Annotated in this window: 59 protein-coding genes (2 of these 59 only partly in view); 50 read left to right on the top strand and 9 right to left on the bottom strand. The window is 61.6% G+C overall.

The genetic code is table 11. The annotated features are described in order from the left end of the window. From PQ455_RS20500 to PQ455_RS20475, 6 genes are all read left to right on the top strand, one after another. Window positions 1-103, top strand: the final stretch of a protein-coding gene (locus PQ455_RS20500) for a uracil-DNA glycosylase (protein ID WP_048939396.1). 494 nt of this gene lie to the left of the window's left edge; 103 of the gene's 597 nt are visible here — the last part of the coding sequence; its start codon lies beyond the left edge, outside the window; the stop codon is at window positions 101-103. An 83-nt stretch (window positions 104-186) separates the two neighbouring features. Continuing rightward, a complete protein-coding gene (locus PQ455_RS20495; protein ID WP_048939395.1) occupies window positions 187-1056 on the top strand; it encodes a LysR family transcriptional regulator in 870 nt (289 codons plus the stop codon). Then, window positions 1056-2207: a TDT family transporter gene (locus PQ455_RS20490; RefSeq protein ID WP_420542883.1), complete on the top strand. Its 1152-nt coding sequence runs from the start codon at window positions 1056-1058 to the stop codon at window positions 2205-2207. The genes PQ455_RS20495 and PQ455_RS20490 overlap by 1 nt, the downstream gene beginning before the upstream one ends. An 85-nt stretch (window positions 2208-2292) precedes the next feature. Beyond that, window positions 2293-3543, top strand: a complete 1251-nt coding sequence (locus tag PQ455_RS20485; protein ID WP_273691996.1) for a molybdopterin-dependent oxidoreductase — start codon at window positions 2293-2295, stop codon at window positions 3541-3543. A gap of 11 nt (window positions 3544-3554) precedes the next feature. Next, window positions 3555-4031 carry a hypothetical protein gene (locus PQ455_RS20480; RefSeq protein WP_008830650.1) on the top strand — a complete coding sequence of 159 codons (477 nt, stop codon included), beginning with the start codon at window positions 3555-3557 and terminating at the stop codon, window positions 4029-4031. An 802-nt stretch (window positions 4032-4833) separates the two neighbouring features. Further along, on the top strand, window positions 4834-5799 hold the full coding sequence (locus PQ455_RS20475) for a class I SAM-dependent methyltransferase (RefSeq protein WP_273691982.1): 966 nt from the start codon (window positions 4834-4836) through the stop codon (window positions 5797-5799). A 209-nt stretch (window positions 5800-6008) separates the two neighbouring features. Here PQ455_RS20475 and PQ455_RS20470 read toward each other — a convergent pair whose 3' ends face one another. Together PQ455_RS20470 and PQ455_RS20465 are read right to left on the bottom strand one after the other, a co-directional pair. Then, a complete protein-coding gene (locus PQ455_RS20470) occupies window positions 6009-7712 on the bottom strand; it encodes a UvrD-helicase domain-containing protein (protein ID WP_273691980.1) in 1704 nt (567 codons plus the stop codon). A 2-nt stretch (window positions 7713-7714) separates the two neighbouring features. Beyond that, window positions 7715-12571 (bottom strand): protein NO VEIN domain-containing protein, encoded by a 4857-nt coding sequence (locus PQ455_RS20465; RefSeq protein WP_273691978.1) that lies wholly within the window; start codon window positions 12569-12571, stop codon window positions 7715-7717. Between the two features lie 238 nt (window positions 12572-12809). Here PQ455_RS20465 and PQ455_RS20460 point away from each other — a divergent pair, with 238 nt between their 5' ends. Next, complete coding sequence (locus PQ455_RS20460) at window positions 12810-13361, top strand: hypothetical protein (protein ID WP_273691969.1); 552 nt, start codon at window positions 12810-12812, stop codon at window positions 13359-13361. A gap of 401 nt (window positions 13362-13762) precedes the next feature. Then, complete coding sequence (locus tag PQ455_RS20455; RefSeq protein WP_273691967.1) at window positions 13763-14161, top strand: VOC family protein; 399 nt, start codon at window positions 13763-13765, stop codon at window positions 14159-14161. Window positions 14162-14259: 98 nt separating this feature from the next. On the opposite strand, the gene PQ455_RS20450 is transcribed toward PQ455_RS20455, so the two are convergent. Further along, window positions 14260-15810, bottom strand: a complete 1551-nt coding sequence (locus PQ455_RS20450) for a cryptochrome/photolyase family protein (RefSeq protein ID WP_273691965.1) — start codon at window positions 15808-15810, stop codon at window positions 14260-14262. A gap of 73 nt (window positions 15811-15883) precedes the next feature. On the opposite strand from PQ455_RS20450, the gene PQ455_RS20445 reads away from it, so the two are divergent. Beyond that, window positions 15884-16015 (top strand): DUF2256 domain-containing protein, encoded by a 132-nt coding sequence (locus PQ455_RS20445; protein ID WP_273692183.1) that lies wholly within the window; start codon window positions 15884-15886, stop codon window positions 16013-16015. Between the two features lie 37 nt (window positions 16016-16052). On the opposite strand, the gene PQ455_RS20440 is transcribed toward PQ455_RS20445, so the two are convergent. After that, complete coding sequence (locus PQ455_RS20440) at window positions 16053-16454, bottom strand: ArsR/SmtB family transcription factor (RefSeq protein ID WP_273691962.1); 402 nt, start codon at window positions 16452-16454, stop codon at window positions 16053-16055. Further along, window positions 16451-17089, bottom strand: a complete 639-nt coding sequence (locus PQ455_RS20435) for a peroxiredoxin (protein ID WP_273691960.1) — start codon at window positions 17087-17089, stop codon at window positions 16451-16453. Before PQ455_RS20435 ends, PQ455_RS20440 begins: the two co-directional genes overlap by 4 nt. A 96-nt stretch (window positions 17090-17185) precedes the next feature. Here PQ455_RS20435 and PQ455_RS20430 point away from each other — a divergent pair, with 96 nt between their 5' ends. From PQ455_RS20430 to PQ455_RS20390, 10 genes are read left to right on the top strand one after another with little or no spacing between them, the layout of a single operon-like run. After that, complete coding sequence (locus PQ455_RS20430; RefSeq protein WP_273691958.1) at window positions 17186-18097, top strand: MBL fold metallo-hydrolase; 912 nt, start codon at window positions 17186-17188, stop codon at window positions 18095-18097. Between the two features lie 11 nt (window positions 18098-18108). Then, window positions 18109-18546 (top strand): YeeE/YedE family protein, encoded by a 438-nt coding sequence (locus PQ455_RS20425; protein ID WP_273692180.1) that lies wholly within the window; start codon window positions 18109-18111, stop codon window positions 18544-18546. Continuing rightward, entirely contained in the window at window positions 18546-18959 is a 414-nt protein-coding gene (locus PQ455_RS20420) for a DUF6691 family protein (RefSeq protein ID WP_273691956.1), read from the top strand. Before PQ455_RS20425 ends, PQ455_RS20420 begins: the two co-directional genes overlap by 1 nt. 24 nt (window positions 18960-18983) lie before the next feature. After that, entirely contained in the window at window positions 18984-19187 is a 204-nt protein-coding gene (locus PQ455_RS20415) for a YgaP family membrane protein (protein WP_273691955.1), read from the top strand. Between the two features lie 39 nt (window positions 19188-19226). Further along, window positions 19227-20885 carry a bifunctional protein tyrosine phosphatase family protein/NAD(P)/FAD-dependent oxidoreductase gene (locus PQ455_RS20410; protein WP_273691953.1) on the top strand — a complete coding sequence of 553 codons (1659 nt, stop codon included), beginning with the start codon at window positions 19227-19229 and terminating at the stop codon, window positions 20883-20885. Next, window positions 20885-21682 (top strand): sulfite exporter TauE/SafE family protein, encoded by a 798-nt coding sequence (locus PQ455_RS20405; protein WP_273691951.1) that lies wholly within the window; start codon window positions 20885-20887, stop codon window positions 21680-21682. The genes PQ455_RS20410 and PQ455_RS20405 overlap by 1 nt, the downstream gene beginning before the upstream one ends. Then, the gene (locus PQ455_RS20400) at window positions 21675-23090 is read left to right on the top strand and encodes a cytochrome ubiquinol oxidase subunit I (RefSeq protein WP_273691950.1); all 1416 of its coding nucleotides are present in this window, start codon (window positions 21675-21677) and stop codon (window positions 23088-23090) included. Before PQ455_RS20405 ends, PQ455_RS20400 begins: the two co-directional genes overlap by 8 nt. A gap of 3 nt (window positions 23091-23093) precedes the next feature. Then, window positions 23094-24101 carry a cytochrome d ubiquinol oxidase subunit II gene (gene cydB, locus PQ455_RS20395; RefSeq protein ID WP_273691949.1) on the top strand — a complete coding sequence of 336 codons (1008 nt, stop codon included), beginning with the start codon at window positions 23094-23096 and terminating at the stop codon, window positions 24099-24101. Beyond that, window positions 24101-24214, top strand: a complete 114-nt coding sequence (locus tag PQ455_RS21035; RefSeq protein ID WP_337958591.1) for a DUF2474 domain-containing protein — start codon at window positions 24101-24103, stop codon at window positions 24212-24214. The genes cydB and PQ455_RS21035 overlap by 1 nt, the downstream gene beginning before the upstream one ends. Then, window positions 24214-24591 (top strand): DUF2490 domain-containing protein, encoded by a 378-nt coding sequence (locus PQ455_RS20390; RefSeq protein ID WP_337958590.1) that lies wholly within the window; start codon window positions 24214-24216, stop codon window positions 24589-24591. Before PQ455_RS21035 ends, PQ455_RS20390 begins: the two co-directional genes overlap by 1 nt. Before the next feature lie 27 nt (window positions 24592-24618). Here the strand turns inward: PQ455_RS20390 and tnpC are convergent, their stop codons facing one another. The 3 genes from tnpC to PQ455_RS20375 all read right to left on the bottom strand — a co-directional run bounded on the left by tnpC (window position 24619) and on the right by PQ455_RS20375 (window position 27018). Further along, window positions 24619-26178 carry an IS66 family transposase gene (gene tnpC / locus PQ455_RS20385; protein WP_273686615.1) on the bottom strand — a complete coding sequence of 520 codons (1560 nt, stop codon included), beginning with the start codon at window positions 26176-26178 and terminating at the stop codon, window positions 24619-24621. 67 nt (window positions 26179-26245) lie between these two features. Then, a complete protein-coding gene (gene tnpB, locus PQ455_RS20380; protein WP_037487421.1) occupies window positions 26246-26599 on the bottom strand; it encodes an IS66 family insertion sequence element accessory protein TnpB in 354 nt (117 codons plus the stop codon). Next, window positions 26596-27018, bottom strand: coding sequence for a transposase (locus PQ455_RS20375; protein WP_273686614.1), 423 nt, complete (start codon window positions 27016-27018; stop codon window positions 26596-26598). Before PQ455_RS20375 ends, tnpB begins: the two co-directional genes overlap by 4 nt. A gap of 53 nt (window positions 27019-27071) precedes the next feature. Between PQ455_RS20375 and PQ455_RS20370 the strand changes: the two genes are divergently transcribed. Further along, window positions 27072-27425 carry a DUF2490 domain-containing protein gene (locus PQ455_RS20370; RefSeq protein WP_273691945.1) on the top strand — a complete coding sequence of 118 codons (354 nt, stop codon included), beginning with the start codon at window positions 27072-27074 and terminating at the stop codon, window positions 27423-27425. 98 nt (window positions 27426-27523) lie between these two features. Here PQ455_RS20370 and PQ455_RS20365 read toward each other — a convergent pair whose 3' ends face one another. Next, entirely contained in the window at window positions 27524-28909 is a 1386-nt protein-coding gene (locus tag PQ455_RS20365) for a methyl-accepting chemotaxis protein (RefSeq protein ID WP_273691942.1), read from the bottom strand. Window positions 28910-29272: 363 nt separating this feature from the next. On the opposite strand from PQ455_RS20365, the gene PQ455_RS20360 reads away from it, so the two are divergent. From PQ455_RS20360 to virB10, 30 genes are all read left to right on the top strand, one after another. Beyond that, complete coding sequence (locus PQ455_RS20360) at window positions 29273-29932, top strand: ferritin-like domain-containing protein (protein WP_273691940.1); 660 nt, start codon at window positions 29273-29275, stop codon at window positions 29930-29932. Between the two features lie 51 nt (window positions 29933-29983). Then, window positions 29984-31186 (top strand): IS256 family transposase, encoded by a 1203-nt coding sequence (locus PQ455_RS20355; RefSeq protein ID WP_273686647.1) that lies wholly within the window; start codon window positions 29984-29986, stop codon window positions 31184-31186. Window positions 31187-31337: 151 nt separating this feature from the next. Continuing rightward, on the top strand, window positions 31338-31811 hold the full coding sequence (locus PQ455_RS20350) for a GtrA family protein (RefSeq protein ID WP_273691939.1): 474 nt from the start codon (window positions 31338-31340) through the stop codon (window positions 31809-31811). A 4-nt stretch (window positions 31812-31815) separates the two neighbouring features. Then, on the top strand, window positions 31816-32940 hold the full coding sequence (locus tag PQ455_RS20345) for a glycosyltransferase family 4 protein (RefSeq protein ID WP_273691938.1): 1125 nt from the start codon (window positions 31816-31818) through the stop codon (window positions 32938-32940). Between the two features lie 89 nt (window positions 32941-33029). Beyond that, window positions 33030-34136, top strand: coding sequence for an efflux RND transporter periplasmic adaptor subunit (locus PQ455_RS20340; RefSeq protein WP_273691935.1), 1107 nt, complete (start codon window positions 33030-33032; stop codon window positions 34134-34136). Between the two features lie 3 nt (window positions 34137-34139). Continuing rightward, complete coding sequence (locus tag PQ455_RS20335) at window positions 34140-37214, top strand: efflux RND transporter permease subunit (protein WP_273691932.1); 3075 nt, start codon at window positions 34140-34142, stop codon at window positions 37212-37214. Then, window positions 37207-37506 (top strand): DUF3240 family protein, encoded by a 300-nt coding sequence (locus PQ455_RS20330; protein ID WP_273691930.1) that lies wholly within the window; start codon window positions 37207-37209, stop codon window positions 37504-37506. The genes PQ455_RS20335 and PQ455_RS20330 overlap by 8 nt, the downstream gene beginning before the upstream one ends. Then, window positions 37503-38744 (top strand): TolC family protein, encoded by a 1242-nt coding sequence (locus PQ455_RS20325; protein ID WP_273691928.1) that lies wholly within the window; start codon window positions 37503-37505, stop codon window positions 38742-38744. Before PQ455_RS20330 ends, PQ455_RS20325 begins: the two co-directional genes overlap by 4 nt. A gap of 138 nt (window positions 38745-38882) precedes the next feature. Continuing rightward, complete coding sequence (locus PQ455_RS20320) at window positions 38883-39167, top strand: PepSY domain-containing protein (protein ID WP_273691925.1); 285 nt, start codon at window positions 38883-38885, stop codon at window positions 39165-39167. 26 nt (window positions 39168-39193) lie between these two features. Then, window positions 39194-39748 carry a cytochrome b/b6 domain-containing protein gene (locus PQ455_RS20315; RefSeq protein WP_273691923.1) on the top strand — a complete coding sequence of 185 codons (555 nt, stop codon included), beginning with the start codon at window positions 39194-39196 and terminating at the stop codon, window positions 39746-39748. Continuing rightward, complete coding sequence (locus tag PQ455_RS20310; RefSeq protein ID WP_273691921.1) at window positions 39723-40409, top strand: response regulator; 687 nt, start codon at window positions 39723-39725, stop codon at window positions 40407-40409. Before PQ455_RS20315 ends, PQ455_RS20310 begins: the two co-directional genes overlap by 26 nt. Further along, window positions 40402-41727 (top strand): sensor histidine kinase, encoded by a 1326-nt coding sequence (locus PQ455_RS20305; protein ID WP_273691918.1) that lies wholly within the window; start codon window positions 40402-40404, stop codon window positions 41725-41727. Before PQ455_RS20310 ends, PQ455_RS20305 begins: the two co-directional genes overlap by 8 nt. Window positions 41728-41832: 105 nt before the next feature. After that, window positions 41833-42534, top strand: a complete 702-nt coding sequence (locus PQ455_RS20300) for a VIT1/CCC1 transporter family protein (protein WP_273691916.1) — start codon at window positions 41833-41835, stop codon at window positions 42532-42534. 325 nt (window positions 42535-42859) lie between these two features. Further along, a complete protein-coding gene (locus tag PQ455_RS20295) occupies window positions 42860-43621 on the top strand; it encodes a helix-turn-helix transcriptional regulator (protein WP_273691913.1) in 762 nt (253 codons plus the stop codon). A 17-nt stretch (window positions 43622-43638) separates the two neighbouring features. Beyond that, the gene (locus PQ455_RS20290) at window positions 43639-44388 is read left to right on the top strand and encodes a LuxR family transcriptional regulator (RefSeq protein ID WP_273691911.1); all 750 of its coding nucleotides are present in this window, start codon (window positions 43639-43641) and stop codon (window positions 44386-44388) included. A 130-nt stretch (window positions 44389-44518) separates the two neighbouring features. Beyond that, window positions 44519-45079, top strand: coding sequence for an acyl-homoserine-lactone synthase (locus PQ455_RS20285; protein ID WP_273691908.1), 561 nt, complete (start codon window positions 44519-44521; stop codon window positions 45077-45079). A 17-nt stretch (window positions 45080-45096) separates the two neighbouring features. After that, a complete protein-coding gene (locus PQ455_RS20280; RefSeq protein ID WP_273691906.1) occupies window positions 45097-45384 on the top strand; it encodes a hypothetical protein in 288 nt (95 codons plus the stop codon). Then, window positions 45335-46455, top strand: a protein-coding gene (locus tag PQ455_RS20275) for an IS3 family transposase (protein WP_273686543.1) whose coding sequence is annotated in 2 segments (ribosomal slippage) — window positions 45335-45584 and window positions 45584-46455 — 1122 coding nt in all. Because the reading frame shifts where the segments join, the coding sequence is not laid out codon by codon here. Before PQ455_RS20280 ends, PQ455_RS20275 begins: the two co-directional genes overlap by 50 nt. Further along, complete coding sequence (locus tag PQ455_RS20270; RefSeq protein ID WP_273692166.1) at window positions 46421-47212, top strand: phytanoyl-CoA dioxygenase family protein; 792 nt, start codon at window positions 46421-46423, stop codon at window positions 47210-47212. Before PQ455_RS20275 ends, PQ455_RS20270 begins: the two co-directional genes overlap by 35 nt. Window positions 47213-47343: 131 nt before the next feature. Continuing rightward, complete coding sequence (locus tag PQ455_RS20265) at window positions 47344-47706, top strand: hypothetical protein (RefSeq protein WP_273692165.1); 363 nt, start codon at window positions 47344-47346, stop codon at window positions 47704-47706. Next, window positions 47703-48383 carry a lytic transglycosylase domain-containing protein gene (locus PQ455_RS20260; protein ID WP_273692163.1) on the top strand — a complete coding sequence of 227 codons (681 nt, stop codon included), beginning with the start codon at window positions 47703-47705 and terminating at the stop codon, window positions 48381-48383. The genes PQ455_RS20265 and PQ455_RS20260 overlap by 4 nt, the downstream gene beginning before the upstream one ends. After that, a complete protein-coding gene (locus tag PQ455_RS20255) occupies window positions 48380-48712 on the top strand; it encodes a TrbC/VirB2 family protein (RefSeq protein ID WP_273692161.1) in 333 nt (110 codons plus the stop codon). The genes PQ455_RS20260 and PQ455_RS20255 overlap by 4 nt, the downstream gene beginning before the upstream one ends. Before the next feature lie 3 nt (window positions 48713-48715). After that, window positions 48716-49060, top strand: a complete 345-nt coding sequence (locus tag PQ455_RS20250; RefSeq protein WP_273692158.1) for a VirB3 family type IV secretion system protein — start codon at window positions 48716-48718, stop codon at window positions 49058-49060. Between the two features lie 19 nt (window positions 49061-49079). After that, entirely contained in the window at window positions 49080-51470 is a 2391-nt protein-coding gene (locus PQ455_RS20245) for a VirB4 family type IV secretion/conjugal transfer ATPase (RefSeq protein WP_273692156.1), read from the top strand. Window positions 51471-51474: 4 nt separating this feature from the next. Then, entirely contained in the window at window positions 51475-52188 is a 714-nt protein-coding gene (locus PQ455_RS20240) for a TrbJ/VirB5 family protein (RefSeq protein ID WP_420542886.1), read from the top strand. Next, window positions 52185-52403 carry an EexN family lipoprotein gene (locus PQ455_RS21095; RefSeq protein ID WP_420542885.1) on the top strand — a complete coding sequence of 73 codons (219 nt, stop codon included), beginning with the start codon at window positions 52185-52187 and terminating at the stop codon, window positions 52401-52403. The genes PQ455_RS20240 and PQ455_RS21095 overlap by 4 nt, the downstream gene beginning before the upstream one ends. 24 nt (window positions 52404-52427) lie before the next feature. Further along, complete coding sequence (locus PQ455_RS20235) at window positions 52428-53372, top strand: TrbL/VirB6 family protein (protein WP_273692155.1); 945 nt, start codon at window positions 52428-52430, stop codon at window positions 53370-53372. Window positions 53373-53735: 363 nt separating this feature from the next. Next, a complete protein-coding gene (locus PQ455_RS20230) occupies window positions 53736-54416 on the top strand; it encodes a VirB8 family type IV secretion system protein (RefSeq protein ID WP_273692154.1) in 681 nt (226 codons plus the stop codon). Continuing rightward, window positions 54413-55267, top strand: a complete 855-nt coding sequence (gene virB9 / locus PQ455_RS20225) for a P-type conjugative transfer protein VirB9 (RefSeq protein WP_273692152.1) — start codon at window positions 54413-54415, stop codon at window positions 55265-55267. Before PQ455_RS20230 ends, virB9 begins: the two co-directional genes overlap by 4 nt. Window positions 55268-55374: 107 nt before the next feature. Continuing rightward, window positions 55375-55896 carry the start of a type IV secretion system protein VirB10 gene (virB10, locus tag PQ455_RS20220; RefSeq protein ID WP_273692149.1) on the top strand. It continues 606 nt past the right edge of the window, so only the first 522 of its 1128 coding nucleotides appear in the window; it begins with the start codon at window positions 55375-55377; the stop codon falls past the right edge of the window.

Genomic DNA, 55896 nt, shown 5'->3' with positions numbered 1-55896 from the left:
CACCATGCCCCACCCTAGTCCGGCCAATGTCTGCACCAGTCCTGATGTCAGCCAACGGATCGAAAGCGCGCTGCTCGCCGCCAGGAACGCACTCATCAAATGATCTTAGAACGAGATTGGAATGATATAATCAATGCGTTGGAGTGATTGATCGGGCTGCGGTATCAATGGTGACAGGAGATCACCATGACCCTTGAACAATTACGCATCTTCGTGGGCGTTGCCGAACGCGAACATATGACGCGGGCCGCCGAGGCACTGGGCGTGACCCAGTCCGCTGCCAGCGCGGCGATCGCTACGCTGGAGGCCAGGCATGACGTGCCGCTCTTCAACCGCGTGGGCCGCGGCATCGAACTGACCGAGGCGGGTCGCATGTTCCTCGATGAGGCACGCGCCGTTCTTGGCCGCGCCGCGACGGCGGAGCTTACCCTGGCCGAGTACGGCGGCCTGAAGCGCGGAACCCTGCGCCTTGTCGCCAGCCAGACCATCGCCAGCTACTGGCTGCCCTCGCGCTTGGCTCAGTTTCACAGCCGCCACCCCGCGATCCGCGTCGAACTCGCAATCGACAACAGCGAGGGTGCGGCGGCACAGGTACTGGATGGCCGCGCGGAACTGGGCTTTGTCGAAGGTTCGATCGACCAGCCCGCACTCGCCCACTGGAAAGTCGGCGAGGACCGGATGCTGCTGATCTCGGGGCAGGCTGTCGATACCATCGATGAGGACTGGGTGCGCGGCGCCAACTGGATCGTGCGGGAGCACGGGTCCGGCACACGGTCGAGTTTCGAGGATGTCCTGCGTGATCGCGGTATCGATCCGGCAGACCTGAACATCGCCATGACGCTGCCGTCCAACGAAGCCGTACGGTCCGCTGTCGAGGCCGGCGCCGGTGTCGCGGTCCTTTCCGAACTGGTGGTGCGCCGCGCACTTGCTGCAGGGCACCTTCATGAATTGCCGCTCGCAATGCCTGCCCGTCCATTTGAAGCGTTACGCCACAAGGAGCGGTATCGCACCCGGGCAGCCGACGCGCTGACCGAACTGGTCAAGGAGTTTGGATGATGACCACGGATATCAAGCCCATCCTCGAAGGGATGCGCCCACTCAGCCGGCTCGATCACCCGCGCGAGATGATCCGCCAGTTCACGCCCAACTGGTTTGCCGCCACCATGGGCACGGGCATTCTTGCGCTGGCCCTCCCGCAGGTGCCGGGCATCGGCGCTTCGCTCAAGCCTGTGGGAGAGGTGCTGTGGTTCTTCAACATCGGGCTCTTCAGCCTTTTCACCGCGCTCTATACCGCGCGCTGGATCCTGTTCGGCCACGAAGCGCGGCGCATCTTCGGCCACAACACCGTATCGATGTTCATCGGCACGATCCCCATGGGCCTCGCCACGATCATCAACGGGTGCATCGCATTCGGTATCGCGCGCTTCGGCGAGGGCATCGTACCGGTCGCCACGGTCTTGTGGTGGATCGACGCCGCCATGGCGGTAAGCTGCGGTGTGCTGATCCCCTACTTCATGTTCACGCGCCACCAGCATTGGCTCGACGGCATGACGGCGGTGTGGCTGCTGCCGGTCGTGGCGGCCGAAGTGACGGCTGCCAGCGGAGGACTGCTGGCGCCGCATCTGGCGCAAGACAGCGCGCAGTTCGGGATGCTCGTCACGTCCTACATCCTGTGGGCCTATTCGGTCCCGGTCGCCTTCAGCATTCTTGCACTGTTGATCCTGCGCATGGCGCTCCACAAGCTGCCGCATGAGGGCATGGCCGCATCGAGCTGGCTGGCGCTTGGCCCGATCGGTACCGGCGCGCTGGGCATGCTGGTTCTGGGCGGCGACGCCCCCGCGATCATGGCTGGGCATGGGCTGGCCGATGTCGGCACTGTCGCCCAAGGCATCGGCACAATCGCCGGTCTGTTGCTGTGGGGCTTTGGCCTCTGGTGGCTGGCGCTCGCCTCGCTCATCACCTGGCGCTACTGGCGGGCAGGTATCCCGTTCAACCTTGGCTGGTGGGGCTATACCTTCCCGCTAGGCGTCTTCACCGTGGCAACCTTTCGCCTTGGCACGACCCTGCACCTTGCCTTCTTCGGTATCGTGGGCACCGTTCTGACCCTGGCGCTTGCCCTGATGTGGATGGTGGTCGCCGCAAAGACCTTGATCGGCGGATGGCGCGGCAATCTCTTCGTATCGCCCTGTATCGCCGCCACAAACTGATCGGGCATTGCGATCAGTAACGGTGTTCTGATCGCTTGCTTCTCACAGCAGCACCCGCCACCATTTTGCCCGAGAGGATACGACCATGGACAGACTGGATGCCGAGCTCGCGGCCGAAACAAGCCGCCGCCGTTTCCTGCAGAATGCCGCGCTCGGCGGTGCAGCCATCGCCGCTGCGCCTGCGCTGGCGCAGGGCATCACGCAGGGGCTGACCGACCTGCATCTCCCCGGCGGCAATGCGCAGCGCCCGATGACGAGCGCATTTCCCGGCAAGGGCAGCATGATCCTCCAGCGCATCCATCCGCCCTTGCTCGAAACACCGATGGCTGTCTTTGACCGCGACGTGTTCACCCCCAATGATCAGTTCTTCGTGCGCTGGCACTGGGCGGACATCCCGACCTCGATCGACGTCGATGCTTTCAGGCTCACTATCCGCGGTCACGTCAACAAGCCGATCGCGATCAATCTGGAACAACTGATGCGCCTGCCAAGGGTTGAGATGGCCGCCGTGAACCAGTGCTCGGGCAATTCGCGAGGGCTGTTCCAGCCCCGCGTCCCCGGCGCGCAGTGGGGCAACGGGGCGATGGGCAATGCGAAGTGGCTCGGCGTGCGCCTGCGCGATGTGCTCGATCTGGCCGGGGTGAAGGCGGGGGCCGTCCAGGTTCGTTTCGGCGCTCTCGATCAACCTGTGGTCGCCGGTGCCCCGGACTTCGAGAAGGCGCTCGACATCGATCATGCCCGCGACGGCGAAGTGATGATCGCCTTCGGCATGAACGGCACGCAGCTGCCGCTCCTCAACGGCTTCCCGATCCGGCTGATCGTGCCGGGCTGGTACTCCACCTACTGGGTCAAGATGCTCAACGACATCGAGGTCCTGCCCGGGCCTGACGACGAATACTGGATGGCCAAGGCCTACAAGATCCCGGCGACGCCCGGCGCCAATGTGAAGCCTGGCGCCAAGGACTTCCCGACCGTTCCGATCAACCGCATGATTCCGCGTTCGTGGGTCACCAGTCTGGGCGAAGGTCAGCGGATCGCGCACGAGGCCTCGATCCCGCTTGGCGGCATCGCCATGGGCGGCGACTGCGGCGTGGCACGGGTCGATGTGTCCACCGACGGCGGTCGCCACTGGTTTGCAACCAAGCTCGGACCGGACCACGGGAAGTACAGTTTCCGGCGGTGGGACGCCCAGGTTCCCTTGCCCGGCCCCGGAAAGACGTCGCTTATGTCGCGCTGCTGGAATACGGCAGGCGTCGCACAGCCGATGGCGCCGATCTGGAACCCTGGCGGTTTCATGCGCGGCAATATCGAAACCACTACCATCGTGACGGCATAAGGAGCTTTGGCATGAAAGCGCCAACCCCAGGCATGCTGGCCGTCGGACTGCTCGGCGTGACCGTCTTCACCCTCATGATGGTGGGCCCTCCCGGCAGCTACACCCCGCTGCCCGAACCCCAATCCACAGGGCCTACACCCAGCAGCATTTCCGTGAACGGCTTTACCATGACCTCGGATACGGTCGATCTTCCTATCGATGAGCAGCAATATCCCGATGGCCCTCATGCCGATGTCATCAATGCGAATTGCACGTCTTGCCATTCCGCCAGCATGGCGATGACCCAGCCAGTGCTTTCAGCGGACCAGTGGAAGGCAACGGTCACCAAGATGAAGGATGTCTACAAGGCTCCCGTGGCGGACAAGGACATTCCGGCTATCGTCGACTATCTGACGGCGATGAGTGCAGCGCAGGATGGGGCGCCGACCGGAAAGGCTCAGGATACCGCCCCCGGCACCGCGCCGGATGCCTCCGGAGGAACGGGTTGAGGCGCCAAGCTGCGTAACGTCTGCTTTCAGGCGCTACCCTAGGAGCATTGAGCGGCGGGAATGGGCGCATGTTGCCCAATCGCGGGACGGAATGGAATTGATGAAATCCAGCAGAAGCGCCGCATTCAGGTGCGCGCCGCCAACCTCCTAAGTTAATGGACACTTGCCGCTAAAAAGCGTGCGGCCAGCTAGAGGCCAAATGCGCCTGCCATCCGTAGGCTCGCGGGTACTTAATGGCGCGAAGAGAACGCATTTCCGGCCGCGTCACGGAAGAGAGTTTTGTAGGCCGTCGAGGCGCTCCGTAACGCGGACATCCGCTCGACTTTTTCGTTCCGATGGCACGCTGCTTCCACTGTTCTTTTCAACGTCGGCGAGCACGCCTGACGATCTTGGATGAACTGTTGGAGTGCGATGCTATCGACCATCCGCGCCCATACGTCGACAACCGGCTCGTCCTCGTTTCGCACCGTTGGGTCACAGTCTGCATCGAGCATCGCGGCGCAGATTGCGATAAGGCAACGACGCATTGAGGGGCTGGCAAGCGCGAGCGGCATTTCACAGGAAGGCTCGTTGGGGCAAACGTTATCGAGCGTGAGCACAGGCGCCGCAAACCGATGTAGGAGTCTATCACGCAGTCTCCAGCGCCTGTGGGCCCTTGCGAACAGTAGACAGATTCTGGCGGATTCTTCGAGCAGCTGACCGGCTGAAGTGTCGTTGAAGCGAAATTGATCTGGGACCTTTCCCCTACCTAACGGCACGCGGCACCTTCCAGAAGTATTTCCAACAGGCCGAGCTGAAGGCGATGTTGACGCAGGCGACGGGGGTCGAGCCTGTCGCCTTGGCGCCAGGCATCTTCGCTCTGTTCCGCTCGCCCGAGGAAGAGCAAGACTTCCTCCTGGAGCGACGGCGCGGACGCCGAGCGTCCACCAGCGCCTACCGCGCCGATCGTCCTGCCAAAACTGCGGTCGCGAGACCACAACTAGCCGATCGTATCGCCACCGCCATCGATGCAATAGCAGGCTTCGCGCTCGAACGGGGTCGGCTGCCCCATGCCGACGAGGTGCCGTCAGATGTTCATGATCTTCTTGCCGCCGAGCGTGTGTCGTTCACCCGCGCAATCGAGGCCAGCCAGGACACGGACATAGATGCGGAGCTGTTCGCGCGAGCGGCCGCCGAACGGCGCGACGACCTGCTTGTGCATCAGGCGCTCAACATCCTCAATCGGTCACGCACGGCCGCACGGCCGAGCCCGGCTATGGTGCGCGACATCCGCAAGCACTTCGGTAGCCAGCAGCAATTCGGAGAGCAGGCGCTCGAATATCTCCACGCGCTTGCCGATCCGCAACGCACGGTCACCGCAATGGAGCGTGCATCTGATGCGGGTTTCGGTGCGATCGACGAGGATGGGCGCCTTGTCATCGACAGCGAACGCGTCGCCGACCTCGAGGGAGTGCTGAGGTGCTACGTCGGGTGCGCGCTGTACCTATCGGGCGATATCGAGCAGGAGCACATAGTCCGGCTCGACCCACTGCGCCGTCGCACCACGCTCTTCTCGCTCACGGGAAGGCGCCAGCCGTTTCCCGAGACGATGACGTCGATCACCATCGATCTGAAACGGCAGGATGTGATCATCCGCGATGACGTCCGCATTCTGTTACGCAAGGCGGACGTCTTCGGCATGCCACGGCGATCGCGGCAGCGATCAGCGGAACGGGAGCATCGTTCGGCTGCTGGCATCGAGGAGGCGAAAGTTCTGGCTAAGAGATAGTCTAGGCTATCGAAGCCAAATTCTATCCTGCTCTAGCCGTTGTGTTTCCTCACCTGGCCGACGAACGGCATTCCGCACGACGGCCGCTTCTTGTCGACGGCACCCACAGCTGGGCTGGAGTGGCTGCAGTAAAATTTGGCCGCTCATCCGCCTCTCATTTCTGGTTCATCAGCGTCCTTTTCCGGTGATCGCAGCCGGCGTATCAGCGCTCACTTCATCGCCGTCCGGCAGGCGTCCTGCGTCCCACAGAGATAGAGAACGGACTTGGCTCGCGACAGGCCGACGTAAAAGGTCTCGCGCTGGAGCGCAGGATCACAGCCGTCGATCCACAGGATCACGACCGCGCGCTCCAAGCCCTTGAAGCGCGCCACCGTGTCAACGGTGATCACACATTGCCCGTAGCTCTCCAGCCTGCCCCAAGAAGCCGATCGCGGGATGGCGTTAGCCGCCAGCGCCGCCTCGGCTTCCGCCTTGGCGCCGGCCGCGCACAGCAGCACGGCGATGTCGTGAGGCGCTACTCCCTCCTCCGTTACGAGCCTGGTCACGGTGGCAGCGATCGCCCGTGCCTGCTTCGCGAGGTCGCCGGCGATAAGCGTCTCCACCCGCGTGCCTTCGATCTCCGGAGCCTCAACGGCGTCGCCGCGGTAGTAGCGGTAAGCCGCGGCGTGGATGTGCCCCGTGTTGCGGCAGTTCCGGTCGAGCGTCGCGGGCGGCGTCTTGATTGGCAGTTCGGTCGCGCGCCGGTAGAGGTCCTGGTTCTCGTCGATGAAGATGTAGAGCGGCGCGTCCTCCCCGCCCGTCAGCAGCATCTCGATTGGCATCCAGAACTCGAGCGCGAAGTCCTGCGCCTCGTCAACGACGATAGCGTCGTATCTCGGACCGAACGCATCAACCGCGAGGGCCAGGGCCATAGGCAGAATGACATCGAAGTGGTCGGCGCCCGGAAAGTCCCTTCGGGTTTCAGCCATAAGGTCACGACCAAGCTTGGCGTGGGCGCGTTTTACCCAGCGATCGCAGAGCTGATGGAACGACGCGACGTCCAGTAGGTCGATCCCCGCCACCTGCTCGCGCACATGATCGGCGAGCGGCCGGTTGTAGCAGACCAGGAGTGTGCGCATCCCTTCACGCGCGAGTCGCTCCGCCTTTTCGCGCGCGATTAGAGTCTTGCCCGTTCCCGCGCCGCCGCTGATCACCACGCGGCGGTGTCGCGACAGCAGATCGAGGACGGCCATCTGCCGGCGGGTTAGTTCGAGGCGGCGGACCTCTTCCTCGCCGATGCGCGTCGACAGCAACGGCCTTGCCGCCACGGAACGTGCAAAGATCTGGCGCACCACCGCGACCCCGCCAGGACCGATCTGATCGTGCCGGCGGCTGTCCTCGCCCTCCCAGAACGCCATCACCCGGGTCAGCCATTCGTCAAGCCGCCCGAGGTCGCCAGCGTCGCCGGTTATTTCGGCCGGAGCATCGGGTCCCGCCAGTCGCCGAGCGTCGCCAACATCTGGCAGGAAGACCGCGTGTCCAATGACGAAGCGAGCGATTCCCAGCCGCGTCCAGGCCGGGCTTTCCTTGAGCTTCTCCAGGACGCCGTACTTGGCCTTGGTGGCCTGACGAAATGGGTTCTTGATGGGGTGCACGCGACCGTTCCGGTCAGTCGATGTCCAGTCGCCGGTCCGATAGTCGAGTCCGATCCCGCCGCCCTTGACCTCGATGGTGAGAATGCCGTGCCGGGGATGGCAAAGTAGCATATCGAGTTCCCCGTCGGACGCGCCCGAGCCCGATGCCCGCGATATCCAGGCTACGGAATGGAACACGAGCCAGTCGTCTCCGAGCTTGCTCTCGCAAGCCCGCAACAGCTTCAGCTCGGCGGCGGAAGTGCTCTCGGCGGTTTCCGCGGGAGGATAGCAGATCGCCATGTTCAGGTCGGAAAGGTCAGAAGGGAATTGAACGGCAGCCTCTTGAGCCCATCGATCCGGAAGCGAATCGTGACGTATTGTGGAACGGTGCGAAGTTCGACCCGCTCGATCACGCCCATTCCGTAGTGGCTATGCCTGATGCGCTCTCCGGCCCGAAGGCGCAACTCACGAGCGCTCGCCGACTCCTCCCGGACGTCGCGCCAGCCGTGGTCGAACCAGTACTCGGTGACCTTGGCAAACGGATTTGCGATCGCGTGCACCACCTGGCGATCCGGGTCGCGTGCGTTCTCGACGACGTAGATCCAGAAGGCTTCGGGATGCTCGCGCGCCATAGCGAACTGGACGCTCGAGAGCCGCACGCCGCGCTCGGTCCAGTCGCTGGTTAGCCCCTTAACCTCGATCAGCCGTGCGACGACACCCCCCGCCGACATCGACCGGATGTCGAAGCCCGGGTTGTTATGCGCCTGCTCCTCCGGCTCGCGCCCCTTGGCGCGCTCGTAGCGAAGGACCGCCTCGATCGCCGCGACATCAACCTGCGCGAGCTCGACCCGCTCGCGCTCCGATGGAGTCGACTGTTCCAGCGACGCGGCATGCGCACTCGTTGCAACGTAGGCGAGCAGGCGGCTGCGCCGCGTCTGCCGCTCGCGTGGCTCGCCACCGGCCTGCGTCGACGCTCCACCCGGACTGACGCCACCACTCGATTGCGTTCCTAGGCCAGCGTGCGGCGCTCGGCCGCCGCCAGCACCGCCGCCCGTTCCTGAGCCACCCCCGCCGCCACCGGTCCAGCCCGGTTGGCCAATCCCCGACTGGACAGCCGATGGATCAGATGTGCTCCGCTCCGAACCCTTGCCGAAGTCACCTGTCGCCTTCTTCGAACGGAACGGCTCATCGTCGTCCCAGTCATCTCCCTGCGCAGGTTGCTCCTGATCCGCATCGTCGTGGGTTGCGCCTTCGTTCCGCTCAGTTTCGTTGGAGCTGGCGTCCTGCTCTTCCTCGGTCACCGCATCGTCGTCGCCGTCAGCCGCCTCGCCATTGGCATCAATCTCGTCTGGAGACAGGACATCCTCGAATGCGTCAAATCCGGGAGTGCCTTCCAACCCATCGAGATTGTGGTCGGCAGGCGGTGCGAACCCGGCGGTGCGCAGCACATGCTCGGCGCTCGCGCGGCTCGGAGAGGTCATGATCATCAGCGCGGTGATCGGCAAATGGCGTGCGTCGGCTTCCGTCGCGAGCATGTCCAAGTGGGAGAAGAGCGCACGGAAAGCCGAGCTCCAGTCCAGTTCGGCCTGTTGGCCCACCGCGACGTGTAGCGTCGCGGTCGCGGCTTCGTAGAAAGCGGGCGCAACGGATGGTGCGGACCGCGCGGGCGGCGTCGATTCTGGCAGTTCGGCCAAGACCTGGAGCGATGAGCTGGTCTGGACTGTCAGTTGCGCCAGTTCGGCGAAAAGACGGACTCTCGTTTTCGCATCGCCCGTCAGCCAGAGCAGCAGATCGCCACGTTCAGCAAGCAATCCGTCCGCTGCCTTGCACGGCGTTCGGTCGGGCTCAGCCCCCAGCACGAGCCGAGCGATGCGCGACAGGCGATCAGAGCGGAGCGCTCGGAACAGCCGGGCTGCAGTCGCTGGCCGGCATGGCGGCGTCGCCACGAGAGCATGGTCGAGCGCGCCGGCGAACGGCGCGGCGAGCCAGTCGGCGTCGCACCAGATAGCGTCGGCCGGATCGACAGGGTCCCCTTCAAGGCTGATCAGCGAGGACGTGTCGTGCAGCTCAGCGATGGCGTCGTCCGCCCCCACGTCGCCAGCGTCCAGGGCGTTCGCGAGATACGCGAGGCAGGCCTGATGGACGGCGAGGTCGGCTGCCGAGCGTTCGGCCCGTTGGGCGAGTTCGCAGGCAAGCAAGGCGTAGTGCCGCACCTCCGGCACGTCGACGACGTCCAGTTCACGATAAAGTGCGGCGCGTTGCATCATCAATGTCGATGCGGGATGCCAGTGCGCGCGGAACGGCGGAGCCTCCCAAAAGACGTGATCGGCATCTAGGAACGTCTTGAGTGCAGGCGCCCAGATGAACGGCCTGCCGCGCAGCCGCTCGATCGCAGCTGCTTCGGGACGGTCGAGGCCGGTGCTCAGGATCTGATAGGTGACGTCAGACACCTGCCGCCCCGTCGCCATGCAATGCTCGAGATGGGCCACCACCACGTCGAGCGGCGGCAGATCCGGCATGCCGATCAATGTCAGGAAATCGGGCAGCGCCTGCCCAGCGGCGGTTCGACGAAAAACGGGTAGATCCGCGACCCGCGCCTGCGACGCGAAGCCCGCCGCCTGGAAGGGTCTGTGCACCGCGCCCGGCAGATGCCAAGTTCCGGTGGGCTCTCCATCGAGCAGGGCAGGTATCCAGGCGAGCGTGCGCAGCCGCTGCAGACTGATCCGGTCCGCCTGGGACAGCGTCCTCATTCGATCGATGAGGTGTCGTGCGACGCTATTGACCGCGCGCGACGTCCGTTCCGACAGATCGAAGGAAACCAGATGGTCCATCCGGGCGACGACATGATTGATCGATGCGCGACGAGGCATGCCGAGATGCGTCTCGAAAAGGTCCTGAAGCACTGGCAAACTATCGCGGGGTATCCAGTCGTCTTCCACCCAGCGTGACTGGTCCTCGCCTAGCAGGGTCTCGAGTTCCGCGGTCCTGAAATAGCAGTCACCCGGTTCGGCGAACCCGCCGTCTCGCGTGCGGATGAAGGCCGCTCGCCGAAGAAGGTCGAGCGCGCCAGCGGACGCGAGCTCGTGCCAATGACCAGCAATCTCGCGCATCAGTGCGCGATACTGGTCGCGGGTCGGGTCGGCTGCGACGAGGTCGCTGAGATGGCGGCGTATGAATTCGCCGAAGGACAGCACGCGCACCTCGAGCGCGGTTTCGGCGAACTCGCGCATCGCCGGGCCCATCAGCGCCGCCTCAACCACCGACAGGTGGCCGACGGGATCGACGAATCCGCCGGGCAGCAGCGCCCGGGCCGGCGCGGCGAACGTCTCATGCGTGCGAAGGATCGGGACCTGTGTAAGCGCGGCCAGCGCCACGGTGTCCGTCGGCCTGCGCGGCAGTGCCACAAGGGTCGCATAGAAGTCGCGTACTTCGTCGTCCGTCTCGCCGATGATCCGCGCCGCGTCGTCCTGCGTCGCGATCACGGACGCCAGAGCTCGCGCCACTTCGGCGAGATCGAGCGTTGGGACGAGGGCGGCAACCAGCGGAACGCTCAGAACCCGCTGGTCGACGATCGCCACGCCGGGCGCCAATGTGCCGATCCTCGCACGATCAACGCCCTGGGGCAGGATCCTGAGCCTTGAACCGCTGGCGGGCTGACCGCGATCGTCTGAGAGAAATGGAACGGCCTTCAGTCTGGTCTGCAGCGACTGCATCGCCAAAGGTTTCGGCAGTGCGGCGAGCATCTTGCCGACGGCGCTCCACAGGTCCTGCCGGTGATCGGCATCCCAGTCCGACCCAGCCGCCGCGTAGGCCTCGAGCCCCGCCACGACTGAGGAAAGCATAAGCGACTTCGAGCCCAGCGCCTGCAAGGCGGACCAGCTGCTCCTCAGGTCAGGGTGCATGATACCGATGCCGACGGCCTCGAGCGCGATGAGCTCGCTCGCGCCAAGCACGGAAGGTGCGAGCAGGGTCGAGGCGATCGACGCCCATTGTTCTCCGACCGTCCACGCGCATTCGTGGAGGGCCGCGGCTTCAGAGAACGCCGCCCAGAAACAACCGAAGGCCTGATCCTCGCGGATTGCGTGCGCCGCCCCTATTAGCGCCCAGAGCCGACGCGCGCCGAGCAATCCGGTGAGTTCCCCGAAATCCTCGGCCACGGCCGTGGCGGCAGTCTGGAGCATCGCCTCGTTCCAGTGCCGGTCATGCTGCTCTCCGCCGAGCACGATCGATCGGCGGTCCGGCCGAGGAAAGAAGTCGGCGTTGACGTGGAAGGGCAATCGCGTCGGCTGCTCGGTCGGGAGGAAGGCGTAGACGAGGCCATCGACCCGGTCGTCCGAGAGCGGAATCGCGATGCTGACCTTGGTGTCGCGGTCTAGTTCCGACAGCATCGCGAAGCGCCCCCGGAGGTCACGCTCGTCAACCAATCCTTGCGCATCGGCTGTGATGATGCGCCACTGGGTCTCCCGGCCATCGGGCTCCCGACGGATCACCAAATGGTTGTCTCTCCGGCGGATCGTGATGGCCTGGTCGAGGGCGCCTTCGATCAAGAGCTCGACGTGCGTAAGGTTGCGAAGGAAGATCAGCCCACCCTCGAGCGCGAAGCGCAGGCGCTCGACCATGATATCCACGACGTCGGCCGGCGTCGGAGAGGCGCGAAGTCCGGCCCGCGTTGGCGATGGCCGATCCGCCCATGGCAGGTCGAACTCCGTGCCTACGACTGGTGCTACCTTTCGCGCGGGGCTGCGGCCACGGAGCGGGTCGAGGCGCATCTCAAGGTCCAGCGAGCGGACTGTCGGGCCGTCGGTGATCTGGTAGACGGAAACGAATCCGATGCCGAAGCGTCCGATCTGCGAGCCGACACTGATCTTGTTGCGGCTACCCATCTTCGAGATCGCGTGAAAATTACACGGTCTGCCGTCCGTCTCGATCATGGGGCAGACGTGCTCCGACAGCCCGCAGCTACTGAATTTCGCGCTGTTCCAGACGTGGAGGCCGCCGCGCCTGACATCGAACCGCATCTCGGCGGCGCCCGCGTCGTCGGCGTTTTGGATGAGTTCGAGCGCCATGACCTCGAAGCCCTGGAGACCCGCGAGTGCCTGCTGGATGTTGCCGAGCAAGTCGGCTTCGTAACGCTGCTCGATTGGGTTGTCCGACTTCATGAATCAGCGATGACCTCGCTGCTGCTCTTAAAACCTCTCATCCAATCATTACCCCCGATGCGGAGGGTGCCAATGGAGTACGTGGGACTCAAGTCGTTTGTTGATGTTCATCACGATCGATAGTCGCTGCGTCACCAGTGTCACTTTACCCGCGTGGTAAAGTGACACTGGTGATTTTTGTTGGGGAAGGGTGTTTTAGGGGGATTCACAGCTGAACCGCCTGTGCTAGATTCCTGCTATGTTCCACCAAGCTGATCTGTTTGACCATATCCAACAAGCACCCCAGCCTGCGTCGCTGCCGACCGTCGCGCTGCCGGATCTGGTCAACCGCGTATCGCAGGTGTCGAAGCGTCCGCGGTATGTTCTGCTCATCCTCAACCTGATCGCCAAGGCCGCAGGGGAGGATGGCAATCTCGGACCCTATGTTCGAAGCGATGCCGACCAGATTCCGGTTCGTGATTGGCTTTGCCAAGCACTGGCGCCGCTGGCCAACCGGGACTGTCGCCGTACGGCCATGATTGCAGCGGTCCGGTTGGAACTAATGGCAAAGGCGGACGGCTCGGAGAATGCGGGCGATTTGACTCAGCAGCAGGACGAGGAAATCGAAGCGCGCATCCTGCGATCCGGTCGGACGAACGTTAGCCGTGCTGTATCCGATCTTGTGCGCGCTGGATTGCTGCATCGTCATTATCAGGGGTATCGCGTCGACCACCACAATCGGGGCGCGCAGCGCGAAGTCGTCTACACAATCGCGGCGGACGTGCGGCTTGCGTTGGCGGGCAGCTACTGAAACGGTGGGATCTTTGCAGTGCAGTGAATATCGCGGTATACACGACCATCGGGTTCAACGATGAGCAGTTCAGTCATAAGTCACTGATAAATTTAACATAAGATATATTATCGGACCGAAAATTCGGAGATGAGGCAGCGGTATCGCAGACGATGCCCATTCGTTGCTCGCAAGAGCAGCATAAGATAGATGAGGATCGTATGCCTTGTCTCCAGGCTTCTACTCTATCCCTGCTGCTTCTGGATATTAGGACCGAGACCATGCCGGGGCAAGCAGTCGGGCAATTGGCCGGCTCCGCCTGCGACCGCAAATAACGTCAGAGTGGCGGAGCAGCAGCGATTTACCCTATCGCCCGCGTCGGCTGAGCGTCATAACGGCTGCTACGCTATGGGAGAAAACAAGTGCTTTTCCACACGATGATTGGATCGAACGACATTGAGCGATCCAAACGCTTCTACAATGAAGTGCTTGGTGTCCTGGGCATGGGCGAGGCAACGCCAAACATAGCCGACAGTGGCCACACACGCCTCATTTACGGAAATGGCGCTGGTACGAATTTCATCGTTACGCAGCCTATTAACGATGAACCGGCGACGGTAGCAAATGGTGCCACCGTCGCTTTTTCGTGCGACTCACCTGAGCAAGTAAAGCGGCTTCACGACGTCGCAGTGTCTGCTGGCGGCACATCGATCGAGGCGGCCCCTGGGCCCCGCGATACAGCAAACATGGGAACGATCGAACTGGCTTATTTTCGTGACCCCGACGGTAACAAGCTTTGCGGAATTCATTTTCCCAATTAAGCACTACGATTGCGCCGTCGCTGATCGCGCGCAGTGGCGGCGCCTGGCTGTTGGATCACCTGTCTGGAAGGATCTGTCAGCATAAAGTCGCAGCACCATCAGCGCGCCCAGCCTCGCGCTGCCGGTTCGATGGGGTCCAGAAAGGTCGCGGCGCTGGCACGATAAGCGTCGCGGACTTCCGGTTTCATCCGGTCCCAGTTGGCGTACATCTGCACCATACGACGATTGCGGCGAAAGCGGCGTTCATGGCGCGCCAGAAAGTCCCAGTAGAGGGCGTTGAGCGGACAGGCATCGGGGCCGACCTTCAGCTTCACATCGTAGCGACAGCCGCCGCAATGGTCCGACATACGGTTGATATAGGAGCCGCCGCCGGCATAGGGCTTGGTCGCCAGGCGGCCACCATCGGCGTGCTGGCTCATGCCGATGACATTGGGTAACTCGACCCACTCATAGGCGTCGGCATAGACCACCAGAAACCAGTCGGCGACGTCCTGCGGTCGCACGCCCGCCAGCATCGCGAAATTGCCCAGGACCATCAATCGCTGGATGTGGTGCGCATAAGCATGGTCGCGGGTGTTGCGGATCGCTTCCGCCATGCACCGCATGTCAGTCTCGCCGGTCCAATAGAATTCCGGCAATGGCCGCGTCGCCTCCAGCGCGTTGGCCGTCGCGACGTCCGGCATCTCCAGCCAGTAATAGCCGCGCACATATTCGCGCCAACCAATGATCTGGCGGATAAAGCCCTCAGCAGCGTTGAGCGGCACGGTGCCGGCAGCATAGGCGTCGGCGGCGGCCTGCGCGACCTCCAGCGGTGTCAGCAGGCCGAGGTTCAACGCGGGGCTGAGCCAGCTATGGTAGAGCCAGTCCTGCCCTGTCACCATGGCATCTTGGTAGGTGCCGAAATCGGGCAGAGCGGTCCGGACGAAATGGGCCAGCGCGCGCCGGGCCTGGGCCGCCGTAACGGGCAGCGCGAATTTTTCCAGCCGTCCGAAATGATCGCCGAACAGCGCCGCAACCGTCGCTATCACGTCGTTCGTGACGTCGTCTGGCGTGAAATGCATGGGCTCGGGATAGTTCAGGCCGCGCTTGGGCGGTGCGCGGTTTTCTTTGTCGAGGTTCCACGCACCGCCTTCCGGCTGGCCGTCGGCGGTCATCAGCAGGCCCGTCTTGCGGCGCATCTCCCGGTAAAAGAACTCCATCACCAGATCATTGCGCGACTGCGCCCAGGTCTGGAACTCCAATATGCCGCAGATGAAGCGATCGTCGCTGATGATCTCGACCGGCAGGTCAAACCGTGCGGCCCAGCCATCGATCATCTCCCGGACGCGCCACTCACCTGGTTCGACGATCCGGATTGCATGAGGACTGTGGCGCGATACGGCCCGCGCGACCTCGCCTGTAAAGCTGCCGCTATTCTCTGGGTCGTCGAGCCGGACATAGTCGACCGTCCAGCCCGCTGCGCGGGCTTCCTCGGCAAAATGGCGCATAGCCGCCAGGATCAGCGCGATCTTGCGTTTGTGATGGCGCACATAGGTGGTCTCTTCCGCGACCTCCATCAGCAGCAGCACGGTGTCGCTCTTGCCCACGTCGCGCAAGGAGGCCAGATCATGCGAGAGTTGATCGCCCAGGATCGGTATGAGGAGGGTCATGCGATCACCTGAACGCCCGATCCCGGCAACCGCTGCATTCTGGAGCAACGGCATCGTGAAAAGGCGCCTTTCCATGGTTCACAAGAAACTCACCCTTCCGACAAAAATTTGCGCAACCTGTGGACGGCCATTCGCATGGCGCAAGAAATGGCAGCGCGACTGGGACAATGTGCGATATTGCTCCGACAAATGCCGGGCTGCATAGAGCGGACACCGCCCTCCCCCGTCCTTGACCTGATCCGTCAGGGAACGATTCGCGCAAATCGTGCGGCGCCGGCCGGCGGGCGAACCGTTTCGACGGCAACCGGCTTGGCGGGCTGGCTGTTATCGGGGCGTGGCAGGTCGGCCACGTCCCCGAAGATCGCTTCGATACTGTTCACGCAGAGCCGGGCGTTGTCGTCGGCGAGACTGTAGTAGACCTGTTTGGCTTCCCGTCGTGTCGCGACCAGTTCGCTGCGCCGCAACTCGGCGAGCTGCTGGCTCAGCGCAGGCTGGCCGATCCCGGTCGATGCGTCGATCTCGGCGACAGAACATTCCCCCCTCAGCAGTAACGACAGGATCATCAGGCGCTGAGGCTGCGCGAAGATTTTCAGCTTTTCGGACGCGCGGTCAGCCTGTTCGCGCGAGCCATGGATCGCGGTCATGGCGCGATGCGACAGAACCAGTCTGCCCCTTCCGTCATCTCGTCCGCAGGCGGCAGCAGCATGGCGTCGCCCGGTGCCCATCCGGCGGGGGCAAGCCGGCTGCCATCCGCCGTGGCCTGCAAGGCGGCGAGCATCCGTAGCATTTCGTCGACCGATCGGCCGACGCTCATTGGATAATGAGTGATGGCGCGGATGATCCCCTCCGGGTCGATGAAATAGGTGGCACGGACCGCCGAACTATCCGTGGCGCCCTCGTCCAGCATTCCATAGGCACGCCCGATCATCATTGAGGGATCTTCCACGACGGCGAATGGCACGGTGACACCGAACAACTGGTCGATGGCGCGGACCCAGGCCTGATGCGCGTACAGGCTATCGACGGACAGGCCCAGCAGCGTGCAATTCAGCGCCGCAAATCGCTCGTGCGCCTTGGCTAGCGCGACGAATTCACTCGTGCAGACGGGAGTGAAGTCCGCTGGGTGCGAAAAGAATACGACCCATCGGCCCTGAAGCTCCGAGAATCGCAGCGGCCCCTTTGTCGTGCGTGCTTCGAAATTGGGGGCCTTGTCACCCATGCGCAGGGCGGATGCCCTGCCGGTCGATGAGATGGTCGCAGAAGGTTCATGCATCGTCATATCCATGGTCCCGGCGATGCCACGGCGGATCGCTTGACGCAACTCGATTACACGATTACATTGGTAATGTAATTACGAAATTGAAGCGAGTCGACCATGACTGACAGGATTATCGAGGCGATCTCCAGACAGGTGCGCGAAGCGGCCCGTCCGGTCGTGCAATCCTTCTTCGACAACGCGACATTCACCGCCAGCTATGTTGTCCATGATCCCGCGACAAAGCGCGCGGCCATCATCGATTCTGTCCTCGATTATGATCCCGCAGCGGGTCGCACCTCCTTCTCCTCGGCCGATGCGATCATCGCCTATGTCGAGGAGAAGGAGCTTGCGATCGACTGGCTGCTCGAAACCCACGCTCATGCCGATCATCTGTCGGCGGCGCCCTATCTCCAGTCGAAACTGGGCGGCCGTATCGCGATCGGCCGTGCGATCCTGGCCGTTCAGAAAGTGTTCGGGACATTGTTCAACGCGGGCACCGATTTTGCGCGTGACGGCTCGCAATTCGATCGCCTGTTCGACGATGGCGACATGTTTTCGATCGGTTCGATCCCGGCGATGGCGCTGCATGTGCCGGGCCATACGCCCGCCGATCTCGCCTATGTCATCGGCGATGTGGCCTTCGTGGGCGACACACTGTTCATGCCCGACTATGGCACCGCCCGCGCCGATTTCCCCGGCGGCGACGCGCGGACGCTTTATCGCTCCATTCGCCGGCTGCTGACCCTGCCCGGCGAAACCCGGCTGTTCCTGTGCCATGACTACAAGGCGCCGGGTCGTGACCAGTTCGTCTGGGAAACGACGATCGCCCATCAGCGCACCGCCAATGTCCACGTCCATGACGGCGTGGACGAGGATGCGTTCGTCGCGATGCGGGAAGCGCGCGATGCAACGCTTGGCATGCCGCGCCTGATCCTGCCGTCGATCCAGATCAACATGCGCGGCGGCCACCTGCCTGACGCTGAGGATAATGGCGTGCGCTATCTCAAGATACCGCTGGATGCCCTGTGATGCCTGACCTCATGATTCCCGGCTTCCCTCAAGCCATGCCCGTGCAGGGCCTGATCGGCGGGTTGATGATCGGCCTCTCTGCGGCCATCATGCTGCTTGGTCTCGGACGGATTGCCGGGATCAGCGGGCTTGCGGCCCGCGCCATCGGCTTGGCTGAGGGCGGACCGCCGCGCGTCATCGCCTGGACCTTCATGGCGGGGCTGCCTCTGGGCGCTTTCATCGTCGCCCGGTTTCAGCCCGTTACCACGCTCTTCCCTGCGTCGGTTATGACCCTGCTAATCGGCGGGCTGATCGTCGGGTTCGGCACGCGCCTCGGCAGCGGTTGCACCAGCGGCCATGGTGTGTGCGGCCTGTCACGCCTGTCCCCCCGATCCATGCTGGCGACCGCCCTGTTCATGGCCAGCGGCTTTGCCACCGTCGCGGGTCTTCGCGTGGCGGGACTGCTGTGATGCGCCTTGTCCTTACTTTGCTGGCAGGAGTCCTCTTCGGCGCCGGGCTAGCCATCTCCGGTATGGCCGATCCGGCCCGTGTTAGGGGCTTTCTCGATCTCTTAGGCGCCTGGGATCCCACCCTTGCCTTCGTGATGGCCGGGGCGATCATGCCGATGGCGATCGCCTGGATGACCCAGCAGCGCATGGAGCGCCCGGTCGCAGCGGACGCTTTCGTCTTGCCCGGCACCCGCTCGATCGATCGCCGCCTCGCCATCGGCGCAGTCCTGTTTGGCGTCGGCTGGGGCATTGCGGGCCTCTGCCCCGGTCCGGCCATTGCCGATCTCGCCATTGCCCCCCTTCCCGCCGGCCTCTTCGTCATAGCGATGATTGCCGGCATGGCCCTGCACCGCCTTCTCCCCCCACCGGCCTGAAACGGCGACCATGAGGACGCTCCCATGAGGAATATCGGCACCACCGATCGCATCATCCGCCTGCTCGTCGGGCTTGCCATTCTGGCGGCCTACGGCCTCGGTCTGATCGGAGGGACTCTGGCTCTCGCCCTCGGCGCGGTTGCAGCTGTCTTGCTCATCACCAGCCTGATCGCGACCTGCCCCGCCTATCTGCCGTTCGGCGTTTCGACCCGCCGCCAGCGTCCCTGAAAATCCGGCGCTTGCTTCAGCGCTTTGCGGAGAACCACCATGGCTTTCAAGCAACTCAGCTCGTCCCTGTCCGTATCGCCGCAGCTCAGTGCAGCGGATGTCGAGGCCGCTGCACGTCAGGGCTATCGCGCCATCATCGACAATCGCCCCGATCGCGAAGAAACTGACCAGATTTCCGCTGATCAGATGGAGGCGTTGGCGCAGGCGCAAGGAATGGGGTTTGCCTATGTTCCGGCTGCTCCCGGCAAGATCGGCGATGAAGAGATCGCGGGCATGGTCTCGGCGCTCAGCCGGCTGGAAGGGCCAGTTCTTGCCTATTGTCGCACCGGGACACGGTCGGCGACGCTGTGGGCTTTATCCCAGGCCGGTCAGCAGTCAGCAGACCAGATCCTGGAGAGCACCGCCGCCGCCGGCTATGATCTGAGCCCATTGCGTCCTCGTCTGGAGGTCGCCAGCATCGCGCCACAAACCCCCTCGGACGGGAGGGCGGATGTCGTGATCGTCGGCGGCGGGTCGGCAGGACTGGCGACCGCCGCCTCGCTGCTGGAGCGCGATCGCGCGCTCGACATCATCGTCATCGAACCGCGCGACCAGCATTTTTACCAGCCTGGCTGGACCATGGTGGGCGGCGGCGTTTTCGATGTCGCCGACACCTACCGCCCGGAGGCGAAGGTCATGCCGACCGGTGTGCGGTGGATCAAGGGTGCGGTTGCCACCTTCGAGCCCCAGCGCGACCAACTGACCCTCGAAGATGGAAGCGTCATCGGCTATCGCACGCTGGTCGTTGCGCCGGGCATCGCGCTCGACTGGGATGCCATCGACGGTCTGGGCGAAACGCTCGGCCGCAACGGCGTGACGTCCAACTACAGCTTTGCGACGGCGCCCTATACCTGGGAACTGGTCCAGAATCTGCGCGAGGGTACGGCGCTATTCACCCAGCCGCCGATGCCCATCAAATGTGCGGGCGCGCCCCAAAAGGCCATGTATCTTTCCTGCGATCACTGGCGGCGCAGCGGTGTGCTTGGCAATATCGACGTGGCTTTCCACAACGCCGGGGCCGTACTGTTCGGCGTGAAGGAATTCGTGCCGCCCCTGATGTCCTATGTCGAGCGATATGGGGTCGATCTCAACTTTGAATCCACGCTGATCGCCGTCGATGGAGCAGCCCGGCAAGCGACGTTTCGGAGCAAAGCGGGCGAGATCACGAAGCCCTTCGACATGATCCATGTGACCCCGCCGCAAAAGGCGCCGGTATTCCTCGCGCAAAGTCTGCTCGCGAACGAGGCAGGCTATGTCGATGTCGATCAAACGACGCTGCAGCATGTCCGGCACAGCAATGTCTTCGGCCTGGGCGACGGCGGCTCGACGCCCAATGCCAAGACGATGGCCGCCGCGCGCAAGCAGGCGCCGGTGGTTGCCGAGAACCTGCTCGGCTTCCTGGCGGGCAAGGCACCGTCTGCGCTCTATGACGGCTATGGTTCCTGTCCTCTCACCGTGGAGCGCGGCAAGATCCTGCTGGCCGAGTTCGGCTATGGCGGCAAATTGCTTCCCAGCTTCCCGAGCTGGATCATCGAGGGCACCAAGCCGCAGCGCCTGTCCTGGCTACTCAAATCCGAAGCCCTGCCCTGGATCTATTGGAACGGCATGCTCAAGGGTCGCGAGTGGATGGCCCAGCCCCAGCACCGGGCCGCAGCATAATGCTCGACACGGTCCAATATCTGCTGGGGGCGCTCTCGGGCGGTCTTGTCGGCTTCACCCTGGGGCTGGTCGGCGGTGGCGGGTCTATCCTCGCCGTGCCGTTGATGGTCTATCTCGTTGGCGTCCCCAGCCCGCATGTCGCCATTGGCACAAGTGCGCTGGCAGTTGCTGCCAATGCTGCGGCGGGCCTTGTGAACCATGCCCGCAATCATACCGTCAAATGGCGTTGTGCATCGCTCTACGCTGGAGCGGGTATCGCAGGCGCTTTTGCCGGATCAACCGTCGGCAAGGCGTTCGATGGCCAGAAACTGCTGTTTCTGTTTGCCATCGTGATGGTCGTCGTTGGCATCCTGATGCTGCGCGGCCGCGGCAATGCAGGTAATCCCGGAGCGGAATGCAACCGTCAGAAGGCACCCAAGGTTCTCGGCTACGGCCTAGGTACGGGCCTGTTCTCGGGCTTTTTCGGCATCGGCGGCGGCTTTTTGATCGTCCCTGGCTTGGTCGCGTCCACCGGCATGCCAATCCTGAATGCGATCGGTTCCTCCTTGGTCGCCGTGACGGCCTTTGGCCTCACTACAGCGCTCAACTATGCCTTTTCGGGACTCATTGACTGGCCGCTCGCCGCCATATTCATCTTGGGGGGCTTGGTCGGAAGCTTCGGCGGCGCGTTGGCAGCGAAAAAAATGGCAGGAACAACAGGCCTTCTGACCACGGTATTTTCGATCCTGATCTTTGTCGTCGCGGCATATATGCTGTGGAAGAGTGCCGGCGCCTTTTTGGGGACATCACATGCTTGAGCAGCTCGACCCGGTCTTGTTGGCCCGCATTCAATTCGGCTTCACAGTCAGCTTTCATTTCATTTTCCCGTCCTTCTCGATCGGGTTGGCCAGCTATCTAGCAGTTCTCGAAGGATTGTGGCTCAAGACCGGGAAGAGCGTCTATCTCGACCTGTTTCGCTGTTGGCTCAAGATCTTTGCCGTTGTGTTCGCCATGGGTGTCGTTTCGGGCATCGTCATGTCCTACCAGTTCGGCACCAATTGGTCGGTCTTCTCGACAAAGGCAGGGCCGGTCATCGGCCCGCTCATGGCCTATGAGGTGTTGACGGCGTTCTTCCTGGAGGCAGGCTTTCTGGGCGTCATGCTGTTCGGCATGAGTAAGGTGGGACGAAAGCTTCATTTCACGGCAACCTGCATGGTGGCGCTCGGCACCTTCATTTCCGCCACTTGGATCATCAGTGTAAACAGCTGGATGCAAACCCCGACCGGGTTTGCGATCAACGCCAGGGGCCAGTTCGTGCCCGCCGGCTCATGGCTTGCGATCATCTTCAATCCCAGCTTTCCCTATCGCCTCATCCACACCGTCATTGCCTCCTACCTCACCACATCGCTGGTGGTGGGCGCGGTCGGTGCCTGGCACCTGCTGCGCGATCGCTCCAATCCTTATGCTCGCAAGATGTTTTCCATGGCCATGTGGATGGCGGCGATCGTCGCACCAGTTCAGATTTTCGCGGGCGACATGCACGGCCTCAACACGCTGGAGCACCAGCCTGCTAAGGTCATGGCGATGGAAGGCCATTTTCAAAGTCATCCCGATGGCGCACCGCTCATCCTTTTCGGCATCCCCAACAGCGCCGAAAAGCGCATCGACTATGCCGTGCAAATCCCCAAGGCATCGTCGCTGATCCTCAAGCATGGCCCCGACGCCCCACTCGCTGGCCTCGACACGATCCCTGATGATCGCGAGCCGCCGGTAGGCGTCATATTCTGGTCGTTCCGGATCATGGTAGGACTTGGTTTCGCCATGTTGGGCCTCGGCCTGCTGAGCGTCCTCGCCCGGTTGCGCGGATCGCTCTACGATTGGCCTGCGCTGCATCGTCTGGCGATCATCATGGGGCCGAGCGGGTTTGTCGCGGTCATTGCCGGTTGGATAACGACAGAGGTGGGGCGGCAGCCCTACACCGTTTATGGGCAGCTATTGACCGGTGTATCGCATTCTCCGCTCGCAGCGCCGGCTGTCGCGGCATCGCTGGTTGCGTTCATACTGGTCTATTTTTCGGTATTCGGGGCAGGCGTCTGGTATCTGCTGAAACTCATGGGCCAGGCGCCCCATGCACATGAATCCGACCCACCCCAGACGCCGATCCGATCCGCCGGCATCACGCCCGCGCACGCGCTTGATGGCGCGCCTGTACCTGCGGGGTCATAAATCATGGTCTATAATCTCGACCTTACGGTCATCTGGGCCTTCATTATCGCCTTCGCGGTCTTCGCCTATGTGGTGATGGATGGGTTCGATCTGGGCATTGGCATCATCTTCCCCTTTTTCGCCGTCGGGCGAGAACGGGACCAGGCCATGAATTCCATTGCGCCGGTCTGGGACGGCAATGAGACCTGGCTAGTTCTGGGCGGTGGCGGCCTTTTCGCCGCATTCCCCCTCGCCTATTCGATCATTCTGCCTGCTACCTATCCGCTGATGATTGCGATGCTGCTCGGCCTCGTATTCCGGGGCGTTGCTTTCGAGTTTCGCTGGCGCGATCCGGCACACCGCTCGCTGTGGGATGTCGCTTTTACCGCGGGGTCCATCATCGCCGCGTTCGCGCAAGGCGTCACATTGGGTGCTCTGCTGCAAGGCATCAAGGTTGCGAATGATGCCTATGCCGGTGGTTGGCTCGACTGGCTCTCACCTTTCAGTGTGCTGACCGGTGTGGGCGTCGTGATCGCTTATGCGTTGCTCGGCGCAACCTGGCTTATCTGGAAGACGGATGGAACAGGCCAGCACCGTGCCTATCGGCTCGCAGCTACCCTCGGTATCCTGATGCTGATCGCCATGGCAGTCGTCAGCGCTGCGACCCCTTATCTGGTGTTCGCCTATTGGCGGCATTGGTTTGAAATGCCTGGCGTGCTCCTCACCGCCCAAGTGCCGATTCTGGTGGTCATCGCGAGCATATTTTATTTTCGCAGCCTGCGCGCCCGCGCAGAGCGCCTTCCATTCCTGATAACCCTTTGCCTCTTTCTGCTTGGCTTTGCGGGTCTGGGTATCAGCATATTCCCCTATGTCGTGCCGGATCAGGTGACGATCTGGGACGCTGCAGCACCTGAAGAGAGCCAGTTATTCATGTTGGTCGGGACCGTGATCATCGTGCCGATCATCCTCGCTTATACGGCTTGGGCCTATTGGGTGTTCCGCGGCAAAGTCGGCGAGCATGGCTACCACTGATGGATGATGCACCTTTGTGGAGACGGCTCGGCTGGATGATTTTGATCTGGTCAAGCAGCGTCCTGGCGCTTGGCCTTGTGTCGATGATCCTGCGCTATTGGCTCAAATCTTGATGTCACCCCGGCAGTATGGCTCCATTGCTTTCGTCAGCACCTTGGCGATGCTGACCCTTGTTGCAGCCGTGCCAGCGGCTGCCCAGACCGATGAAGATGCGCAGCTATGGACGGCCGTGACAGTGACCGGCAAACTGTCCGACACGCTGGTCTATTCCGCCGATGGTCAATTCCGTTTGCTCGATGGGCTGTCGCGTTATGGGCACACCGTCCTGCGCGGGTCGATCGGGGTCAAAGTCCGCCCTGATCTCACAGTATCGCTAGGCTATGCCCACTCCACCGCAAATCGTACTGGCAAAGTTTGGGTCAGCGAGGAGCGCGTCTTCGAGCAATTCACCTGGAAGATCATAGCGCGCCCCGGTTTCAACCTGACGTAAGCGCTAAATCACCCCCGCTGGCAGGCGTTAGGCGGCCTGTTCGATGACGGTGCTGGCGGCGAGGCGGCTATCGACCCAGTTGTAAGGGAGCAGATCATCGATTGGATCTGTGTCGTTGCGCAGGACGATACGGGTGAGGACATCGGTGAGGTAGGCCTGAGGGTTGATACCACCCAGTTTGCACGTTTCGATGAGGCTGGCGAAGGTCGCCCAGTTTTCAGCTCCCAGGTCATGGCCTGTGAACAGGGCATTTTTCCGCTGGAGGGTAATGGGCCTGATGGACCGTTCGACGGTATTGTTGTCCAACTCGATCCGCCCATCCTCAAGGAAGCGGACGAGGCCTTTCCAGTGGTTGAGGGTGTATCTGATGGCCTCGGCCGTATTGGAGCTTCGGGGCAGCTTGGGCAGTATTTCCTCGAGCCAGGGGCGCATGCCGGCGATGATCGGCGTGGCTTCAGCCTGGCGGATCGCCAACCTGCGTTCGGGGCTGGAGCCTCGGATACGAGCCTCGATCTTATAGAGACTGGCGATCCGCCTTAGCGCCTCATCGGCGACGGGGGCGTTGCCGCCCTTGGCATCGTCGAAGAAGCCACGCCTAACGTGCGCCCAGCAAAAGGCGAGCGTTCCCGGGCCGCCCTTCCGGTCCAGCGCCTCGATATGCTTATAGGCGCCATAGCCATCGCATTGGACGATGCCGGTGAAGTCCCCGAGCAATTTTTCTGCCCAGACTTTCCCACGCCCCGGCATATAGGTGTAGGCGATCGCCGGTGGATCGGTGCCGCCATGCGCGCCATCATCACGAGCGATCGCCCAGAGATATCCCGTCTTCACCTTGCCGGTGCCGGGGGCCAGGACCTTGGCAGTGGTCTCATCGACGAACAGCCTGCCGCCCGTCAGGAGGTCAGCCTTCATCCGGCCGGTCAGGCGCCCGAGCCAGCCTGCAGCTCGGCCCGCCCAGTTGCACATAGTTCCCCGGTCGATCTCGATACCTTGACGCACAAGCGCCTGCGCCTGGCGATAGAAGGGCATGTGATCGGCATATTTCTTGACCAGAACATCGGCGATCAACGCTTCGGTGGGCAGGCCGCCTGGCACCACATGCTTAGGCGCGGGCGCCTGGAACACCCCCTCGCTGCATGCGCGGCAAGCCATTTTCGGTCGGGACGTGACGATCACGCGATACTGGACCGGGATCACATCAAGCCGGCTCGATATGTCGCTGTCTATGCAGTGCAGCGTGCCTCCGCAGCAGGGGCATTCCTTCTCGTCTGGAAGGATCACTTCCTCAACGCGGGTCAGATGCGCCGGCAGCGACGCCCGTGCTGTCCCACTTTCCCTTCGCGCCCGTTCCTTCTTCTGGCCTGCTGCCTGCTCACCGAGCGCCTCGAGTTCAGCACGGGCGACGTCGAGATCATCAAAGGCAAGCGCCAACTGATCTTCGCTCAGTTTCTCCGACCGTTTCCCGAAGGTCGTGCGGGTGATCTGGTCGATGATATGCTGCATTCGAGCTTCACGCTCGAGGCCGGCCAAGACCATCGCCTTGAGGGTGGCGACATCATCAGGAAGGTCGGATGCCGTGGCGGACATGCCCCATTTCTGGCAGTTTTCGGGCGGTCCGCAATGGCCTTTCGATCAGGGGAATCAGGCATGCGACCTATCGCGTCGTCACCGGAACCTGGGTGCGTGGCGTGTGCATTTTCGACCATTGCAGCCCTTCGAACAAGGCCGACGCCTGCGATGCCGACAGCCGCATCACGCCATCGTGCGCCCGCGGCCAATGAAAGCCTCCGGTCTGCAAAACCTTGCTCACAAGCACCAGGCCGGTGCCGTCCCAGACCAGCAGCTTGATCCTGTTCGCCCGCTTCGAGCGGAAGATGAAGACCACCCCCGAGAAGGGCTTGAGTCCGAGTTCATGCTCGACCAGCGCCGCGAGGCTGACGGCACCTTTCCTGAAGTCGACCGGCTTTGTCGCCACCATCACCTTGAGCGGCCCTGGCGGGATGATCATCCCGACCGGCTCACAGCGGCGAGCACCCGGGCGATATTTTCCTCGCTCGCGCCCGGTGGCACGTGGATAGCAAGGGCGGCCGTGCGGATCACGATCTCATCGCTTCCATCATCAGCCGAGCCAGTGACGCCCGCATCTTCAATCATCGCCGGGACAAAGCCCAGCTTCTTGTTGGAAAGGCGCTTGCCCGGAATACTGTCGTGCCGCCAAGCGTAGAGCTGCTGCGGTAGCAGTCCATGCGTTCGTGCAATTTCTGCGATGTTGGCGCCGGGTTCAAAACTCGACGCAATGATCCGGGCCTTGGCCTCGGCCGACCACCGACGCCGCATCGGTCCTGCTGGAATGACATCCATACGCGAGGGCCGCTGGCCCTCCTGCCTTTCGAAACCTGTTTCGAATGTTCTTACATCATCGGCCACTACGATACCCTTCAAACGAGGGGCGAAACATAGCCAGATCAGCGCCTACGAAAATGTGGGGACGTTTTCGCGCTTACAACCTGACCACACGCGGCCGCCTTGAACAGCGATGGTCCGGGACCGGCGGTGACGCGGGATGGCGCTATCGCCAGTTCCTGCGCTTGGCTGTCCCTCTGGGAGCCCATGCTCCCGCGCTTGTTGTATCGGAAGAAAGCTTCATCAACCTCAACGCCACTGACTGGGGCGTCCGGTCAGGACTGGATCAACAGCGCGGCATGATCGGGCTGGCAATCCCGTTGAATGAGGCAGCAAGCATTGAAGCGGGCTATCAGGTCCAATATGTCAACGCCCACCCTCGGGATCGCCTAAACCATATTTTGCCGATTACGCTAGCTCTAAGTTTTTAGAGCATTTTACTATTGATCTGCAACATTCCCGGCATGTTTGAGGTGATTCTAGCATTTTTGACCCGATGCTCTAGGCAGCTTCCTCGCTCTTCAAAATCTTAGAACTCATTCCAGTCGTCCTGTTCCTTCAACGCGAGATTACCCAGCACCATAGGCCGCGGTACTGCCGAAGCCGAGCGAGGCACGTTCGTGGGAACTCTGTGAGGAGAGACTCCAGAATCCTGTCCGCGAAGCCGGAAGCGCGCCACCAGCATGGCCATTTCGTCCGCCTCATGGGAGAGGCTACGCGCGGCTGCCGTACTTTCCTCGACCATAGCCGCATTCTGCTGCGTCATTTTGTCCATGTCGTTGACGGCGCCATTCACCTGATGGAGGTTCGACGCCTGGATCTCGGTGCCTGCCGCGATCTCAGAAATCAGGCCGTTGATGTCGCTGATTTTCGTGGCGATACGCCCGAGCATGGTGCCGGTTTCGGCCACAAGGCTTACTCCCCGCGCAACCTGCTGGCTGCTTGTCGTTATAAGCGACTTAATGTCCTTGGCAGCGTCGGCCGAGCGCTGGGCCAGCGCTCGGACTTCGTTGGCGACCACGGCAAACCCCTTGCCTGCATCTCCAGCACGCGCGGCCTCGACCCCAGCGTTCAACGCAAGCAGATTGGTCTGGAAGGATATTCCATCAATCACGTTGATGATCTGTTCGATTTCTTGCGACGACTTCTCGATTGCGTCCATGGCGGTCACTGCCTGTTTGACAACCACGCCGCCTTCACTCGCATCCTGGTGCGCAGCGTTCACCGCGCTACGAACCTCTACCGCGCTACGCGCAGTCTCAGCGACCATGCCGGTCACCTGATCCATCGCTGCCGTCGTTTCTTCAAGAGAGGCTGCTTGCTGTTCGGTACGACGCGCTAGATCTTCCGAAGCAGATTTGATCTCATTCGAACCACCATTGACGCTTCTTGCTGACGAGGCGACCTGTGTAAGGCTGCGTTCCAATCGCTCCACCGCTTCGTTGAAAGTGAGGCGCAGCCGATCATAGTCTCCTGCAAATGGCTCATGAATGGCACAATTCAAATTGCCCTCTGCAACCGCCTCAAGGCCGGCTGAGAGAATTTGCACGACATGAGTTACGGTTTTGCCATCCATCGCTGCGCAAGCTTGCAATCTGAATGTGTCCATTGCCTTGGTAAGCCTACCGACACAATCATTGTGATCCGTATAGAGCACCGGCGAATCCAAGTCGCCGGCAGCTAAGCCTTCCATTCGTACCACCGTGTTGACATAGGGATCGCAGATGAGTCGGCTGCTGATAATCGATACAAGCGTTATCATGAAGGCACCGGCCAGCCCGATGCCGATCGCTGCGCTCGGCGCACCAACAAAGCTCAACGCTAGAACAGAGCCGAGCGAAATCAACGCATAACAACTGGTCAGAGTTTTGAACTTGCTCCGTATAGGGGCATTTTTCGTGAACCAGGTCAGCATCTTATCCTACCCCCGCACTCGACCTCTCTCGGCCTACACAGCGCATTTATCCGACAGAATGGTTGAAAAAATCTGTTTGCCGATTCGAAACGACTTCTCAGTACTCCGGCTAGGTGGTTTACCGGTCCAAGATGACGTGAAAACGCTTCGTGCTGTGGCTATGCTTTGTTCGACCATTGCAGCATATTGCTGCGGGCTCGCTCCCGGATGGTGAGACAGTCCGCTTCAATCTGCCTGGAGGCTTAGTGGGTGTGATCGGCCGGATGCACCGCTGGACATAAATCAGCAACGAACCATTTTGGAGGTCAGGTGTTATAGCGTCGAGCCACGGCCATGCCCGCGTCTGGCAGCATGGAGAATGGAATGCTCGAATGGTTCAGGCGCAGATATCTCGACGTCGTCGGTAGCATTTATATTTACAATGAGCACCGCGGCTACACTGCCATTGATCGAGTGATCGAGGCTGTACGGGAACGATCGCCCGCGGATTTTGCGTTCATCAAGCGGATCGAGCGCCATCGCGCGGACGAGCGGAAGCACTATGTGATGTTTCGCCGTTGGTTTGAAAGACGCGGCATCATGCCACTCAAGGTGGATCGGTCCTTTGGGCATATCGATCGCTTTGTCGAGATCATGTTTCGAAAGCCGATCTCTCGGCTTCAGACGCACCAGGTCGTGAGTGACAATGCCCTGTTCGAAAGGCTGTGCCGCGTGATCTCGCTGACCGAGAAGCGGGGGTTCAGGCAAGTGGAGATACTGCTCGGCAATCGCATCATCCAATCCGATCCCGTGCTGACCCGAATTTTCAAGATCATTCATCGTGACGAACCGAGCCATTGGTCGCCCTATGACGACTGGTTGGAGGCACACGCCAAGCGCGAATCTTCATGGTGGGAGCGCGCAATCGACAGCTTCATCCATGCGGAACTTCTATTCATCAAGCTGCCTTTCCTGTTCCTCAATCCCTGGGCGGGATCGTGTCCCACGAGGTGGTGTAGCTGGGGTCTGAGGTGGTCACCGTGATTTTCGGATAGGTTTGGGTTGCGAAGCTCGAACCTGACGGAAGGAACCACGATGACCGACCCTATGATGCACTTGCGTTCGCTGGTGGAGAAGACCCCGGACGCTGATATTTTGCGCGACATGATCGCGTTTGCGGCCGAGCGGTTGATGGAGATGGAAGTCGGCAACTTGACCGGCGCTGGCTACGGCGAGAAGTCGTCTACCCGGCTTGTCCAGCGCAATGGCCATCGTGAGCGCGACTGGCAGACTCGCGCCGGAACAGTAGAGTTGCGCATCCCCAAGCTACGCAAGGGCAGTTACTTCCCCGGTTTTCTGGAGCCACGCCGAATGGCCGAGCGGGCGCTGACCGCAGTGATCCAGGAAGCCTACATCCAAGGGATATCGACCCGCTCGGTCGACGATCTGGTCAAGGCACTGGGTATGGATGGCATCTCCAAAAGCCAGGTCAGCCGACTGTGCGAAGAACTCGACGAGCGCGTTCACGCCTTTCTGGATCGCCCGATCGAGGGCGACTGGCCGTATCTCTGGATCGATGCGACCTATGTGAAGGTTCGCCAGAACGGGCGGATCGTCTCGGTTGCAGTGATCGTCGCGGTGGGTGTGAACAGCGACGGTCGCCGTGAAGTTCTCGGCATGGACATCGGCCCTTCGGAAGCAGAACCCTTCTGGACAGCCTTCCTGCGCAAGCTGACGCGCCGGGGTCTGCGCGGCGTGAAGCTGGTCATCTCCGACGCACACGAAGGCATCAAGGCGGCCGTCTCCAAGCTGCTGTGTGCCACCTGGCAGCGCTGCCGCGTCCACTTCATGCGCAATGCCTTGGCCCATGCCGGCAAGAGTGGCAGGCGCGTCGTCTCCGCGTTTATCGCCACCGCCTTCGCCCAGGAAACGCCCGAAGCTGCAAGCCAGCAATGGCGTTCCGTGGCCGATCAGGTGCGACCCAAACTGCCCAAACTGGCAACCTTGATGGACGATGCCGAACCCGATGTGCTGGCCTACATGACCTTTCCCCGGGAGCATCGCGCCAAGCTGCACAGCACGAATCCCATCGAGCGGCTCAATGGCGAGATCAAGCGCAGGACCGAGGTGGTCGGCATCTTCCCGAACGAAGCCGCGATCACCCGCCTCGTTGGCGCCATCCTCATGGAACAGTCCGACGAATGGGCCGTCCAGCGTGCACGCTACATGACACTTGAAACAATGGCACCGCTCAGCGACAATCCCATCATCATGCTGTCGGCAGTGCCGGGCACATGATCGGCTCAGACTGACGCCGGAAATTGCGGGGATCGACCCCAGCTACACCACCTCGTGGGACACGATCCTGGGCGGTTCGATGCCGCCAATGGGCTGACGCGGGAGAGCGGATTTCTGTCGGTAACGAACCTGCTGGTCTGATGACGGCCGCATGAGGGGCGGACCACATGCGCAGGGGTCATCCGTCGCCGACGGGCAATATTCTGAAGCCACCATCTCCATCTTCCGCCGCCTGATCTCCGCCCGCGTCGGCGCGATGCTGGTGCGGAACACCATTGTCAGCTGCTCTGTGTTTGCGGCTGGTTTGATCGTTCTCTGGGCTCTCGTCGATCTGGCAGGTTGCGACAAGGTTGTGGCTGCAGGTATTGGCTTCATGATTGCGAACAGCCTGCATTACATCCTTGGCCGATCCTGGATCTTCAGGGGGACTGATCGCGATATGCGAACAGGCTATGTTCTTTTCCTGATCAATTCTGGCATCGGTCTTATCGTCACAACAGGCCTCTACGCATTTCTTCTGCATTGGACCGATGTGAATTATCTTGTCGCGAGAATCATTGTGTCGCTCTTCGCCGGCCTCTTGGTGTTCGTCCTGAACGCTCTGTTCAACTTCCGACAGGTCTGAGGCGATGCGGATTGCGCTATTTTCCGGCAACTACAACTATCTGCGCGAAGGCGCCAATCAGGCACTGAATATCCTCGTCCGCTTTCTTGAAAACAGGGCAAGCTGCACAGTCCGGGTCTATTCTCCCGTGACCGATACGCCTGCGTTCGAGCCCGAAGGAACGCTGGTCCCCGTCCCGTCGATCGCATTGCCTGTCCGCGGCGAATTTCGCCTGGCGCTCGGCCTTCCCCGGACTATTCGCGACGACATACGGGAGTTTCGACCGGACATCGTCCATGTCTCGACCCCCGACATATTGGGCTTTCGTGCACAAACTTTCGCCAAGACGCTGGGCGTGCCTGTTGTTGCGAGCATGCATACCCGCTTTGAAACATATCTTGCCTACTATCGTCTTGGCTGGGCGCAGACGGCTCTGGAGGCCCATCTCAATCGCTTTTACAAACGGAGTGACCATGTCGTCGCGCCAACGAGTGCCTTGGTGGACGATCTGCGGTCGATGCGCGGAGACGATCGCGTCAGCGTCTGGGGCCGCGGTGTCGATACAGTGCGATTTGACCCGGCAAAACGGGACATGCCTTGGCGCCGAAGTGTCGGTCTGGCGGATGATGATATAGCCATATTGTTCCTGGGCCGGCTTGTGATGGAAAAGGGAATATCCGCGTTCACGGCGGCGATGCATGACCTTCAACAGCGCGATCGGCGCATCAGGCCGCTCGTCGTCGGCGCCGGCCCGGCGGCGCACGCCTTCGATGGGCTGGCAGGCGCTGTTCTGACCGGCCATCTGTCCGGTCCCGCATTGGCTACGGCCATCGCCAGCGCAGACATCATGTTCTGCCCAAGCACCACCGAGACGTTCGGCAATGTCCTCCTGGAAGCCATGGCCTGCGGCTTGCCGATCGTGAGCGCCGACGCGCAAAATGCCAGAAGCATCTTAAAGCATGGCGAGGATAGCCTGATTTGTGCGCTGACCGACCCCTGCGCATATGGCGACGCCCTTGCCAGGCTATCGGGAAATGAAGCTTTGCGCTGTGCAATGGGCAGTGCCGCGAGGCGCAATAGCCTTGGCAAATCCTGGGACGCGGAATCGCAAAAGGTCGTACAGGTCTATCGGAGTTTGCTCGGCCGCTAGCGTGCAAGCCGCCTGTAGTCGCCGATGATCGCTTCCCGTCCCGCAAGGTCTGTCAGGTCTTCGTCAGAACTCCCGGTTAGCCGCAAGGGATGGACAAGCGACAGACATATGCCCTTGGCGGCACGATAGCAGCTGCTCTTGCGGGGGCCTTGGCGTGGTGGAACTACATGCCTGCGGCGCCTGCCCCGGTCAGCCCGGTTCCCGCTCAGAGCCGCAACGGGATGCTCGTGGTTCCTGCAAATCAAGCGAGGCAGCTGGGCATCCAGGTGCAGCCCGCTGCCTCCGCCACAGACGCCCCGCTTGCCGACTTGCCGGCTATGATCGCGCCGCCGCCCAATGCGCGTGTTGCGGTGGCAGCATCGCTGCCTGGCGTAGTTATGCGTACCATGGTCGTAGAGGGCGACACAGTTCGGCGAGGACAGGCCCTGGCGGTCATTTCAAGCCGCGATGTGCTAAGCCTCAACGGGGATCTCACGCGCGCAGGCGCGCGGCTTGGGGTTGCGCAATCCAACGCCAACCGGTTGTCCCAGCTCGACCGTGAGGGCATCATAGCTGGCGCCCGCGCCGATGAGGCACGCGCACTCGCGGCCGAGGCACGTGCGGACGTCTCCGAGAAGTCCCGCATCCTCCGGCTGGTAAACGGCCATGGCGGAAGCGGCACCTATACGCTGGTCACACCGATTGCGGGCCGAGTGACGAGCGCCAATATCCAGGCGGGAAGCCCGGTCGAGGGCACGACGGCGCCCTATGTCATTGATGCCGTCGACCGCTACGAAGTGGAAGCACAACTACCCGAGCGGCTAGTCGGCGTCGTGCGACCCGGCATGACGATCCGTCTTGGCGACTTGCGCGGCACGATCACCGCAGTAGGATCGACGATCGATCCTGCAACCCGATCAGCCATGGTGAAAGCGACACTGCCGGCGGGATCGGCGGTGGTAGCAGGCCGCGCTACAAACATTTCGGTCTTTGGACCCGCACCTGCAGGCGCGGTGAGCGTCCCTCAAGCCGCGTTGACGAGTATCGACGGCAAGGACGTGGTTTTCATAGCGACCGGTAGCGGCTTTGCTGTTCGTCACGTCGATGCAGGCGGAGCCAGCGCCGGCAAGGTACTGCTACTATCAGGCGTGCGGTCGGGCGAAAGGGTAGTCACGTCAGGAACGAGTGCGCTCAAGGCGCTCTCGCAGGCGCGCTAGAGCATGCTCCGCTCCCTTGTCGCGCATGCGCTATCTTACCGCCTGCTGGTCCTGGCCCTGTCGCTGGTCGTCGCCGGCCTCGGCGCCTGGGCTTTTGTCACCCTCCCCGTTGATGCCTATCCAAACATCGCGCAAACCCAGGTAAAGCTGATCCTCAAGGCGCCCGGCATGACGCCGGAGGAAGTCGAGAGCCGGGTGATCGCTCCGATCGAGATGGAGATGCTCGGCATCCCCAAACAGTCCATCCTGCGATCCACAGCCAAATATGCGATCGCCGACATCACGATCGATTTCGTGGACGGCACAGACATCTACTGGGCTCGCCAGCAGGTTTCAGAGCGCCTTGCCGGCGTGCTGGGCGACATGCCGGCTTCTGTCAGCGGCGGTCTCGCGCCCATTTCGACGCCGCTGTCCGATGTCTATATGTTCACGATCGAAGGACCGCAGACGCTTCAGCAGAAGCGCGAGCTGCTCGACTGGACGATCCGGCCCGCCTTGCGGACAGTGCCCGGCGTTGCGGACGTCAACGCGCTTGGCGGCTATGCGCGGACTTTCGAGGTCCGGCCCGATCCTGTAGCGCTCGCTAGCGCGAAGCTCTCGATCAGCGACCTGCGCACCGCCATCGAGAGCGGCAACCGTAATGATGGCGCGGGTCGTCTCTCTTCGGGCGAGGAAGCGCTGATCGTACGCGCCGTCGGCGCGATCCAGTCCGTCGCAGACCTCCAGTCCCTTGTCATCGCGAGCCGCGACGGGCGCATCGTCCGCCTGTCCGATGTGGCGACGGTCGGCAGCGGCAGCCTCACCCGCTACGGCGCGGTCAGCAAGAACGGAAAGGCCGAAGCCGTTGAGGGCCTCGTGATCGCACTGCGCGGCGCCGATGCGCGTCAGGTGGTCGATGGCGTGCGCACGCGCCTGGCAGAAGTCGAAAAGGGTCTGCCCGCAGGCACGCACATTGACGTCTTTTATGATCGCTCGGATCTGATCAGTCACGCTGTCGGCACCGTCGAGGAAGCCCTTCTCGAAGCGACGATTCTGGTGATCGTCCTTCTGATTCTCTTCCTCGGCGACTGGCGCGCTGCGGCGATCGTCGCGGTCACGCTGCCGATGGCCGCACTCATCACCTTCCTTTTCATGCAGGGCATGGGCCTGTCGGCCAATTTGATGAGCCTGGGTGGTCTTGCTATCGCGATCGGCATGCTAGTCGACGGCGCGGTCGTCGTTGTCGAGAATATCGTCGAGCGGCTTGGCCAGAGCCATGACGATGGTCATCCCCGTCTCAACATCGTGTTCCGTGCGGCCAGCGATGTCGTCGTGCCCGTGTCCGCCGGGATCATCATCATCGCGCTGGTGTTCCTCCCGCTCCTCTCCCTGCAGGGCCTGGAAGGCAAGCTCTTCGCGCCGGTCGCGCTCACCATCGTATTCGCGCTCGCAGGCTCGCTCCTGCTCGCACTGACCCTGGTGCCGGTGCTTGCCTCGCTGGGCCTCAAGAGTGGCCATCATCGCGAGCCATGGATCATGCGCAAGCTCGCGCCGCGCTATCACGGGCTGCTGACTGCCGCCTTCGCGCACAAGCGCGTCGTCTATGCCCTTTCCGCGGCAGGTCTGGTCATCGCCGTCATTGCCTATGGCTCTGTGGGCAAGGCCTTCATGCCAACCATGGATGAAGGCTCGGTCATCGTCCAGCTGACCAAGCTGCCGTCCATCAATCTCGCCCAGTCCGTCGAGGACGACAAGGCGGTGCAGCGGGCATTGCTCAAGGTGCCCGAGGTACAGGATGTGATTGCGCGGGTCGGCTCCGATGAGATTGGCCTCGATCCGATGGGACCGAACGAGACCGACAGCTTCGTCCGCCTGAAGCCCCGCTCGGAATGGCGCGGCGACAAGGAGTTTGTCCTCGCGGAGATGCGCAAGGCGCTGGCAGGCATGCCAGGCATGCAACCGAGCTTCACCCAGCCAATCGAAATGCGGGTGTCCGAAATGCTGACCGGCGCGCGCGGCGACCTTGCTGTCAAGATTTTCGGGCCGGACATCGCGACCCTTTCCGACCTTGCAGGGCAGGTTCAACACACCTTATCGACGGTTCGCGGTGCATCGGAGGTGCTGACCGTTGCTAACGACAGCGTCGATTATCTTCAGTTGAACATCGATCGTGCTGCTGCCGGGCGGTTCGGGATGCCGGTCGCCGAGATGCAGGACATGCTGCGGGCGCAGGTCGAGGGCGTTCATGCCGGCATCGTTGCTGAAGGGCAGAAGCGCATCCCGATACTGATCCGAGGCGATGAGAGCTTGCGGTCGGACCCGGCACGATTTGCCGACCTCCAGTTGCGCACGCCCAGCGGGACGCTCGCCCGGGTCAGCGACATGGCGAACGTCCAGCGCACCCAAGGCCCGGTCAAGCTCGATCATGAAAATGGCTCGCGCTTTGCGCTGGTGCAGGCGTTCGTCTCGGGGCGCGACCTGGTCGGCTATGTGGAGGAGGCGAAGTCGGCGGTTGCAGCCAAGATCAAGCTGCCTCCGGGCTATCGCATGGTGTGGGGCGGTCAGTTCGAGAATCAGCAGCGGGCATCGGCCCGGCTGATGCTGGTGATCCCGATCGCGCTGTTGCTGATCTTCTTCGTGCTGCTCGCCACCCTGCGCTCGCTTCGCGCTTCGGTCATCATTCTCCTCAACATCCCCTTTGCGATGGTGGGCGGCCTTGTCTCGCTGTGGGCATCGGGTGAATATCTCTCCGTCCCAGCGGCCGTCGGCTTCATCGCCCTGCTTGGTATCGCGGTGCTCAACGGCCTCGTGCTTGTGGCCTATTTCCGTCAGCTTCTGGAAGAAGGGGCCAGCCTTGCCGATGCTGTGCGACTGGGAGCTGAGCGCCGATTACGCCCTGTGCTCATGACGGCCAGCATCACGGCATTCGGCTTGGTGCCGCTCCTCTTCGCCAGCGGTCCCGGATCCGAAATTCAGAAGCCGCTCGCGATCGTGGTGATCGGAGGATTGGTGACCTCGACCCTTCTGACCTTCATCCTGCTGCCGATCCTGTTCGAACGCTTTGGCGAGAGCCGCGACGAGGAGGCAATCGATGTCTGAGATTCTGCTCACCATCCATTGCGCAGCCGCCGATACCGAATGTCTGGTGGATGCGATCCGCTCCGTGACCCGAGCGCCGGTCCACGTCCGCGCGGAAATTGTGCACGGCCGGGACTTTGCCGACGCGAAGACAGCCGAACAGGTGACCGCCACTCTCAAGCGATCGGCAATCGAACTCGTCGAGGGGGCGCAGGCGCTCGATGACATCTTGCAGGCGGTCGATGGCGCAAAGCGCCGGTCCCCTGTCCGCTGGTATCAAACGCCGGTCACGGCGCGAGGAAGATTTTCATGAAGTATCTGGCTCTTTCGCTGGCGGTCTTCACCTGCCTGACTCCGATTCCTGCGTTCGCGCAGCGCGCCGATCTTCCGCCTGAGGCTCAGATCATCGCGATACTGGACGGCCACCCGACGGTCTCGGCGGCAGGAGCCCGCGTCGGTGCGGCCCGCGCGCAGGACGATATGCTGCGGCGTGGACCACATGAAGTGACGATGACGGGCAGTTACATTCGTCGGACCGTGGACCGTGAAGGCGGCTATGACGAGTTCGACACGACGATCGGCCGGGCGTTTCGATTGCCCGGTAAGGCTGCCCTCGACCGCAAGGCGGGCGCTCTTGGCATAGAGGTTGCCGAAAACCGCGCCGAGGATGTGCGCCATCAGGCCGCTCTTGTTCTTGCTGGCCAGTGGTATGACTGGCTGACAGCCGGGGCGCTCAACCGCAGTGACCGGGAGACCGTTGCGGTATTGGAAACAGCGGTTCAAGCCGTGCGGCGTCGCCGCCAGTTGCGCGACGCAGGCGATCTCGACATCGATCAGGCCAATGCGGCTCTTGGCGTGGCTCAAGGGCAGGCCGCAGCATCTCGCGCCCTCATGGAGCAGGCACGCGCCATGCTGTCGGCGACCTTCCCAGATCTCCCCTTGCCGGTTGAACCACCAGCTCTCGGCGTGCCGGGCCCCCCGGCTCAGCCCCTGACGGTCATGCGCGATCTTGTGATCGATCGCAGCCATGAGATCCGCGCGGCGGACCGCGAAGCGCAGCGCCTTGGGATCGTGTCCCAGCGCGTGAGAGCCGACCGCATCGCCGACCCGACTTTTGGCGTTCGCCTTTTTAGCGAGCGGAGCGGGATGGAGCGCGGCGCCGGCCTTGTGGCCTCCATTCCGTTGGGCGGCGGATATCGCAAGGCGGCAGCTGATCAGGCAAGTGCGGAGGCCAATGCGGCACGTTTCGATCTCGCGAACGTCCAGCGCTCTGTGGAGGCAACGGCGAATACTGACCTTTCCAATGCTCGTTCGCAAATGGAGGTCTGGCAGGGGATGGACGCGGCGGCTGCGAGTACGGAGGCTGCGGCGGCTCGAACTGAGCGCGGGCATGTCCTGGGTGCAATCGACCTATCCGACATGCTTTACGCCCGCCGTCAGGCGCACGATGCGCGTCGTGCCGAGATCGAAGCCCGCAGCGCCGCGGTCCGCGCCCTCATCAAGCTGGAGATCGATTCTCATAGCATCTGGGTCACACCAGGCGACAATTGAGGGGTGATGCGCCTGCGCCGTGCATCAATTTCGCCAGGAAAAGTCGTGAAGACCGCCCTCTGTCAGTTCTTCGTCAGCAGCATGGCGCATCGTCTGAACATGGACAGTCCACTGGTCCATCGACTTAGGAGAGATAGGATGATCATCAGCTTTCACTGGTTCAAAAGCGTGGCCGCAACAGCGGCGCTCGCGACCGCGACGATCGCTTCGGCGGCGCCGGTGTGCACGACACAGCCGCAGGCCCGCTGGATGTCGCAAGCCCAGATGCGCGCGCGCATCGTCCACATGGGGTATCAGAAGATCAAGACCTTCCAGGTCTCCGGATCATGTTATGAAGTCTATGCGCGAACCCGGGATGGTCGCCGTGCCGAGGTCTATTTCAATCCGGTTACGGGCGCTATCGTCCAGAGCAACGTCGGCTGACCAAGATGAGCATAATTGATCCGCCCATGACGAAAGTCTGGGATCCGCTCGTTCGCATTTTCCACTGGACGATAGCGCTTGGCGTGGTCGCAAATCTGACGGTGCTGCGCCATGCTGAAAAGCTGCATATTTATGTTGGATATGCGATGGTCACATCGCTTGCGATCCGGCTTGTCTGGGGTTTCATTGGTTCACGACACGCGCGATTTTCCGATTTCGTGCCGGGGCCGCGGCGATTGGCCAGATATCTCAAAGCCCTGATCCGCCGCCGCGAACCACGATACGTCGGCCATAATCCTGCAGGCGCAGTAATGATGCTCACCCTGATGGCATTGATCGCTGTAATGGGGCTTACCGGTTGGATGATGGGCACTGACCGATATTGGGGAGTCGCCTGGGTAGAAGAGGTCCATGAAGTGACGGCGAACATCATCCTTGCCGCGGCATGTCTTCATGTCGTCGCGGCCATCGTTGAAAGCCTGCGGCATCGGGAAAATCTGCCATGGTCAATGATTACGGGCAAAAAGAGAGCCGCGAGCGGGACGGACATAGACTATGCGAATTTTGCTGATCGAGGATAATGCGCGGCTAGCGGATCTGGTCCGCGATGGGCTGGACAAGCTTGGCTTCGCTGTCGACTGGTATGATACCGTCGACGGCGCGGAGCATGCTCAAAAAATATCCTGTTATGATCTCCTGCTCGTCGACCTTGGTCTTCCCGATGGCGACGGCCTCGATCTCATCCGTGCCATGCGTCGCCGGCGAAATATGACGCCGATCATGGTCCTGACAGCGCGAGGAGGGCTTGACGATAGGGTCGATGGCCTCGATGCGGGCGCCGACGACTATCTTGTCAAACCGTTCCAGATTCCGGAACTGGCCGCCCGGTGCCGTGCGCTTCTGCGGCGGCCGGGGAATGCACTCGATACCACGCTGATCGCAGGAAATATCATCCTGGATCCGTCGGCACGGTCAGTACAGGTCGCCGGGCAAGCTGTTGATGCGACGCCGCGCGAAGTCGCGCTCCTGGAACAACTCCTGCGACGCTCAGGCAATGTCGTGGCAAAAGCTAGTCTCGAGAACGCGCTCTATTCCATGGATGCAGAGGTTACGCCCAACGCACTGGAAGCAACGGTTTCGCGGCTGAGGAAACGTCTCGCAGCCGCGGCTGCAAATGCTGAAATCAAAACTGTTCATGGTGTCGGCTACGCCTTGTATCCTGGGCGTTCAGCCAGTGAATGACGGGTCGCTCACCCTATTCCGGCCAGCCGGGCCAAGCCTGTTCCGACAGATCGCTGTTCGCCTTGCGGTACTGACGCTGATTTTCGCGGTGCTCAATATCGCCATCGTCGTGGTGACATATAGTCGCCAGCCAGAGTCGCTTGCGCAAGAACTGCTCAGTCTGGAGGCCGACCGCATCGCTGCTGGCCCTCAGACGGCCGACCTTCACGAAGGTCCGCCAGGGTCGACGCATTGGCTGGTTCACTATCTTGACGAACCCATGGTGCATGATCCCGATCATAACCTGACCCATGAGCGCCGGGCGATGGTTGACTGGACGCAACGAGAGCGAACCCTGGCCGGCTATCGTATCACCGGCGTCCGTACCATCGTTCAGAATGGTCAGCAGCGATGGGTGCTCATGCAGTTCGAAGGCGATGGGTTGCGGCCCTATCTGCCAGTCATCTGGAACGAGATTTTGCAGCATGCGGTGCTGCCCCTCGTCCCGCTGTCGTTGCTGATGCTAGCCTTCAACATCCTCGCTGTGCGCCGTGTGCTGGATCCGTTGCGGCTGGCCGAACAGGAGGTCGATAGCCTCGATCCCGATAATATGGCGACGAGGCTGTCCGAGCCAATGGCGCCGCGGGAAGTGCACACGCTTGTCTGCGCCTTCAATCGCGCACTGGGACGCCTCGAGGACGCCATAGGCACGTTGCGCACGTTTACGGCTAATGCCGCCCACGAATTGCGCACTCCGCTCGCTATCATGCAGCTTGGCATTGATCGTTTGCCGCCGAGCAAAGATCGCGATGAGTTGTCGCGCGACAATCTCTATATGACCCGGTTGGTTGGCCAGATGCTGGATCTTGCTCAGGCCGACGCTTTGATGATCGACGACGCGGATATTGTCGACCTGGCAGACACCGCAAAAGCTGTGGTCACCAGCCTTGCGCCCAAGGCCTTCGAACAAAATCTGGAGCTGGAATTTGAACAGCTCGGCGATGCGACCGCGCTCGGCCATCGGGAGGCCATCTATAGGATCATTCGCAACCTTGTCGATAATGCGCTGGCACATTGCGACGGTAACGGCCCTATCGAAGTCACGGCTGGCCCTGGGCCTACAATTTCGGTTCGAGATCATGGCAATGGCATCCCGGATGCCGACAAGCAGCATATCTTCGAAAGATTCTGGCGTGGAGACCGTCGAGCCAGCAATGGCGCAGGGCTGGGCCTTGGAATCGTCAAGCGCCTTGTCGAGGCGCATGGTGGATCAATCTCGTTTGAGAATGCGCCGAGTGGCGGCGCGCTCTTTAGGGTGACATTGCGCGCTGGTCTGTAACGCCGCTACCTGCCGTGTCAGATGTTTGTCAGAACTGAAGCGCAAGAAACAACCTGCAATTTCGGCTGACCACCAGTGGGCACACAGAGGAAGAGAACCGGAGAGATGGCGAGACATACACTGCATGCGGAACGTCATCTTGTCTCGCGCATCGGCTGGCTGCGTGCCGCAGTGCTTGGCGCCAACGACGGGATTGTCTCGACCGCGAGCCTTATCATCGGCGTTGCGGCAGCCGCAGCCAAATCGTCAGACATATTGGTGGCTGGTGCTGCGGGTCTTGTCGCTGGAGCGATGTCGATGGCTGCGGGCGAATATGTTTCCGTCAGCTCCCAGTCCGATACCGAGCGCGCAGATCTCGACCGCGAGCGAAAAGAGCTCGGCACCAATGTGGAAGCTGAAGTGCGGGAGTTGGCTGGCATATACATAAAACGCGGGGTCGATCCTGCAACCGCAGAATCGGTAGCGCGGCAGATGATGGCGAAAGACGCACTGGCGGCCCATGCCCATGATGAACTGGGTATATCCGAGATGACGACTGCGCGCCCTATCCAGGCAGCTCTGACATCGGCAGCCACTTTTACAGCGGGTGCGGCGCTACCCTTGGCGATTGTTCTTTTAACTCCTGGACCAAAGCTTGTGGCTGTCGAGGCCTGCGCTTCACTGCTATTCCTTGCACTGCTGGGGCTAATAGGGGCTCGTGCCGGTGGTGCGCCGATGCTGAAGGCGACCTTACGGGTGACATTCTGGGGCGCGCTGGCGATGGCGATGACGGCCGGTATCGGGGCGCTCGTCGGGACAGCGGTATGAATGCTGTTGGGGACCAATCCATCTGAATTCGACCAACCTGCTACAAGCTTGCGCTGGCGAAACCACAATCATGTGATCCTCAGCGCACGGTGTCGGCTGCCTTCCCCCCACCTCTGGTAGCCGACACCGATCAACCTCCCGTCTCTTCGAAGGATGATGTCCCATAGCTTAAGAGAGACACAGCTAGCCTGCGGTTCGCATGGCCCGTACCACGATGAACGGTGCAGCAAGAGCGAGAGAATGAGCGGCGGACGTATCCCATCCCGCATTTCAACGTCTTCACCGAATATAGGCTGGACGGAGCCGATCATGTGGCCAAATTCTTATGATGAGAAAATGTCATGATCGAGGTCGCCTTAGCGATATCAGCGCTTTCGAGGCTCACTCCCGGACCGCGACAACCCTAGAACAACTCTCTGCCATGTTAGATGCAGCCATCCGACAGTTCGGATTCAGATGGTTTGCTTTGTTGCACAATGTCGATCTGATGCGACGTAGCAAAAACGCGTTGATGCTCACGACCTATCCCACGCGCTGGATCGAAGAGATTATCGAAACCCGGCTCTATATGGATGACCCGGTTCATGCGGCGTGCGCGCGCTCGGTTTCGGGTCTGACATGGGACCGCATCGGCGATTACATCCTTCCAACCGCTCGTCAGATCTCAATACTCGAGCGCGGCCGCGCGCATGGCCTGTCTGCCGGCTATTCGATGCCGATTAGGATGGCGGACGAGCCCGACGCGATGTTCACTGTTGCTCGCCAATCGGATCAGGCATTATCCAGCGAGGACATGCTGACGGCCCGGCTGATCGGCACGACAGCCTTTGAGCGCGCTCGCGGTCTTCTGGAAACTGACGCTCTCGCGAATGTGCCAGTGCCGCTCAGTCCCCGGCAAATCGATTGCATTGCGCTCGTGGCGCAAGGCAAGAGCGATTGGGAGATCGCGCAGATCCTGGGATTGAGCCGCGATACGGTCCATGAATATGTTGAGGCGGCCCGCCGTCGATATGGCGTGCGGCGGCGCACCCAATTGGTCCTGCGTGCAGTTCGTGACGGGCATCTCAATATCGAAGCGCTCGTGTAACAGGCTTTTCGCGGCCCATGATCACCCTTGCCGAAGTGCAGGCTTTCTGCACGGCGGCAAGGGCCGCTTCCACCCCGCAGGCACTCATGGACCTTGTCCATGAGATCACGGGACAAATGGGCTTTCGATATTTCGCTTTGGTTCATCATATCGATCTGTTGGCGGTTGATGGCACAGCCATGCGGCTCGTTCACTATCCGCGCGAATGGGTCGAGGCTTTCGAAGAAGGGCGCTTATACGCTTCTGACCCCATCCATCGTGCAAGCCATACCACAACAGTCGGCTTCGCATGGTCGAACGTCGCGACGATGATCGCGCTTAGTGCCAAAGATCGCGCCGTTTTGACGGCAGCCCGAGCTGCGGGCCTGGGCGATGGCTTCACGATCCCCGCCCATATCCCTGGTGAAGCGAATGGCTCCTGCTCGTTTGCCATGAGCGATGGGGAAGCGATGGACGAAGGACAATTGCCACTCGTGCAGTTGACCGGCAGTTTCGCATTTGAGGCGGCGCGCAAGATAGCCCGCGCCGCAGCCGTGCCGATCACCCCCGTACCGCACCTAACCGATCGCCAAGTCGAATGCGTAGCACTTGTCGCGCGTGGCAAGACCGATTGGGAAATCGCCAGGATTCTCGGTGTCGGCGCGGAAACCGTGACGCAGCATCTCAAGGACGCGCGCGATCGCTACGACGTCACGAAGCGCACCAGCCTTGTCACTCGCGCATTATTCGACGGCGCAATCAGCTTCGCCGATATTTTGCGGCGATGATCTCCCCAGTTCTGGGGATAACGGCACGCATGGTAAGCTGATCGAATGATCGCCTCTCATCAGGAGGTGCATCATGGTTGTTATTGGAAACGGAATCGAACACGCCCTGAGCGACAGGGTCTTTCGGTCCATGTTCGAAGAACGCAAGCGGGTCTTCGTCGATCTTCTCGGATGGGATATTCCCGTTCTCGCCGCGAGATATGAAATCGATCAGTTCGATGATGACGATGCGGTGTACATCGTCATTACGGACGAGAGCGGCGAGCATTGCGGGTCTGCGCGGCTGCTGCGCACGGATCGTCCCCATATCCTCGACAGCATTTTTCCGCATCTATGTGATGCACCCCCGCCAACAGGACCGGCCGTTCGGGAGATTACACGCTTTTGTCTGGCGCGTCGGCTGCGCGCGCGAGACCGGCTAGCAACGCGCAATCGCCTCGTATCAGCCCTCGTCGAACATGCCTTGCAGAATGGCATCACGACCTACACCGGCGTCGCCGAATGGGCGTGGTTTCAGCAAATCCTCGCCTTTGGCTGGATCTGCACCCCGCTGGGCTTGCCGAACGCGGAGGATGAACGCGGCCTGTCGGCGATGCGGATCGAAATCTCGTCGGAGACGCCGTGTCTGCTTCGCCAGTCCGGCATTTTTTCGCAGATCCATTTGATGGATCTCGATCGCGCAGCGGCCTGAGCAGGGGAGAACAGGACATGGCTACCCAACTCAAATTGCCTGCAATCATTCCCGGTCGGCGTCAGCCACCATTGGAGACGCTATTGACCGATGGCTTCTGTATTCTGCCGGATCTTATGCCTGTGAGTGATGTAGAGGCGCTCGGCGACGAACTCGCACCCCACTTCAATGCAACGCCGTTCTGTACGGGTGGCTTTGACCTGCTCCCCGGAAATCATGCCATTGGTAGGTTAGCTCGTCAGATGGAGACGAGCGATGCGTCGAGGCCGTTTTACCGAGGACCAGATTATTGGCGTGCTGCGTGAGCACGAGGCGGGCGTGAAGACCGCCGAGCTATGCCGGAAGCATGGCATCAGCGATGCGACGTTCTACAACTGGAAGGCGAAGTACGGCGGCATGACCGTGTCGGAGGCGGCGCGGTTGCGCACGCTCGAGGATGAGAACCGTCGGCTGAAGAAGCTGCTGGCGGAGTCGATGCTGGACGTGTCGGCGCTGAAGGATCTGCTGGGAAAAAACTGACCCGGTCTGTGGATCGCTACGCTGCGGTGGAGAAGCTGATGGCCGACCACGGCTTCTCCGAGCGTCGCGCTTGCAGACTGATCGGGGTCAACCGGTCGGCATGGCAATATGAGCCGCTTCGCGGGAAGGACGACGCTGTGCGCGAACGGATGCGCGAGATCGCCAACGAGCGTCGTCGGTTCGGTTATCGCCGGCTGGCGGTCCTGCTCCGGCGTGAAGGCAAGGGCATGAACCTGAAGAAGATGTACCGGCTGTATCGCGAGGAGCGGCTGACGGTGCGAAAGCGCGGCGGCCGAAAACGAGCGTTGGGCACGCGGGCGCCGATGGCGATTCCGCAGGAACCCAACCAGCGCTGGTCGCTCGACTTCGTGTCGGATGCATTGGCCTGCGGCCGGCGGTTCCGCCTGCTCAATGTCATCGACGACTACAGCCGGGAGTGCCTGGCCTGCATCGTCGATACCTCGCTGTCAGGGCGGCGTGTCGTGCGGGAGCTGACGGCCATCGCCGAGCGTCGTGGGCTGCCATGCATGGTGGTCAGCGACAACGGGACCGAACTGACCAGTCACGCCGTCCTCGCCTGGTGCCAGGACACGGGCGTGGAGTGGCATTACATCGCGCCGGGCAAGCCGCAGCAGAACGGCTTTGTCGAGAGCTTCAATGGTCGCTTGCGCGACGAGTGCCTGAACGAGCACCTGTTCTCCTCGCTGGCTGCGGCGAGACGGATCATCGAGGCATGGCGGACAGACTATAACACCGTGCGTCCGCACAGCAGCCTCGGCGGCATGGCGCCCGCCGAGTTTACCAACCGCCCCCGCCAGGGGCATGAGGACACCGAAGCTAACTTATCAGCGGCATGAAAACGGGGAGCAGGTCAGCTTCTACGGCAGCCGGACCAAGCGGTTCGGAGGTCTGCTCAAACGGTCACAGCGAGCGGCCAAGTTCATCCAGCACCCTCAGATTATTGGACTGGCGAGGAAAGTGCTCGGCCCATGGTGTGACACGATCCAGCTCAACCTGGCTCAAGCGCTGGAACTGCACCCCGGTGCCCTCCCCCAATTTCCCCATCGCGATCAGGATATGTGGCGGGGACCGACCGGCGAGATCGAATATTTGATCAATGTGATGTGGCCGTTCACCGACTATCGCCGGGACAACGGCACGACCCTGATCTGGCCACGCAGCCACGGCGCAAACGCTTCGCTACCTGACCCCCAAGGAGCGCCGATTGCAGTGGAATGCCGGCCAGGATCAGCCATCATATTTCTTGGTTCGACCCTTCACGGAGCGGGCGGCAATCAGGCGACCGATGTCCGCCAGGGCATGATCGTCAGCTACTGCCTCGGCTGGCTCAAGCCTTATGAAAATCAATGGCTGGTCTATCCCCCGGATGTCGCGCGGACTTTCACGCCCGATCTCGCGGCGCTGGTTGGATACCAGCAGCATAGGCCTAATCTTGGCAATTATGAGGGACGCTGCCCGTCGATCTTGCTGGGCGACGATACACCTGAGCATCTGGGCGCGATCGACGCCCTGCGTCCTGATCAGGATGCCGCACTCAGCGAGTTCCTGAAGGGCCAGCGCTTGGGCTCGCGACACCGCATGCATGATGGCTGAGGCCTCTCTACGATCCCCCTTGGTGGGGGGATTGTCCAGAACCAGCCCAAAAGCTTCAAAAGAGAGATGATTTTCATCGGATAGTCGCATCGCATTTTCAGAGAGCGGGCGCTGCCAAGCGGAGAAAACGAATGCTCCAGCTGCGTCTCGCGCTCGTTCTCCCTCTCTTCATCGCACCGCTGGGCTCCGTGCCGGCCAAGGCCAATGATCTGGGCTGTCAGGTGCTGATCTGCCTGTCCAATCCTGGTGGAGCGACGCAATATGGCGCCTGCGTCCCACCCATGGCGGAACTCATGCGCAAGCTTGCGATGGGCGGATCATTCCCCGGATGCTCGGGTAGCGGCCTGGTCAAGACCAAGGTCATCGACCGGGATTCACCCGCGCGGCGCCGGGTCGTTATGACCAACCAAGATGGAACGCAGCAAAGCTATTCGCTGGCGAACATCGAGGGGCTCGCTGCGGACACCGGCGCCCTGGGTGAGGTGCAGCAATGATCCTCGAACTGGCCAGCGTAATCGCTCTTGCGGGCCGGTGCGCGCCATCGGTCGCGCCAGAGACACTGATATCGCTCGTTCACACCGAAAGCCGGTTCAACACGTTGGCAATTGGGGTCAATGCGCGAGGCTTCGCCCGGCCGGATCCCAAAAGCGTCGTAGACGCCATCTACCAGGCAAAAAATCTTATCGCGCGAGGCGTCAACATCGATCTCGGCCTCGGGCAGATCAACAGTGCGAACCTTTCATGGCTGGGCTTGTCGGTTGAGGATGCTTTCGACCCCTGCAAGAATCTGGCGGCGTCGGCACATGTGCTCTCCGACAACTATGCCGCTGCCGCCCGATACCAGCCCGCAGGGGACCAAGCGATCTCCGTGGCGCTCTCCCTATACAACACGGGAGATCGCGGCCGCGGCTTTCGCAATGGTTATGTCGGCCGCGTCTATGCGAGTTCGGCGATCGTGATCCCGGCCATGCGCGCGCAGTCCGTGTCCGCGGCACTGCCATCGGCGGCAATCGCCAGGCCGAGACCGCCGCTTCCTGTCCCGGCCTCGCCAGAAATGTCGATCGCGGCATCGCAGCCGAACATTTGGAACATTTCAGCGGGCGGATGGCAGGCACCAATGATGGTGTTTGGAAATTCGCGCGTGCCCTCGAATGAAGGAAACAGCCAATGACATTCGTCGCAGCGCATCGACCCGAGATATGGCATCGAACGCTCGTCAAAGCGGTATTGGTCGTCGTAACCGCGCTGGTCGTCTCCTTGCTTCTGACTGACCCTGCGCATGCCCAGGCGGCCGATGGCGTGACATCGATGGCCGAGAACATCAAGACCTGGCTGACAGGCACCTTTGCCAAGACCATCGCCGTCATCGCGGTAGTTATCGTGGGCTTTATGTTTTTTACCGGCCGCGCGAGCCTCGGCCTGCTCGTCACCGTTATCGTTGGCATCTTCATTGTCTTCAGCGCGCAGTGGATCGTCGACACGATCACCGGCGGAGCCTGATTCATGGCAGGCCCCGATCAAGATCGGCTCGTAGAAGAGACACTCTTTTTGGCGGTCACCCGCCCGACGATGTGGTTGGGCGTTCCGATCGAAGCGTCACTGCCGATCGCGCTCGCGGCCTGCCTGACCCTGATCATCACCGGTAATCCGCTTTATGCCGCTGCGCTGGCAGGCGCCTTCCTTGCCATTGCGCGGCTTATCGTGCGTCACGACGCCAATGCCTTTCGCCTGCTGTGGCTGTGGACCGTCACGAAAGCGCGCTGCCGCAATCGGACATGGTGGGGAGGAAGTTCCTACTCCCCGCTTCCCGTGGATGGTATCAAGCGCAAGGGTTTCGCTCGTGGCTAGTGTAGCGCGTCGCGCGCGCATGGCGCCAAATCTGACGCCGTGGCGTGTCCTTAAAAATGAGGCCGATCCCGGGCGCTATCTTCCCTATGCACGGCATATCGATGAACAGGTGATCGCGCTTGATGGCCGCGATCTCATGATGATGTTCCGGCTTGATGGACTGGCCTTCGAGACAGCCGATCCCCTCCATCTCAACGACTGGCATGAGAAACTGAACGGGACGCTGCGCAATATCGCGGACGATCGGCTCGCGATTTGGAGCCATATCATCCGGCGGCCGGTCGCGGATTATCCCGAAGGCGAGTTTCGTTCGACCTTCGCAGCCGATCTGGACGCTCGCTACCGCGAACGCGTGATGGCCAAACGCATGTTCGTCAATGAGCTCTATCTGACGCTCATTATGCGGCCTGCAATTGGCTCGGCCGATCGGACGGGTGTTTTGCTCAAGCGCCTTTCGGCGGCCAAGAGCGAGGGCAGCGAAGTCGATGCGGACGAACTCGCCCGGTTCGAGGAAAAAGCGCGGGATATCGAAAAACTGCTTGGCCGCTGCCGACCAGAGCGCCTGGGTCTCTACGAGCATAATGGCCTGATGTTTTCGCGACCGCTCGAAATCCTTGAGACGGTCATGATGGGGCAGTCCGTGCGCGTGCCGCTGGTCCGAGGACATCTAGGTTCGGCACTATATGGCGATCGTGTCATCTTCGGACGTGAGACAATCGAGGTCCGGGCACATGATAAGAGCCGCTTCATCGGCCTCTTCGGCATCCGTGAATATCCGGCAATGACCCGTCCCGGACAGATGAATGCGCTGCTCAGCCAGGACTTCTCATTTGTCGTCACCCAGTCGTTCACATTCATGGGCAAGGCTCGCGCTTCGGAACGATTGCGCCGGCGGCAAAACCAGATGTCATCGACCGACGATGCCGCGGCAAGCCAGGCGCTCGACCTCGCCGATGCGGCCGACGATCTGCAGAGCAATCGCTTCGTACTGGGGGAGCATCATTTCTCGCTGGCGGTATTCGGCGAGACGACCAAACGCCTCGCCGAAAATCTGTCGACCGCGCGGGCTGCTCTGGCCGATGCGGGTCTGGTCTCCTCACGCGAAGGCCCAGCGCTGGAGGCCGCGTTTTGGGCGCAACTACCGGGCAATTTCGCGTGGCGCGCAAGGCCAGCGGCGATCACATCGCGCAATTTCGCTGCACTCTCGCCCTTTCACACTTTCCCTTCGGGTCGCGCTGACGGGAATCATTGGGGTCCAGCGATCGCGCTGATGAAAACAGCCGCGCAATCACCATATTATTTCAACTTCCACGTCAATGATCTGGGGCACACCCTGATCATAGGCCCATCGGGTGGCGGCAAGACTGTCGTCCAGAATTTCCTGATGGCCCAGCTCGAAAAGACGGGCGCGCAGCAAATCTTCATCGACAAGGATCGGGGTGCCGAGATCTATGTCCGTTCGGTCGGCGGGACCTATCTGGCGCTCAAAAATGGGGAAACGACCGGTTTTGCGCCGCTGCGCGCGCTCGAACAGAGCCCCGGCAATGTCGTCTTCCTTGGCCGACTGATCCGCCATCTGGTAACGCCCAGAGGAGGCCAGCTTGGCGTCATGCAGGAACGCATGATCGACGAGGGCATCGCATCCCTTGGGCGGTTGCCCGCGCACGAACGATCCATCCTCGCCCTGCGCCAGCTACTTGGCCAACGAGACCCCGAAGGGATCGGCGCGCGCCTCGAAAAATGGGCACAAGGCGGATCGCTGGGCTGGGTGTTCGACAATGCCGAGGACCGATTGTCCCTCGATACCCGGTTCATCGGTTTCGACATGACGGACTTTCTCGATAACCCCGAAGTCCGCACTCCGCTTATGATGTATATGTTCCATCGCATTGACGCCTTGCTCGATGGGCGGCGCCTTGTCATCGACATCGACGAGTTCTGGAAGGCACTGGGCGATGACGCGTTCCGCGCGTTCGCACAGGATGGCCTGAAGACCTATCGTAAGCAGAATGCGTTCCTGGTGTTCGGAACGCAGAGCCCGGCCGACGCGCTCCGGTCTGACATTTCCCACAGCATAATGGAGCAGGTTGCGACCAAGATCCTGCTGCCAAATCCCTATGGGCGCGAAGTCGACTATATTGATGGACTCGGCCTCACCCGCGCCGAGTTTCGGCTGATACGCAATGAGCTGATCCCTGAATCCCGACGGTTTCTCGTGAAGCAGGGCCATGATTCCATCGTCGTCGAGCTCGATCTGGCCGGGATGCCCGACGATCTCGCGGTGCTGTCCGGCACCACCGAAACGGTCGGTCTGCTCGACGCCGTTCGCGCCGAGTTCGGAGACGACCCGGCCGTCTGGCTTCCTGTCTTTCACCAACGTCGACAGCCCTCTTTGATCAGGAAAGGATGAAATCATGCGCAGATTTGTAGGAGCAGCATGCACGGGCGTGGCGCTGCTGATGGCGTCGCCGGTTCTGGCCCAGGGCATCCCGGTCTATGATTCCTCTGGCTATCTTCAGGCATTGGCCACTGTCAAAAACACCCTGTCGATGATCGACCAGGGCAAAGAGCAGATCGCGGAAGCGCAGCAACTCTATGCCAGCCTCAACAAAGTGACGAACGTCAACACGATAGCCCCAAGTCTTTCGACCGACGCCGCGCGCCATCTCCTCCCAAGCGAAGCCCGTGACATTCAGCGCCTCATGTCTTCGAACAATGGGGGTTTGGGTGCCCTTGGCACGGCCGCCGATCGCATCCGCTCATCGAATCGTATCGAGCTGCCCGCCCTGCGGCCGGATGCGACCGAATATGAGCGCTCCGCGCGTACCGCAATCGACCGCAATGGCGACTATGCGGCGCGCGATGCGGCCGTCGCGGAAGCCGCATATAGCACCACGGCACAGCGGACAGCTGGTTTGGAGGACCTACGCGGCTCCCTCGATTCCGCCTCCGATGCCAAGCAGGTGATGGATATTCAGGCACGGATCGGGGTCGAAAACGCTCATATCCAGAATGATGCGGTGCAGCTTCAAGCATTGCAGATGCGACAGCAGGCTGGCGAACAACTTCGCTCTCAGCGTGAGAGCGATGAGATTTTAGCGCGAAAGCTAGAAAGCCTCGGCAAATGAGCGCCCAATGCCGAGCCGTGCTCGGATGCTTTCTGCTTCTTTTGGGAGGCTGCCATGAGCAGCCTAGAGGCAAGGACTACCTTCGCGCTCATCCCGACGAATTAGCTGAACTTCTAAAGGTATGCGCTGACGGCACTCACGGAAACACCCAAGAATGCTCAAACGCGGAGAGCATGAAAACGCTTAATCAAAAACTACGCGCACTCTCACACTGAGGTTTGACTTAGCGGAGCATAGCAATGGCTACGGGATTATTTTCGACGCTCTACACAAATATAGATGGAAAGCTCGACCTCTTCCTCAATGAACGCCTGAACAATGTCATCGATGTAGTTCGCGGACCGCTGGCGCTCGGTTTAGTGATATACATTGGGCTCTTCGGTTACATGGTCATGCGTGGCATCGTTAGTGAGCCTTGGGGCGAGCTATTTTACCGCATGGTGAAATTATGTTTGCTGTATCTCGCGGCTACAACCGTCGCTTATTCAGACTGGGTCACGCAGCCACTCTTTCACGGAATGCCTGACACCATTTCCCAAGCGCTAGCTGGAAAGACGGTTTCGACAGTCGGCGGCGTTTTCGATGATTACTATGCCCAATCTGATGCGATCGTTGCTCGCATAGAAACCGAAGCAGCAATTTACAGCGATATAAATCCCTACAAGCTGGTCCTATATTTGGTTAGCTTGGTACTGAAGGCTCTCGCCGGGCTCTCAGCTGCGATTGGCTTCGCAATAACTGTTTTTGCGAAGGTGGCACTTGCGTTAGTTATCGCGCTCGGACCAATATTTATTGCTTTATCTTTATTCGAAACGACACGCCGTATGTTTCATGGCTGGCTGAGTCAGGCGTTTAACTACATCGTTTTGATGGCTGTCATCATCGCAATCACCGCACTTATAACTGATTTGGGCAATGCGGCGACCGTAGCATCCGAAGGAGTGGGTGACGCAGCTTTGGGCGCCGTTCTGTTCGCCGCCTACATCTTCCTCGGCACCATATTCTTCTTCCAGGCCCCTGCGATCGCGACCGGCATTGCGGGTGGAGCCGCAGCTGGCGTCGGCGCGTTCGCCGGTACGGCCTGGGGCACAATGGCATCACCCTTCCGCCAACGCCGCAGCATGCAGAATAGCCGCAACCTCGAACGGGCGGCCCAGCGCGGCGGCTCGATCCGAGCCGCATGACATGGAGTCCAACCGGATGAGCCCCTCCCCAACCCGTGGCCAACAACCGACGCCGCAGAGCAAAGCGGTGCGATGGGCATGTGTCTTGCTCTGCATGACAACCGCGTCGGCCTGCGCCTCCGGGCCGAAAAAGCTGGCAGTATGCGATGGGCATCATCTGCGTGACGTCAATATCTACGGAAGTGTCCTGCCTGGCTCCCCTATAGCCCCGACCACCGCCCCGCCTCCTGCTCCACCTGTCCCGCCCGCGACGGCCGTGCCTTCGGGTGCCGCTGGACCACCTCCGCCGGTGCCATCGGCCGGTTCGAAATCATCGGCGCTGCAGATGCCGCATCGATACGCCAGTTGTTGAGGAGCCCACCGATGAAGGAATCCGTTCCGGGAAAGGGCATCGCTGCCTATTTCGATGATGCCAGGACATGGGATCAGGACCGTATCCGTTCCGCCCTACGATCGGCGCGCATTGCCTGGACAGTGGCAGGCGTGGCGAGCGTCCTCACGGCCGCGTCCGTCTTCGCCGTCGCCGCCTTGACCCCCCTCAAGACGGTCGTTCCCTATGTCATCCGGGTAAACCAAGTGACGGGCGCCGTCGACATCCAGACGGCTCTCACGCAGAAGCCGATGCAATATGATGAGGCCGTGACGAAATTCTTCCTCGCCCAATATGTAAGGGCGCGGGAGAGTTGGTTGCCGGCCGCCGCTGAAGAAAATTTCCGCTCCGTCACCATCCTGTCGCAGCCCGGTGAACAGCAGCGCTGGGGCCGCTTCTTCAGCAACAGCAATGCGAACAGTCCCCAGACCGTCTGGGGCAAGAACACGGTTGTACAGGCCCGGGTCCGCAACATCTCTTTCATCAACAACAAGGTGGCCAATGTGCGCTTCACGCGCACGGTCCAGACCGAGACCGACACGCAGTCGACTGACTGGATCGCCACGATCACCTTCGCTTACACTAATGCGCCGATGTCGGAAGGAGACCGATATCGCAATCCACTCGGCTTTCAGGTTGAGAACTACCGGGCCGATCCGGAGGTGGTCCGGTGAAGTATGCCACCGCATTCATCGCAGCATGCCTGCTCGCGTCGCCTGCCCTTGCAGTCGATGTCCTGCGGGGAAGCACCGCCGACCCGCGCGTCAAGTTCGTCGACTATGAGGAAACCCAGGTCTATCGCGTGGTCGGCACGTTTCGGACGGCCACCCAGATCGTCCTCGGCAGTGACGAGACGATCCAGCATGTCGCGCTCGGCGATACCGTTTCGTGGGAAGTCGCCGTCGCCGGCCATATCCTCTTCCTGAAGCCGCGCGAGCGCGCCGGACCCACCAATCTGATCGTGACCACCAATCGGGCGGGCGAGATGCGCAGCTACGCCTTCGAGTTGACGGCGCGCAGCGGACCGATCGGCACACGCTCGGCCAATACCTATTTCCAGGTCCGCTTCCGCTATCCCCGCGATGAGGCGGAACGCGCGAAGCGACTGCAGGCTATGCAGGCAGCACAGCAGATCGCCCGCGCCGAAGCGGGCGTGATCCGCAGCGCGCTGGATCATGGGGTGATCGAGGGGCCACGTAACCTCAACTACAAGGTCCAGGGCGCCAGCGACCTTCAGCCGTCCGAAATCTCCGACAATGGCCAGTTCACGGTCTTGCGATTTCCCGCGAACCGCGAGATCCCCGCCATCTATCTTGTCCGCCCCGACGGCACCGAAACGCTCGTACCGTTCGACGTGCGCGACGAATTCGTCGTCGTGCATCTCGTCGCGGCTCAGTTGCGCCTGCGCCGCAACGGCGAAGTCCTGTGCATCTATAATCAGGCGCAAACCTCTTACGGCGTCGACTATGGGACCAACACCGGTTCGCCCCATGTCGAACGCACCCTTCAGGATCCCAAGGAGTGAGCGGCGTGGATGAGCCCACAAGCGGCACACGGGCGCTGCCCGGCGGCGACCCGACCCCGGAGCGCGACGAAATCGTCCGTGAGCGCGGCATCGATCCGGTTGGCGGCATGATGCCGGCGAAACGTAACACGGCGCTGATCTTCGCCGGCACCGCGATGGTGCTTGGCATCCTCTGGGTCAATTCGGGCACGAAGACGACATCGGGCGTGGGCGTCATGGCGACATCCGACGCAGCGCGGCAACGGCCCGACCTCACCGCCCGCGAAACCGTCGCTTATGATGCCGTCGCACCGCAGCCCAAGCCGCTCGGCACCGGTGATCCGAACGCGCCGGTGCTCAATCCGAATGTGCCCGCCGGCTCTCCGCTTGCCGGGCCGGACGGACAAGTCGTACCGGCCATGCAGCTTGGAGCGACACCCCCCGGGGCAAGCCAGCAACATGTCAGCATCGCGGACCAGGCGCGCCGATCGACGCTGATCGCTTATGGCGGGCAGGATCGGACAGCAGGCGCCGCCCCCTCTCCCGGAGACGGGCAACCGACCGGTGCTCCTGGCACAGCCGACGGCTCCGAGGCAGGCGCCGATCGCCCCGGCGGCGCGCCCAATGCGCTCGACATGCTGCGGCAAAGT

The sequence above is a fragment of the Sphingomonas naphthae genome (genome assembly GCF_028607085.1).
GTDB lineage: Bacteria > Pseudomonadota > Alphaproteobacteria > Sphingomonadales > Sphingomonadaceae > Sphingomonas_Q > Sphingomonas_Q naphthae.
The sequence above is the reverse complement of the archived record's forward strand: the minus strand, read 5'-3'. Positions and strand labels throughout refer to the sequence as shown.

What these genes read in the sequence shown, in the direction of transcription:
- PQ455_RS20495 (WP_048939395.1), top strand. Translation starts at nt 187, where the DNA reads ATGACCCTTGAACAATTACGCATCTTCGTGGGCGTTGCCGAACGCGAA.
- PQ455_RS20490 (WP_420542883.1), top strand. Translation starts at nt 1,056, where the DNA reads ATGACCACGGATATCAAGCCCATCCTCGAAGGGATGCGCCCACTCAGC.
- PQ455_RS20485 (WP_273691996.1), top strand. Translation starts at nt 2,293, where the DNA reads ATGGACAGACTGGATGCCGAGCTCGCGGCCGAAACAAGCCGCCGCCGT.
- PQ455_RS20480 (WP_008830650.1), top strand. Translation starts at nt 3,555, where the DNA reads ATGAAAGCGCCAACCCCAGGCATGCTGGCCGTCGGACTGCTCGGCGTG.
- PQ455_RS20475 (WP_273691982.1), top strand. Translation starts at nt 4,834, where the DNA reads ATGTTGACGCAGGCGACGGGGGTCGAGCCTGTCGCCTTGGCGCCAGGC.
- PQ455_RS20470 (WP_273691980.1), bottom strand. Translation starts at nt 7,712, where the DNA reads ATGGCGATCTGCTATCCTCCCGCGGAAACCGCCGAGAGCACTTCCGCC.
- PQ455_RS20465 (WP_273691978.1), bottom strand. Translation starts at nt 12,571, where the DNA reads ATGAAGTCGGACAACCCAATCGAGCAGCGTTACGAAGCCGACTTGCTC.
- PQ455_RS20460 (WP_273691969.1), top strand. Translation starts at nt 12,810, where the DNA reads ATGTTCCACCAAGCTGATCTGTTTGACCATATCCAACAAGCACCCCAG.
- PQ455_RS20450 (WP_273691965.1), bottom strand. Translation starts at nt 15,810, where the DNA reads ATGACCCTCCTCATACCGATCCTGGGCGATCAACTCTCGCATGATCTG.
- PQ455_RS20445 (WP_273692183.1), top strand. Translation starts at nt 15,884, where the DNA reads ATGGTTCACAAGAAACTCACCCTTCCGACAAAAATTTGCGCAACCTGT.
- PQ455_RS20440 (WP_273691962.1), bottom strand. Translation starts at nt 16,454, where the DNA reads ATGACCGCGATCCATGGCTCGCGCGAACAGGCTGACCGCGCGTCCGAA.
- PQ455_RS20435 (WP_273691960.1), bottom strand. Translation starts at nt 17,089, where the DNA reads ATGACGATGCATGAACCTTCTGCGACCATCTCATCGACCGGCAGGGCA.
- PQ455_RS20430 (WP_273691958.1), top strand. Translation starts at nt 17,186, where the DNA reads ATGACTGACAGGATTATCGAGGCGATCTCCAGACAGGTGCGCGAAGCG.
- PQ455_RS20425 (WP_273692180.1), top strand. Translation starts at nt 18,109, where the DNA reads ATGATTCCCGGCTTCCCTCAAGCCATGCCCGTGCAGGGCCTGATCGGC.
- PQ455_RS20420 (WP_273691956.1), top strand. Translation starts at nt 18,546, where the DNA reads ATGCGCCTTGTCCTTACTTTGCTGGCAGGAGTCCTCTTCGGCGCCGGG.
- PQ455_RS20415 (WP_273691955.1), top strand. Translation starts at nt 18,984, where the DNA reads ATGAGGAATATCGGCACCACCGATCGCATCATCCGCCTGCTCGTCGGG.
- PQ455_RS20410 (WP_273691953.1), top strand. Translation starts at nt 19,227, where the DNA reads ATGGCTTTCAAGCAACTCAGCTCGTCCCTGTCCGTATCGCCGCAGCTC.
- PQ455_RS20405 (WP_273691951.1), top strand. Translation starts at nt 20,885, where the DNA reads ATGCTCGACACGGTCCAATATCTGCTGGGGGCGCTCTCGGGCGGTCTT.
- PQ455_RS20400 (WP_273691950.1), top strand. Translation starts at nt 21,675, where the DNA reads ATGCTTGAGCAGCTCGACCCGGTCTTGTTGGCCCGCATTCAATTCGGC.
- cydB (WP_273691949.1), top strand. Translation starts at nt 23,094, where the DNA reads ATGGTCTATAATCTCGACCTTACGGTCATCTGGGCCTTCATTATCGCC.
- PQ455_RS21035 (WP_337958591.1), top strand. Translation starts at nt 24,101, where the DNA reads ATGGATGATGCACCTTTGTGGAGACGGCTCGGCTGGATGATTTTGATC.
- PQ455_RS20390 (WP_337958590.1), top strand. Translation starts at nt 24,214, where the DNA reads ATGTCACCCCGGCAGTATGGCTCCATTGCTTTCGTCAGCACCTTGGCG.
- tnpC (WP_273686615.1), bottom strand. Translation starts at nt 26,178, where the DNA reads ATGTCCGCCACGGCATCCGACCTTCCTGATGATGTCGCCACCCTCAAG.
- tnpB (WP_037487421.1), bottom strand. Translation starts at nt 26,599, where the DNA reads ATGATCATCCCGCCAGGGCCGCTCAAGGTGATGGTGGCGACAAAGCCG.
- PQ455_RS20370 (WP_273691945.1), top strand. Translation starts at nt 27,072, where the DNA reads ATGTGGGGACGTTTTCGCGCTTACAACCTGACCACACGCGGCCGCCTT.
- PQ455_RS20365 (WP_273691942.1), bottom strand. Translation starts at nt 28,909, where the DNA reads ATGCTGACCTGGTTCACGAAAAATGCCCCTATACGGAGCAAGTTCAAA.
- PQ455_RS20360 (WP_273691940.1), top strand. Translation starts at nt 29,273, where the DNA reads ATGCTCGAATGGTTCAGGCGCAGATATCTCGACGTCGTCGGTAGCATT.
- PQ455_RS20355 (WP_273686647.1), top strand. Translation starts at nt 29,984, where the DNA reads ATGACCGACCCTATGATGCACTTGCGTTCGCTGGTGGAGAAGACCCCG.
- PQ455_RS20350 (WP_273691939.1), top strand. Translation starts at nt 31,338, where the DNA reads ATGAGGGGCGGACCACATGCGCAGGGGTCATCCGTCGCCGACGGGCAA.
- PQ455_RS20345 (WP_273691938.1), top strand. Translation starts at nt 31,816, where the DNA reads ATGCGGATTGCGCTATTTTCCGGCAACTACAACTATCTGCGCGAAGGC.
- PQ455_RS20340 (WP_273691935.1), top strand. Translation starts at nt 33,030, where the DNA reads ATGGACAAGCGACAGACATATGCCCTTGGCGGCACGATAGCAGCTGCT.
- PQ455_RS20335 (WP_273691932.1), top strand. Translation starts at nt 34,140, where the DNA reads ATGCTCCGCTCCCTTGTCGCGCATGCGCTATCTTACCGCCTGCTGGTC.
- PQ455_RS20330 (WP_273691930.1), top strand. Translation starts at nt 37,207, where the DNA reads ATGTCTGAGATTCTGCTCACCATCCATTGCGCAGCCGCCGATACCGAA.
- PQ455_RS20325 (WP_273691928.1), top strand. Translation starts at nt 37,503, where the DNA reads ATGAAGTATCTGGCTCTTTCGCTGGCGGTCTTCACCTGCCTGACTCCG.
- PQ455_RS20320 (WP_273691925.1), top strand. Translation starts at nt 38,883, where the DNA reads ATGATCATCAGCTTTCACTGGTTCAAAAGCGTGGCCGCAACAGCGGCG.
- PQ455_RS20315 (WP_273691923.1), top strand. Translation starts at nt 39,194, where the DNA reads ATGACGAAAGTCTGGGATCCGCTCGTTCGCATTTTCCACTGGACGATA.
- PQ455_RS20310 (WP_273691921.1), top strand. Translation starts at nt 39,723, where the DNA reads ATGCGAATTTTGCTGATCGAGGATAATGCGCGGCTAGCGGATCTGGTC.
- PQ455_RS20300 (WP_273691916.1), top strand. Translation starts at nt 41,833, where the DNA reads ATGGCGAGACATACACTGCATGCGGAACGTCATCTTGTCTCGCGCATC.
- PQ455_RS20295 (WP_273691913.1), top strand. Translation starts at nt 42,860, where the DNA reads ATGATGAGAAAATGTCATGATCGAGGTCGCCTTAGCGATATCAGCGCT.
- PQ455_RS20290 (WP_273691911.1), top strand. Translation starts at nt 43,639, where the DNA reads ATGATCACCCTTGCCGAAGTGCAGGCTTTCTGCACGGCGGCAAGGGCC.
- PQ455_RS20285 (WP_273691908.1), top strand. Translation starts at nt 44,519, where the DNA reads ATGTTCGAAGAACGCAAGCGGGTCTTCGTCGATCTTCTCGGATGGGAT.
- PQ455_RS20280 (WP_273691906.1), top strand. Translation starts at nt 45,097, where the DNA reads ATGGCTACCCAACTCAAATTGCCTGCAATCATTCCCGGTCGGCGTCAG.
- PQ455_RS20270 (WP_273692166.1), top strand. Translation starts at nt 46,421, where the DNA reads ATGAGGACACCGAAGCTAACTTATCAGCGGCATGAAAACGGGGAGCAG.
- PQ455_RS20265 (WP_273692165.1), top strand. Translation starts at nt 47,344, where the DNA reads ATGCTCCAGCTGCGTCTCGCGCTCGTTCTCCCTCTCTTCATCGCACCG.
- PQ455_RS20260 (WP_273692163.1), top strand. Translation starts at nt 47,703, where the DNA reads ATGATCCTCGAACTGGCCAGCGTAATCGCTCTTGCGGGCCGGTGCGCG.
- PQ455_RS20255 (WP_273692161.1), top strand. Translation starts at nt 48,380, where the DNA reads ATGACATTCGTCGCAGCGCATCGACCCGAGATATGGCATCGAACGCTC.
- PQ455_RS20250 (WP_273692158.1), top strand. Translation starts at nt 48,716, where the DNA reads ATGGCAGGCCCCGATCAAGATCGGCTCGTAGAAGAGACACTCTTTTTG.
- PQ455_RS20245 (WP_273692156.1), top strand. Translation starts at nt 49,080, where the DNA reads ATGGCGCCAAATCTGACGCCGTGGCGTGTCCTTAAAAATGAGGCCGAT.
- PQ455_RS20240 (WP_420542886.1), top strand. Translation starts at nt 51,475, where the DNA reads ATGCGCAGATTTGTAGGAGCAGCATGCACGGGCGTGGCGCTGCTGATG.
- PQ455_RS21095 (WP_420542885.1), top strand. Translation starts at nt 52,185, where the DNA reads ATGAGCGCCCAATGCCGAGCCGTGCTCGGATGCTTTCTGCTTCTTTTG.
- PQ455_RS20235 (WP_273692155.1), top strand. Translation starts at nt 52,428, where the DNA reads ATGGCTACGGGATTATTTTCGACGCTCTACACAAATATAGATGGAAAG.
- PQ455_RS20230 (WP_273692154.1), top strand. Translation starts at nt 53,736, where the DNA reads ATGAAGGAATCCGTTCCGGGAAAGGGCATCGCTGCCTATTTCGATGAT.